This is a genomic window from Bacillus taeanensis, from assembly GCF_003318295.1.
Lineage (GTDB): Bacteria > Bacillota > Bacilli > Bacillales > UBA6769 > Maribacillus > Maribacillus taeanensis.
Window position 1 is genome coordinate 1 of the sequence record NZ_QOCW01000024.1, and the last position, 56110, is coordinate 56110.

The window sequence follows — 56110 nt, forward strand, 5'->3', positions numbered from 1 at the left end:
CGAAGGGATCAGTTAGTTTCACGCGCTCGACTTGCATGTATTAGGCACGCCGCCAGCGTTCGTCCTGAGCCAGGATCAAACTCTCAAATTAAGTTTGAATTGCTCAATAGTTGTTGTCGAAAGAATTGCTTCTTTCGGGATATTGCATAAATTCGCTTGGCGTTTTGTTCAGTTTTCAAAGAACAACTGCGCTGATTTGTTAACAGCGACTTTTATATCTTAACACGTTGTTTTTAACAAGTCAACATGTTTTTAAAAGTTTTTTTGAAGCAGTGCCGCTTGTCTTGCGGCGACATGCATAAATATAACACGGGGGATATTCCCCCGTCAACACTTTTTAAAAAGTTTTTTCTTTTATTCATTTTTTAAGGCATACATACGATGAAAGATTCCTTTGCCCTTTGTCTCTAATCGCTGGACAGTTACTAATTTCTTTTGAACAAGATGCTCTAAAAGCGCACCAAGATCAACGCCATATTCCATTAACTCTCCATGACTCATTAATTCTCCATAAGACCATTCTTCTTCTTTTGAGCGCATCACCTGAAGCAAATGCCGAGCACCAATTTCTGTTTTTGTAGACAGCGAAAACTCGTTTGCAAGCAGCAATAATTCAATACGCTTTTCTAAAGGCTCTGCCCCGGTTACGAGTTCATGATACAGCTTATAAATTTGCGGCTCAATTTGTTTTACTTGATTCCATACTGTTACTTCCGGATGAAAACCATGCTTAATTACGGATAAACGTGCTAAATGATGGAGGGCATGTAAAATGTAATTAAAGGCGTCAAGATAGTGACCTGATTGATACAAATCTCTTCCATCAGTTGATCTTCTAATTAATTTCGCAAATTCTAAACCGATTTTCTTTGTGCGATCTTCAATCGGAAATTCACGGAGCTTTTCTTTTAGTTTCTTCATATATTCATTGCGATCAAATAAAATCTTTCCATTAATCACCCACTCAACCGCTCTTCGGTGACTTCCTAAAAGAAGCCATTCGTTAAGCCGCTTTTCAGTGACAATATGAAGCGATGCTTTTTTTTCTTCATATTCATAATGTTTTACAAGCCACGGCTGTTCCGCTTCTTTCATAATAATTAGCAGAACAACATCAAAATTATCGGTAAGCGGACTAATCGGTTTATTTTTTTCAACCATTAATACTCCCAACGTATCACGGTGACTGGATCTTTCTTGATAAAGGGAGCGCCAACTATTTTCCATTTTTATTCCTCCACATTCAATCAAGCCTGGATTACGAGCAGTATTACACTTCCACAACTTTACCACAAATCCTGCTGAATCTGAAAAACAACTGCTGCGAATGTTAACTTTGAAAAATTATATAGAAGAAAAGAGAATAATAGTGATTAATTTTTTTAAAGTGGAAAAACAATTATGCTATAATTCCAAATAGGAGGGAATATCATGGCCTTAAAATACTCTAATAAGATTAATAAAATAAGAACATTTGCCTTAAGTTTAATTTTTATCGGTATTGCAATTATGTATGTCGGCATCTTTTTTAAGCAGTCCATGATCGTGATGTCGCTATTAATGATTATCGGATGTCTTGCAACCCTTTCAAGTGCGGCGGTTTATGCATGGATTGGTCTTTTATCAACAAAAGCTGTTCAGGTAACATGCCCAAACTGCAGTAAGGTTACAAAAATGCTTGGACGTGTTGATGCTTGTATGTACTGCCGCGAACCGCTCACACTTGATCCTAACTTAGAAGGAAAAGAGTTTAATGAAAATTATAATCGAAAAAAACAGCCTGTGAATAAAGAAAATTAAGTAAAGTACAAAGAAAGCTAAGCGCTTTAAAGCGCTTAGCTTTCTTTGTACTTGTATATTATTTATCTTTACTAAACATGCTTATTATATTAATGTTGTGTTTTCTTTATACAATTAGGACAGACCCCATAGATCTCCATGCGATGGCGTGATACTTTAAATCCTGTCACCTGTTCTGCTAATGTTTCAACTTCATCTAAACCAGGATAATGAAAATCAACAATTTTACCACAATCATCACAAATTATATGGTAATGATCGGTTGTGACACAATCAAAACGACTGGATGAATCGCCATATGTTAATTCTTTTACAAGTCCCACTTCTTTAAAGACGCGCAAGTTGTTATAAACAGTTGCAACGCTCATATTTGGAAACTTTCCTTCCAGCGCTTTATAAATGTCATCTGCGGTTGGATGTGACAAGGATTCAATGAGATGTTCTAATATCGCATGACGCTGCGGTGTAATGCGTACACCAGCCGTTTTTAACGTATGAACCGCTTCCTGCAGCTTGCTTTCTGACATCGTCATGCACCTCACTTTCCCGTTTTAAAAAACGTTCTTATTTTATAATGTTTATAAATAGTGTACATTGTAAAAATGCCATTTGTCAATAATCGGTTATAAGAATTTAAAATGTATTTTCTTCCTATTTATTATTTCTTGCTTCCTATGTTTTACCCGCGTTAATTGTTCAATTGAATGCATACCCTATTTCCGAAAAAGGAGACAATCCCCTTTTTTCACAGCCTAAATCCTCATAAAAAAAGCACGGGAGCAGCCCGCGCTAAAATCGTTGAGGTATGATCCTTATTAGTGTATGAGAGACTGTTAAGATGGTATAGACATCCGCCTTTATTATGTTCTTTTATTTTAAGTTCTCGGGATTTAATCCTTCAAGTTCAGGAAGGACGAATTTGCCGTCTTTTCGTATTAATACATCATCAAAGTAAAGCTCCCCGCCGCCGTATTCTTTTCGCTGAATTAATACCATATCCCAATGAATCGAAGAGCGGTTGCCGTTATCTGCTTCTTCATAGGCTTCCCCGGGTGTAAAATGAATACTTCCGGCAATTTTTTCATCAAATAAAATATCTCCCATCGGCTCTTGAATCAGTGGATTTAAACCAATCGCAAATTCGCCAACATAACGCGCGCCTTCATCTGTATCAAAAATTTCATTAATTTTCTCCGGCTGATCTGCTTTCGCTTCAATAAGTTTTCCATCTTTAAATGTGAGCGACACATCTCGAAACGTTACACCGCGATACGGACATGGTGTATTAAATGTAATTGTTCCGTTTACGCTGTCTTTGACAGGTGCCGTAAACACTTCACCATCAGGCACGTTTGCTTCACCTGCACAGGGAACCGCTGGAATGCATTTAATTGAAAACGATAAATCAGTATTTGGCGCGATAATCCGAACACGATCTGTTTGTTCCATTAATTTTTTTAACGGCGCTTGAGCTTCGGCCATTTTTTGATAATCAACATTACAAACTTGAAGTAAATAATCGGTAAAACGTTCCGTACTCATTCCCGCTTTTTGAGCAAGACCACGCGTCGGGTAATTAAGAAGAACCCAGCGCCGGTTATTAATGTAAAATTGCTGAACAGGCTTAAATACTTCGCCGCGGAGCTTAAATTTATCTGTCGGAACGTCTGCCATTTCCGCATCATTTTCTTCTCCGATAATTGCAATGACAGCATCGACATCTTTATATTTCTGCATATCCCAATCGGCTTGAATCTGCAGCTGCTCACGCTTATAGCCCATTGCTAAATACCTTGAAATATCATCATCTAAAAGTGTCACATAAGGATACGCGCCAAGCGCATATGTTTGTTCAATTAACTCTTTGATGAGCGGCTTTGCCACCGAATGCGCTTTTATGAGTACACGCTCACCTTTTTGTAATGTAATCGAATGAGACAGCAGCGTTCCGGCAAGCTTTGTAATTCGTTCGTCTTTCATCCTATTTTTCCCCTTTAAAATAAAATGAGGCTAACATACAAGGTATAGTCCTCCTCAATATGAGGGGACCAGACCTTCAATTAACCTCTTTTGTTACGATAAATTTTCTTTTATGTATTGAAGCGCTTCTTCTACGTGATCTTTCACACGTACTTTGCGCCATTCTTTTACAAGTGTTCCTTCTTTATCAATGACAAATGTCGAGCGTTCGATGCCCATATATTCTTTACCGAAGTTTTTCTTCAGCTTCCAGACATCATAGTCTTCTGCAGCTTTATGGTCTTCATCAGCAAGAAGTAAAAACGGAAGGCCATGCTTTTCAATAAATTTCTTATGGCGGTCAACAGGATCAGGACTTACACCAAGAATAACTGCATTCACTTCTTTGAAGCTTTCATGGCGGTCGCGAAAATCACATGCTTCTGTTGTACAGCCTGGGGTCATATCTTTTGGATAAAAATAAAGGATCACATTTTTTCCTTTATAATTAGACAGCGTCACTTCCTCTCCCGTATTTGCCATTAATGTAAATTCAGGTGCTTTCTTTCCAACTTCAATACTCATCAAAATCACTCCTCATCATTGATCTCCTACTAAGGGTAACCAATTTTTAATGATGATACAACATTTAAGAGTTAAAAGGTTGTCTAGAAAGAAGCACCTGAACTTTGCTATAAGATAGGTTAACCGCTCATTTTCAACTTCACAAAACGCCGCTCATAAACGTTTAACAACCCATCTAATTCTTGACTGCAGCGAACGGTTTCTGTACAAGCAAATCCTTTTCGCATCGCAATGTCAATCATTTCTTTTCGCTTGTCAGCAATTAACTGTAGCAATGCTTTCTTTTCTGCTTCAATTATCCAACGCACTCCATCCATCTCACTGCACCTCTATTTCTGTAAAATCATGGACTATAAAGCTTGTCTAACTAATTAATTAAAGTTATTATGCCCGTTTTTTAATCGATTGAAAACCACTTCGCCTAAAGAAGTGGTAATCCTACAAATTCATACAAAATTTGCGTTTTTACTATTTTCCAAGCGGACGCCTGTTCGATTTTTTCATCCCCATCTCGCGGTCATAATCGACAATCGTCGTCACAAAAAAAACAGCAGGAAGCAAATAGCCGAGAAGCGCTTCAATGACCGCAATCCAGCGTCCAATACCAATTGGTGTAATATCGCCGTAGCCAACGGAAAGAAGTGTCACCGCACTAAAATAAACGGAGGTTGCTAGACTACTTAAAAATTGCCCGTCTACAATCTTTGTTCCTTCTTTTAATACAACCAACCCATTCATCATAAAAATGGTATACAAACAAGCAAACGCTGTAATAATCGTTAAGTAAATCAAAAATAAAAGCGCCAATTTATAAAAGGAGAACACACCACGTCTCATATTTGTTTGTTTAAATAAGGAAAAAAAGCTGTCAGATACGGCAAGAATACATAAAAGCATCACTGTCCACGCTAATAGCACCATAAAAAACCACCTCATTCATAAATATGAGGCGGCTTTTTCGAATAGGACAAAACGCTGCTTTAATTTCCTGCTCCGCGGTATTTCGTGACGCCAATATTCCACATAAAAACGGCAAAGAGAAAAAAGCCGATGCCAACAAATGGCGTTAAAAAGGAATACATATACCATTCTTCGCGGTTTAAAAAATAAGCAGATGGATACACGCCAACGAAAGCGAACGGTAAAATCCATGTTAAAATATAGCGAATGACCTTATTATAAATATTAACAGGATAACGGCCATAGTTTCCGATATTGTACATCATCGGCATAATCGATGTTCTTGCATCCGACCAAAAGCCAATGCTTGCAAGTAAAATAAAGATCCCAGCATACACGAGTGATCCACCTAACACCATCACGATAAAGACAAAGGGATCATACCAAGCGAACGTTAAATCAAGATGAGAGCCTGCATAAATCATCACAGCAATTCCTGTTAACGCTCCGAACAATGATTCAAGCTCCATTCGCTCTAAAATCACTTGAAACAAGCTGTGAACAGGACGCGTTAAAATCCGGTCCATCTCTCCTTTAACAATATAGCGTTCATTAAAATCCCAAATGTTAAAAAATGATGTAAAAATCGCAAATGGGACGAGAAAAAAGCCGTAAATAAAAATAATTTCATCACGCGACCAGCCGCTTAAAAGCTGAGTATGACCAAACACGACTAAAATAAAAATAAGGTTTACAGCTTGAAACAATAAATCTGATAGTATTTCAATTAACAAATCCACACGGTACGTTAATCTTGTTTTCATATATTGTCCTACATATTGAAAAAACACTGAAAAATATGTCATCTGTTATCCCCCCTGTACAATCAGCTGTTTTTTAGCCAGCATCCACAGCAGTTGAATTGGAATAATGAGAACAAAGGCCCAAAACACTTGAAATAGAAGCGCGTTTGTAATCTCACTGCCGATAAAGCCTTCCGTAAAAATCATACTTGGAATATAGCTGATTGCTTGAAACGGAAAATAGCCCATTACAGTTTGCGCCCAGACAGGATAAAAACTGATTGGAAGTAACAGTCCTGAAAATAAATCAATCACAACGCGTTTAGCGCGAATTAAGCCATCATTATTGTAAAAGAAGAACGTTAAGATCCCGACAATTAAGTTAATTTGCGTATTAATAATAAAACTAAATAAGAGTGATAAAAAGAAAAAGACCCATACAGAAAGCTCTCCGGAAAAGTTAAACGGAAAAATAAATGAGACAATAATTAAGCCTGGTACCGAGAAAAAGGCAAACCGAAAAATCCCTTCCCCTAGTCCCTGCATCAATTTCATAAGTAAATAGTGGTAAGGCCGTATTAGTTCAACGGCTACTTTTCCTTCTTTAATTTCCTGTGCAATTTCACGGTCAATGTTATTAAAGTAAAACGCCCTTGCCATCCATGCAACAGCAATATAAGTTGTCATTTGAATAACAGATAAGCCTTCAAGTTCCCCTTTGCCGCTGTAAATCGCTGTCCATAGAAAATAATAGGCGCCAATATTAATGCTGTAAATTAAAATCCCGCTGTAATAATTCGTCCGGTAGGCAAGCATCATCAAAAAACGAATCCGAATCATTTCAATATATTTAGCCATGAATAACGCCCTCTTCGTAAATATTTCGAATAATTTCTTCGGTTGAAATTTCATGAAACTTCATATCGCTAATCCGGTGTGCAGCGACAACACGACCGATTAATTCGGAGATTACTTTTTCTTCATTTGTAACATTTGCGACCCAAACATTGTTTCGTTCACTTTTCGTCCAAACAACCTCAAGATCATTTGTAATGGAGTTAAGTGCGTCAAGCGTTGGGAAATCAATAAACTGAATTTCAACCTGTTTTCCTTCGCCCCAGCTTGAGCGCAGTTCATTAAGACGGCCGTCATAAATGATGTTTCCTTCATCAAGCATAATGACCCGCTCACAAAGTGCTTCAATATCGGATAAGTCATGGGTGGTAAGTAAGATTGTTGTTTTATATTTTTCATTAATTTCTTTTAAAAAGTTGCGGATTTTTAATTTTACAAGCACATCAAGTCCAATTGTCGGCTCATCTAAAAATAACAGCGGCGGATTGTGAATCAGTGCTGCCGCAAGTTCACAGCGCATTCTTTGTCCAAGCGAGAGCTTTCGAACCGGCTTGTCTAGCAGCGGACCAATATCGAGCGTTTCAATCACATGATTCATGTGCTCGTTATAATCAGCGTCTGACACTTTATACACTTTCTTTAAAAGGCGAAACGATTCTTGCACAGCAATATCCCACCAAAGCTGGGAACGCTGACCGAACACAACCCCAATTGTTTGCACAAATTTTTCCCGCTCTTTATGCGGATTCATGCCGTTTACAACAACAGTTCCTGATGTCGGCGTTAAAATCCCTGTCAGCATTTTAATGGTTGTTGATTTGCCGGCGCCATTTTCACCAATATAACCAACCATCTCTCCTTGTTTCACATTAAACGAAATATCTTCAACAGCTGGAATGATTTTATAATTTCTTGTAAATAAATCGCGAAACGCCCCTTTTAAACCTGAGCGGCTTGAATGGGACTTAAATTCTTTTCGTAAATCCTGAACTTCAATAACAGATTTCATGGCGATACTCCTCTCCTTCAATACCACTACATAGTTTACTCAAGTCACGAAAGAAAAACAATTTGTATGCTTTGCTCATTTCTCTATTCCTTTTGACTGCGAACAACAGACAAGACTGTTTTGCACGATGAAATGAAAATTACCATCATTGTTTTACAGCATCACTAGTAAAAATGCTACAATAGCGATGGACTTAATTTCACTTTTCGAGGAGGTTGGTTATGAACTTTACGAATTCAGAACAATTACATAAAGAAGCAGTACAGCATATTGTTGGCGGTGTAAACAGTCCATCGCGTTCGTTTAAAGCGGTTGGCGGAGGGGCTCCTGTTTACATGGAGCTTGGTAAAGGCGCCTATTTTTGGGATGTCGACGGCAACAAGTATATCGATTATTTAGGTGCATATGGTCCAATTATTACCGGACATGCGCATCCCCACATTACAAAAGCGATCACAAAAGCAGCTGAAAACGGAACATTATACGGGACACCGACAAAGCTTGAAAATCAGTTTGCGAAAATGTTAAAAGAAGCGATTCCGTCGATGGATAAAGTGCGCTTTGTAAATTCCGGTACAGAAGCGGTCATGACAACGATTCGTGTCGCGCGCGCCTATACAGGACGCACAAAAATAATTAAGTTTGCCGGCTGCTATCACGGTCATTCCGATCTTGTGCTTGTTGCGGCAGGTTCTGGTCCATCAACACTTGGAACTCCAGATTCAGCTGGCGTTCCAAAGTCAATCGCCCAAGACGTGATTACAGTACCGTTTAATAATATCGATGCGTTTAAAGAGGCACTCGAAAAATGGGGAGATCAAGTTGCCGGCGTATTGGTGGAGCCGATCGTTGGAAACTTTGGAATTGTTGAGCCGAAAGAAGGCTTTTTACAAGCGGTTAACGATTTAACCCACGAATATGGTGCGCTTGTTATTTATGATGAAGTAATTACCGCGTTTCGCTTTACATACGGCAGTGCACAAAAATTAGTCGGTGTTGAGCCTGATATGACTGCGCTTGGAAAAATTATCGGCGGCGGCCTTCCGATCGGCGCATACGGCGGCAAAAAAGAAATTATGGAACAAGTTGCACCGCTTGGTCCTGCTTATCAAGCCGGTACGATGGCAGGAAACCCCGCATCCATGTCTGCCGGCATCGCCTGCCTTGAAGTGTTAAAAGAAGAAGGCGTTTATGAAAAATTAGACGAGCTTGGCACCCGTCTAGAAGAAGGCATTTTAGCGCACGCAAGAACGTACAACATGCCGATTACGATTAACCGCCTTAAAGGTGCGCTTACCGTTTACTTCACAACAGAAACGATTACAAATTACGAACAGGCTGAAAACACAAACGGCGAACTGTTCGGCAAGTTTTTTAAATTAATGCTTCATCAAGGCATTAACCTTGCGCCCTCGAAATATGAAGCATGGTTTTTAACGATCGCGCATACGATGGATGATATTGAAACAACACTAAAAGCAGTCGAAAACGCGTTTAAACAACTTAAAAAAGAGTTATAAGGATAAGAAAAAGGTTACTTCATTAAGGTTTGATCCTTTGATTTTGAGGTAACCTTTTTTTATATGATTTTTCGTGCTAATTTTCTCTTGATTATTCCAATTAAACGCTGTATAGTACTTTCGTTCAGCATTATTTTTAAAACAGATAATACAATGTATAGTTCATCTACTATTAGAAATGCGGAAGGCGCTCGTTTATCGACGACAAGCACAAGGCAAGACAGCTGGAAGATTGCTTTTTATCTTCTGGACGGATTGACTTGTGACCTCGAGCCGATAGCGCCTGCAGCTGGACAGATAGAAATGCGGAAGCGCCCGTTTAGCCTCGACAAGCAAATGTTCTTTCGACGAAAAGATGCTTTTTACCTTTACGTCGGAAGGTTATTTGACTCGAGAGGCTGGGTGCTGCAGCTGGACAATTAGAAATGCGGAAGCGTCTTGCTCACCCCCGACTAGCAAATGTTCTTACGATGAAAAGGCACTTTTTGCCTTTACGGCGGAAGGTTATTTGACTCCAGGGAGTAGGCGCTGCAGCTGGACTATACGAAAAAGAAAGGAAAAAAGAATTATATGAAACTTGGTGCCCGAACGATTAAAACGGGAATTGCCATTACCTTATCAATTTACTTAGCCGCACTGTTTAATTTAGGATCTGTGACGATTGCGGCAATCGCGGCAACATTTGCGATTCAGCCGTCGATTTACCGCTCTTATCAAACGATTCTTGAACAAGTTCAGTCAAATGTAATCGGCGCGTTTTTTGCAATCCTCTTTTTTATCAGCGTCGGAAATGACCCATTTATTATTGGACTTGTTGTGGTCATTGTTATTGCGATTAATTTAAAGCTAAAAATTGAAAGCACGATTCCGCTCGCGATTGTAACAGTCATTGTGTTAATGGAAAGCCCTGGCGGCGATTTTATTACCTTTGCCGTTGACCGTTTTCTATTAATTTTACTCGGTGTGCTTTCATCGTTTTTAGTTAATTTATTTTTTGTACCGCCCCGTTATGAAACAAAGCTTTATTATAAAGTGCTCAGCACAACCGAAGAAATTTTAAAATGGATGCGGCTCATTACAAGACACGCCTCAGAATATACAGTGTTAAAAGAAGATTTAATGACACTGCGCGAACATATTATTAAAACAAATCAATATTATTTGTTTTATAAAGAAGAACGAAATTATATTCGGCAAAAGCAGTTTCCAAAAGGCAGAAAGCTTGTGCTGTACCGCCAAATGATCGCGACAACAACGAAAGCTCTTGAAACTTTAAAAAGCTTACACCGCCATGAAAATGAACTATCGCAAGCACCCGATAAGCTTCAGAAATTAGTACGCGATCAAATTGACTGCTTAACAAATTATCATGAACGTATTTTATTAAAATATAACGGCAAACTTCGCTCCCAACCGATTCAATCAACGGTAGATGAATTGTGCTACGGCAAGCAATTTTTAACAGACGAATTTCTCGCTTATTATAAAGACGATGAAGTAAATGTTCGCCTTTTTCCGGTTATTGCTCTTATTATTGATTACAGTGAACAGCTTGAGCATTTAAACAAATTAATTGAAAGCTTTCAAACGTATCATAAAGAGCAAAATGAAGTACGAATTTCAGAGAAAGAAATAATCGACTAGAAAAGCGAAAATAAAAAGAGTAAGACGAACTCAATGAGTTCGTCTTACTCTCTTTTACTTATTAATATTTTTAAACTAAATCAAGCTGCTGTACTTGGAAAAGGTTATAATAGCTTCCCTGCTTCTCCATTAGTTCACGGTGGCTGCCGATTTCAACGATTTCACCGTTTTCCATGACGACAATTCGATCCGCATGGGTAATCGTTGATAAGCGGTGGGCAACAATAAAGGTTGTCCGCTCTTTTGCAAGCTTTTCAAGCGACTCTTGAATTAAATGTTCACTTTCTAAATCAAGTGCTGATGTTGCTTCATCTAGTATTAACAGCGGTGGATTTTTTAAAAATACCCTTGCAATCGCAACACGCTGCTTTTGTCCTCCAGACAGCTTCACGCCGCGCTCGCCGACTTTTGTATCATAGCCTTGAGGCAAGTTTAAAATAAACTCATGGGCATTGGCTGCTTTTGCAGCAGCAATCACTTCTTCATCCGATGCTTCCGGGCGCCCCATTAAAATATTTTCTTTGACAGAATCACTAAATAAAATGTTATCCTGCAGCACCATGCCGATTTTATCTCGTAAGGAGCGCGCTTCAAACGAACGAATATCTTCTCCATCAATTAAAATACTGCCGCTTGTTACATCGTAAAAACGTGGAATTAAGCTGATTAAGGATGATTTTCCGCCGCCGCTCATCCCAACAAGTGCAATTGTCTCACCCGCTCTGACGTTTAAGTTAATATTTTTTAATACCGGCATCTCGTCCTCATTATATTGAAACGACACATCGTCAAACGTTACATCGCCTTTTACAGCTTTTAATTCTTTTGCTTCTGGGCTGTCTTCAATATCATATTTTTCATCAATAAACTCAAACACGCGGTCCATTGAGGCAAGCGACTGGGTCAATGTTGTCGAAGAGTTTACAAGACGGCGCAGTGGGTTGTACAACCGGTCGATATATGCGACAAAGGCTACCATTTCCCCAACTGTTAATCCGCCTGTAATGACGAAATAACCAGCAAAGCTGATGACAAGAAGCGGTGCCACATCTGTAATCGTATTAACGATCGCAAATGTTTTCGCATTCCAGCTCGTATGGTCTAGAGCTTTATCTAAAAAGTTTTGATTGCGAACCGCAAACTGTTTTTGTTCATAGTCTTCTAAGGCAAAACTTCGAATAACAGGCATTCCCTGCACGCGTTCATGTAAATGCCCCTGCACTTCTGCTAATGCTTGCGAGCGATTTTTCGTTAAACTTCTTAGTCGTTTATAAAAATATTTAACCGCAAATGCATAAAGCGGCAGCAGCGAAATCGCAACAATTGTTAGCCAAAAGTCCATTGTCATCATAATACCGATCGCGATGAAAATGGTAATTAAATCAAGCCATAAATTCATTAAACCGGTAATAACAAAGGACTTCGTCTGCTCAACATCGTGAATGACACGGGAAATCACTTCACCAGCTTTATTGTTTGAATAAAATTTTAAACTAAGCTTTTGAATGTGGGCAAAAAGCTGGTCGCGAATATCATATAAAATTTTACTTCCTGTCCACTGCGCAAAATACTGGCGATAATATTCAATTGGTGGTCGAAGTACAATGAACACAAATAACGAAATCCCAATTACCCATGTTAAACGCGACATTTTTTCTTCATAAGGAATGGACGCTCCGATTACATCATCCACAACATACTTTAAAATAAGGGGAATAAACAGCGGAATTCCAAATTTTAAAATCCCAATAAAAATTGTGAAAAGTATTTCTTTTTTATACGGTTTTACAAATTGTAAATAACGGCGAATCGTGTTCAGTTTTCATCACCTCAATGTTTTCAAAGGCACTTTTTAAATTTGAATAGATAAAAACCTGCTGAACAAATTTCAACAGGTTTTCACATTAGCGGTATAACAAATATTGATCATACCACTCATCAATAAATGTTGGTGCAAAAGGTCCTTTTCGTTGATTAATCCAATTGATTAACTCTTGTAAATTTCGCTTTAAAATGCGGTCCACTGCTTTTGGATAATTCATTTGTCTGCGGTGTTCCTCATACTCATCTTCATCAAGTAAACGATAAGACATATCAGGATAAACTTTTACATCTAAATCATAATCAATGTACTTTAATGCTTCTTCATCCCATGTAAACGGACTTCCTAAATTGCAGTAATAATAAATGCCATCATTTCGAATCATACCGATCACATTAAACCAATGATCTGCGCTGAAATAACAGATTGCCGGCTCACGCGTGCGCCACTGCCTTCCGTCCGCTTCCGTTACATAGATACGATCATTGCCGCCAATCACTTCTTTAGAAGTTGCTGATAGCACAACCGTCTCTTCCCAAATGCGATGAAGTGTACCGTTATGTTTATAGCTTTGAATTTCTATCGCGGTGCCGCTTCTGGGAAACTCCATGCTGTTCCTCCTTCCTAGTTTATTTTTTCATTAAGCGAGCGAGCTGTTTCTTTTTAATTAACTTGCATGAAAACGTACCTATTTATGCCTCTCTCACCATTCTTTGTTTTATTCCTCTTTTATTATACCGTTAATAGTATAATTTTTAAATGAATGTGCTGTGTTGTATGTAGAAAAGCGGAAAACGCCTGCTTATCGGCGGCAAGCATAAAGAAAACCCCCTCTATCAATTTTTGATAGAGGGGGTTTTTCATTACTGCTGAGGTTTTTGACCTTGTGTTGAAGCTTGAGCTTTACGAGCTTGAGATTGCGCGTTTTGCTTTCTTACTTCTTGCGCATAAGATTCGCTCGCAAATTCAGTACCGAATTGACCAGCTGCACCACCAGCTTGTGCAGATTGTGCGTTTTGCTGTTTTACGTGTTGAATGTTTGTACCAGCTTGTGTTTTATTTTGGTTTTGATTTGCCATGTGTCTCACCTCCACAAACATTAATGTAACCAGGTGGTGAGAGAATATCCCCTTAAAAAAATCTTTTTTAGGGGATATTTTTCAGACTACGTCAGCAGGGTGATTCCGCCGTCGACAATAATTGTTTGACCGCGAATCATGCTTGCTTTGTCCGATAGTAAAAACATTACCGCGTTTGCTAAATCATCTTTTTCAACAATTCTTCCTGCAGGCGTTTTTTCTTTTGCTACCGCTAACAGCTCTTCACGATTTGGAAAATGTGTTAAGGCGTCTGTATCAACCGCACCACCGGAAACGGCATTAACGACAATATTTTTTGATGCTAATTCAACGGCTAAATAACGTGTTAATGCTTCAACAGCGGCTTTTGAAACACCTACTGTTGTGTAATTGTCAAGATAACGAATCGAGCCAATTGAGCTTAAACTGACAATTTTCCCGCCGTTATTTTTTTCCATTAACTTCGCCGCTTCCTGGGCGCAAAATAATAATGCCTTACTGTTAATATCCATCGTCCAATCCCAATGGCTTTCCTCAAGCTCCATAAGTGGTCTTAGAACCCCTGATGCCGCATTGTTCACAAAGATATCGAGTCGGCCAAAATGCGCGTCCACTTCTTGAAACATTTCTTTAATTTTATCGACTTTACCTACATTACATTTTATAACGAGTACCTCACTGCCGAGCTTTTTTAATTCTTCTGCTGTTTCAAGCGCTGCTGTTTTACTTCGCGCATAATTTAAGACAATATTATAGCCTTGTTCTGCTAGGCGCGCTGCAATCACTTTCCCAATGCCGCGGCTGCTTCCGGTTACGAGCGCTACTTTTTTTTCCATATTTCTTTCCCCTTTCAGTGAAACGACTGATTTTATTTTGGGTTGCATACTTCTAAAATCGGGTAGGAAACCTATATACGATTAATCTTTAAGAATGGAGGGATTTCCTTATGTATGTTGGACGAGATATGACCGAGCTTTCAATGATTCCAAAAACAGAATGGCAGGACAGTGAGCTTGCCTTTTTTCATCACGGCCTGCAGCAAATGACACCATACTTAAACAGTGAAGGGGTCACAATTCACCACGAAATCATTGAAGAAATCGAAGACCGCGGCTTATTTAAAAAACATGAAGCAACCTGGACAAACGGCACAAAACTTAACTATGACTAGAAAAGCGAAAGCACCCGTTTAGCCTTGACAAGCAAATGTTCTTTCGACGAAAAGGCGCTTTTTGCCTTTACGGCGGAAGGTTATTTGACTCGAGAGGCTGGGTGCTGCAGCTGGACATCTAGAAAAGCGGAAAACGCCCGTTTATCAGCGACAAGCATAAGGGAAGCTGGCTGGAAGGCTGCATTTTGCCTTCTGGACAGATTCACTTATGACCTCGAGCCGATGGCGTTTGCAGCTGGACATCTAAAAAAGCGAAAAATAGGACTTGACAAAAACCGGGGTCAGACCCCGGTTTTTGTCAACTAAAAATTGCTTTTTGATTGTCCGCCGTCAACGTTTAATGTGGCACCAACAATCCATGAAGCTTTTTCAGAAGCAAGAAATACTACTGCGTTTGCCACTTCTTCTGTTGTACCAAATCTGCCGGCTGGAATTTGTTCTTCCACAAAGCGGTTAATTTTTTCTGGGTTTTCTTCGATTCGTTTTTGCCAGTTTCCTGTTGGGTGAAGAATCGAGCCTGGCGCAATGCCATTTACACGAATGCCGTCTTTAATTACTTCATCGGCAAATGATTTTGTAAAACTAATCATTGCTGCTTTTGCGTTGTTATACGTTACTTTTCCACCGCTTTCACGACCAAAAATTGATGAAATATTTACAATGCTTCCAGAAGACTGATTCTTTTTCATTTCTTCTGCTGCAAGTTTACTCAATTGAACAGCTGAAAAATAATTTAGCTCCATTGCCTCATGAAAAAGTTCAAGATCGGTTTCCATCGTTCCCGCTCCATTGCTTCCACCGGCATTGTTAACAAGAATATCAATTTTTCCGAAATCATTTAAGAAAGTGGAAAACATCTCAGCGCGCTCTTTTTCGTTTGTAAGATCTGCACTGTACACAGCATCAAGTTCTAACTGCTGTTTTGTATGTTCTAACGCCTCAATTCCTCTTGCCGCAATCGCAACGCGGGCGCCTTCTTCTTTAAAAACTTTAGCGATTGCTCGTCCAATTCCTTTAGAACCGCCTGTTATTAAGATTACTTTATCTTTTAATCCAAGCTCCATAGGTCATTCTCCTTTCCAAAACAAACTTTTGATAATTTTTTGGTGTGATACAGGAAATGGATAGTTTTGAAGTTCGCTCGGATTAACAAGCTTTAAATCATCGGCTTCTTTTACTTCTCCCATTAGCTTTCCTGTATAAACCGCTATATTCCACTTAATATGTGAAAAAACGTGGCTGAAGTTAGCGATATGGTCGTCAATGCATGATTCTACTTCATATTCTTCAGAAAGAAAATTCACAAGCTGTGCGTCCTGCTCACCTTTTTGTGAGAGGGTTTCATGGTTTGGAAATTCCCACAAATTTGCAAGCAATCCTTCACTTGGTCTTCTGTGAATAAGCACTTTTCCTTCTTCATTCATCAGTACAGCCGCAGCCATTGGCAGCGGTTTTGGCGGTTTTTTCTTTGATTTTACCGGCAGTTCTTTTTCAACTCCTTCAGAAAATGCGCGGCAGTGTTCCTGAACCGGGCAGAGCAGACAGGCAGGAGATTGCGGTGTACAAATTGTCGCGCCAAGCTCCATTAATGCTTGGTTAAAATCTGATGCCGCATCTTCTGCAATAAGGGCACGCACTGCTTCTTCAAAGATTTTTCTTGTTTTCGGTTTCCCGATATCATCCCAGATGTATAAAATTCTTGAAAGCACGCGCATCACATTCCCATCAACCGCAGGCTCAGGAATTCCGTAAGCAATGCTTAAAATCGCCCCTGACGTATAAGGACCGACCCCTTTTAGGGAGGAGATTTCCTTTGGCGAGTCTGGAACTTTTCCACCGTAGTTTTCAGCAACTTCTCTTACAGCGGCCTGCAAATTACGTGCGCGCGAATAATAGCCTAATCCTTCCCACGCTTTTAAGACAGATTCTTCTTCGGCATATGCTAATGTTTCAATCGTTGGAAATTTGTCTATAAAATGATTAAAGTAAGGAATTACGGTATCTACACGCGTTTGCTGAAGCATAATTTCGGATACCCATACTTTATAAGGGTCTTGGTCTTTTCGCCATGGTAAATCGCGTTTATTTTCCCGATACCATGTTAATAAGTTCTCTTGAAATGTTTTAATTTGAAAATCTTCAAGAGCTTGTACAACGTTATTGCTCACATTTAGTGCCTCCATCATGATAAAATAATTAAGTATAAAAATTTACGTAACCTTTAATTTTCGTTAATAATTCCAAGTTAAACTTTAGATTGTGACAGCACTAAAAGGGAACTCATTGTTTTCGTTCCTTTTTGAACGGTCATACCTCTCTTATCATAATATGACTTAGAGCACACATCAAATTTTTCTACCTTATAATACATTTTCTACTTTTTAGCTGCCGTTCAAAAACCTCGACCTGTTTTTAATTTAAATTCCCTTTTGAGGTTTTCATGATTTTTAGGACAGAATAAAAAATAGTATAAAACAAAGGGGAGATTTTTTTAATGGATACTGGCACACATATTGTGATGGGGTTAGGCATCGGTGGTCTTGCAACGTTAGATCCTGCGGTTGCACAAGATCCATTAACAGCTCAGGCTGTGCTCGCCGGTACGCTTATCGGCTCAAATGCTCCTGATTTTGATACAGTGTTAAAGCTTCGCAACAATGCGGTTTATATTCGGAATCATCGCGGAATTACCCATTCGATTCCAGCTGTAATTTTATGGCCGCTTCTTATTGCTGGCGGAATTTCATTTTTCCTTCCTGAAGCAAACCTTCTTCACGTTTGGCTCTGGACATTTTTAGCTGTCTTTTTACATGTGTTTGTTGATATTTTTAATGCGTACGGTACGCAGGCAGTTCGTCCAATCAGCCAAAGGTGGGTGGCACTCGGGATTATTAACATTTTTGATCCATTTATTTTTGCCGCACATATTATCGGACTTGTCTTATGGCATTTCGGCACACATCCTGGCTATACGTTTCTAGGCATTTACGGGATTTTAATTTTTTATTATTTATGGCGTGCTTATACCCACCACCTCGTTGTAAAAGGAGTGCGAAGAAAAGTACCAGAAGCTGTCGAGATTATTGTGTCGCCAACGATTCGCTGGCACAGATGGCATATTGCTATTAAAACACCAACAAAATTTTTCGTTGCCCATGCGAGACATTTTGATATTCATATTTTAGACGAATATGATTTTGTTCCGGTCCCGAACACACCAGTTATTGAAGCAGCAAAAGAAGATGTAAACTTAGCTGCGTTTTTATCTTTTTCGCCTGTTTACCGCTGGGAGGTTGAAAAACAAGAAGACGGCTATGAAGTACGCTTTATTGATTTACGCTATCGAAGCAAAGGACATTATCCATTCATTGCCGTCGTGAAGCTTGAAAAGCAGCTCGAAATTACAAGCTCTTATACAGGCTGGGTCTACAGTGAGGAAACACTACAAAAAAAGTTAACCCCCATAAATGATTTGACTTAGAAAAGCGGTAGCGCCTTGTTCACCTCCGACAAGCAAATGTTCTTTCGACGAAAAGGTGCTTTTTACCTTTACGACGGAAGGTTATTTGACTCGAGGAGGTAGGCGCTGCAGCTGGACACTAGAAAAGCGGTAGACGCCTGCTTACCCCCGACAAGCACAAACACCCTATTCACTAAAAAAGATTGACTCGGTCGAGTCAATCTTTTTTAGTGAATCGTATCGTTATGAATTAGGTGAGCGTATTTTGGGTTATTCGTTACAAATTCATGAAGACGCGGACCATAATTATCAATCCACTGTTTCACAATGCGCTCGGTCATTTTTTGTCCTTTATAATCATGACCTGCTTTTGCGCGTGTTGTTTCAAAATCTTCCCACAGCACTTCAATCCATGTTCTCGCTTTATCATATGTCAATTGGTCATTTTTCTTCATAAGACGTTTTGCCAGTTCATCAAACAGCTCCATTTGATTCACGATAACCTCTCCTTTTAAAATTTAAAATACAATTCAAGAAATATTTACATCTTATAATTCATTATGTGTGTTTCATACTAAAAAGGCACCGGTTAAAAAGAAGGGGGAAAAAGAAATGAGAAACAAAGCAAAAGGATTTCCTGAACACTTCTCATTTTCTGGAGAGCCAAGAGCAAAAGAAGAATTTGCTTCAAAGCGTGCGAATGGTACAATTCAAGATCATCCACAAGAACGAATGAACCGCTCAAATAAAAATCGTCAGCATTAACAAATTATTGTTTACTGAGGGGGAAAAATTTTGAGCAGAAATAACGCTGGAAGTCTTAACCATTATCGTGACCCTTTCCAATCACCGCGTGCAAACTCGAAGCATGCTCATAAACAAGTAAACGGTGAAACACAACGCGCCCTAAACACACAGATTCTTGAAGTTCAAACGCGAAAACGCTCCTAACTACAACCTACTATCCCAGCACAATAAGGAGAAGCTCGACGCTTCTCCTTATTTTTATTTTTTGTTAATAAGCATCGAAATTGGAAATGCTTCTAGTTTTTCATTTTGATTACGGTATCCCCACGCAAAGCGGCCGTTCAAGTAAGAAATTGTAAAAAATGATCCCGGATCTCCTTCAAGCTCATATGTTTCCTCAGACTTAAAATCATCAGGATTTAATAAATAAGCTTTCGCAAGCGTAATTTTCCGCTCTAACACAGCGGCTTCATTTACAATGCCCATTTGTTCTGCTTTTCTTGCTTTTTCTGTTAATGAAGCAATTTCTGCTCGCAATTCTTCAGGCGTATGCTCACTATATCGTCGTTCCACTCTTCTCTCCCCCATTTTTTCTTATCTTTCTTCCAGTATAGGGGATATTGATTTTATTTGCCAATAACTCACTGAAAGCGTTACACTAGATTGTGCAAAAAGAGATAAAGGTGATGATTAGAATGGAAACGATTTTAATTACAGGTGCAGGTACAGGCTTAGGAAAAGCACTGGCCCTTACTTATAGTAAAAAAGGATTTTCAATACTGTTAAGCGGACGAAATGAACACCCATTAAAGACTGTGGAGCAGGAAATCGAACAGCTTGGCGGTCATGCCGCTGCTGTAGTTTGCGATATTACAAACTCCCATTCGATTGCGGCAATGTTAAATGCACTACAAGAAAAAAACATTACTATTGATCGCCTCATTAACAATGCGGGCGTTGGTTATTTCGGTGAGCTTGAAAGCCTCTCTGAAGCTGACATTAACACGATACTTGATACAAACGTCAAAGGAACAATCCTTTTAACGCGCGCCCTTCTTCCTTTATTTAAAAAACAGCAAAGCGGACGCATTTTAAATATTATTTCAACCGCAGGACTGCGCGGAAAAGTAAATGAATCTGTCTATGTCGCGAGTAAATTTGCGGTAAGAGGATTCAGCGAAAGCTTACAAAAAGAATTAGAGCATACACCAATTGATGTAACAGCTGTTTATATGGGTGGCATGGATACACCGTTTTGGGAAAACAGTGATCATGTAAAAGACAAAAGCCGCTTTAAAACCCCAGAAACAGTCGCTGAAAAAATTCTATCCGAAGACGACGGCCGCCCTGAAATCTTTGTGGATAAATGAAATGCGAAAACGCCTGATTATCGGCGACAAGCATAAGTATTTATTCCTCCTCTTCGTTTAAAAACCGTTCAATAAGTGGAAATGGAAAGCCCTTTCCGTATAAATACTGCTTCATTCTTCGTTCATATTCAAAGCCGGTATATTTTTTATAGCGGTTATGGGCTTTTATTCCCTGCTTTTTTAGAGCTTCCCATTCTTCATTTTCATCCTGCTCGGGAAGCTCATTTAAAACAATCTCAATAACCTCTCCTGAAAAGCCTTTTCCTCTTAGTGTACCGTTCATTTTTTGTTTAAAGGCTGAAGCTGACGTTTTCGAAGCTTGCTTTTGTTTTTTCTCAGCAAACTGAAATGCATTATCAACTTGTTCTTCAAAGGAATATTCCTTTAGCGCTTTTACAAGATTGTCTTCGCTAATTCCCTTTTCAATCAGCTCCTGCCGGATGAGATAGGGTCCTTTTACTGTTGTTCGTTTTCGCGTTCTTACAAATGCTTTTGCAAATTCTAGATCATCAAGATAGTTGTAATAAAGCAGCTTTTCGATAACTTGAGGCACAGCTTCTTCTGAAATTTCTTTTTTCTGTAAATAATCCCGCACTTCTTTTTCCGAACGCATCCGGTACGATAAAAACTGGACCGCTAAATTAACAGCCTTTTTTATCTCATCTTCGAATAACACTTCATGAATTTCTTGTTCGTCTATTTCAAGCCCTTTTCGAAGCCCAAATTTAATTAAAACATCTTGATCGACGCCAAATGCGAATTCTTCTTTCCCTCCGCGGGTAATAAAGATATTAAAGCGTTCTTCATTATTTTTTTGTGTAGTAATTTTTGAAATCACGACCATATTGTTCACCTCTTCTTTCATTTTAGCATGAGAAAGGAAACACATTCACTTTAAGAGATTGGATTTATAATCAGTTATACTCATAACTAGAAAGTACGTAAAAAGGAGATGGATAGGATGAAAATTGCGATTACGGGCGGAACAGGATTTGTCGGCAGGAAATTAACAAACTTTTTCCAACAAAAAGGAGATGAAATTTTTATTTTAACGAGAAATCCATCAACTAAGCCAAACGAGGAACACGTCACTTATGTAGAATGGTTAACTGAAAACAGCACCCCTGAAAAAGCGCTTGAAGGCATTGATGTCATCATTAATTTAGCTGGTGAATCAATTAATAACCGCTGGACAAATCAAACAAAAAAGAAAATTTTAGAAAGCCGCATAACCGCTACAAGAGAGGTACTTCGAATCATCGCAGCACTTAAAAAGAAGCCAAGCACACTTATTAACGCCTCTGCTGTTGGCTATTACGGCATTTCTGAAACAAAAACATTTACAGAAAAAACGAAGCAGCATGGACACGATTTTTTAGCACAAGTTGTAAAGAATTGGGAAGAAGAAGCATGGAAAGCAGAAAACTTCGGTGTTCGCACCGTGCTGACCCGGTTTGGGATTATTCTTGATGACGAGGAAGGAGCGCTGCCGAATATGATGCTTCCTTACAAACTATTTATCGGCGGAAAATTAGGCTCAGGACAGCAGTGGTTTTCATGGGTTCATATTGATGATGTTGTTCGTATGATTTCTTTTGCGATTGAGAACCCTGATATAGAGGGACCGCTTAATGTAACAGCACCACATCCGAAAAAAATGAATGAGTTTGGCAAAGATTTAGCCTCTGCTCTTCACCGCCCGCACTGGCTCCGGGCACCAGAACTTGCCTTAAAAATTGCGCTTGGCGAGATGAGCACCCTTATTTTAGATGGACAATGCGTTCTTCCTGAAAAAGCGCTTCAACATCACTATACATTTAAATTTAACAAGCTCCAACCAGCACTAGAAAGTTTATTATCCTAAATAGGAGTCAAAATTCATATGTTGTCCACAAAAAAATTAGAGTGATATAAATAGGAAATAAGAACTGTTTTTCTCTGTATCCATTTCGAAAAAAATTTAATATAATAAAAATAACAGCATGAATAAATAAGAAAAAAAGTTGAGGAAAAAATGAACATATTAATTAAAAACACAAGGCTTTATCCTATTACATCACCTGTTATGGATAAAGCTGATTTATTGATTAAAGATGGAAAAATAAAGAATATTAAAGAAAATATTCCCGTAAAATCTAATATGACAGTTATTGATGGAGAAGGTGCTTATTTGCTTCCTGGGTTCATTGATGCCCATACTCATTTAGGGCTTTATGATGAAGGAACAGGTTGGGCAGGAAATGATGCAAATGAAACAATTGAATCATTAACTCCTCATGTTCGCGCTCTCGATGGTGTTTATCCGCTTGATACAGCCTTTAAAGATGCCGTTCGTCACGGCGTAACCGCTGTGCAGGTTATGCCGGGAAGTGCGAATATTATCGGTGGAACAACAAGCGTAATTAAAACAACTGGGAAAAATGTGAACAACATGCTGATCCGAGAAATGGCTGGTTTAAAATGTGCGCTTGGTGAAAATCCAAAACGTGTGCACAGCCATTCAAACAATGATTCCATTACTCGCATGGGGATTATGGGATTACTTCGCGAAGCATTTTATAAAGCACAAGAATGCGAAGCAGAACATGATATCCGGGTGCTGCCAATCCAAAGAGCACTAAATCGTGAAATTCCGGTCCGCATTCATGCCCATCGTGCTGATGATATTTTAACAGGGATTCGCTTTGCAGATGAATTCAATTTAGATTTAAGAATTGAACATTGTACAGAAGGTCACCTAATTGCTGATGAATTAAGCAAAAAGAAAAATTTAAAAGTGACGATTGGGCCAACGTTTACCCGTAAATCTAAAGTTGAGTTAAAAAATAAATCATGGGATACGTATCACCTTCTAGCAAACCATGGTGTCGAGATTTCGATTACAACCGATCACCCGTATACACCGATTCAATATTTAAATTTATGTGCCGCTCTCGCTGTACGCGAAGGATTGGATGAAGATACAGCACTTGCTGCGATTACGATTAACCCAGCCCGCAGTTTAGGTGTTGATGATCGCGTTGGCAGTCTAGAAGTAGGAAAAGATGCCGACCTTGTATTATGGTCCCATCATCCATTTCACTTTTTAGCAAAACCGATTATGACAATTATTAATGGAGAAATTATATACAAAAAATAAAAACGGAAGGCGTATCGTTAGCACCATAAATTTTCCGATACTGTCTTTCTTAATTAAATAGCAACCCGTTACCCTTTCCGATTGCTTATGAAAAAATATTACTTTTCAGATAATGCGAAATCTGTCTAAAATTTACTTTTCTGAAAATAATAAAACTAGTTCCCTTTTTAAATGTTTCATAGTAAGATATCAATGGTCAGAAAAGCGGAAGGCACCTGATTATCGGCGACAAGCATAAGACAAAACGGCTAGAAGGACAGATCTTTGCCTTCTGGACGGATTGGCTTATGACCTCGAGCCGATGGTGCCTTCAACTGGACAATGAAAAGCGGAAGGCGATTGAAGCTCAAGCTTAACACTAAAAAACTTAATCAGTTCTAGGGAAGGCAATTGGTGCGCCACCAGTAAGTACACTGGTTCTAGTGGGTTCGATTCCCACCCCGAATAATAAATCAACATACTATTATTCGAGGGTGGGATTTTCATGCTTTTCTACCCTCGGCGAGGAGGGGAAAGCATGATTAAACAGCGCGAACTGTCGGAATGTCATGTACTTTACGATTTGATGGTGGATCCAGCTGTCTTCCCTTTTGTTCGTCACAAAGCACATTCCTATGATGAGTTTCTTTTTGTTACAAAACAAACGATTGAAGCAGAAGAACGTGGAGAGCTTATTTCACGAACAATTGTGGACGAATGGGGCAGCCCAATTGGTACAATTAATTTATTTGATGTTGAAAACGGCTATGGTTTTCTTGGAACATGGCTTGGTAAACCTTACTTTGGGAAGGGCTACAATCAACTAGCAAAGGATGCTTTTTTTGCTGAGCTTTTTTATGAGAAAAACATTGAAACGATTTTCATGAAAATTCGCAGAGAAAATGTTCGCTCCAAAAAAGCCGCAGAAAAGCTCCCATACGTCACACTTGCGAATGAACTGCGCCCTGAAATTTTCAACGCAATTAACGCAAACAATCCTGTTTATGATTTATATCAAATTGAAAAAGACCATTATACACTTCATATGCTTCGTCAAAACAACATCGAACAAGTCGGCGAAGAGCATTTGAAAGAAGCGTAATAAGAAAAGCGGAAGCGCCTTGCTCACCCTCGAAAAGCAAATGTTCTTTCGACGAAAAGGTGTTTTTTACCTTTACGGCGGAAGGTTATTTGACTCGAGAGGGTAGGCGCTGCAGCTGAACAATAATAAACGCAAACCGAGCTGAATTTTCTGGCTCGGTTTTTTTGTATTTATTGATACCTTTTAATGGTAGATATAATTGCTTCATCCAATGCTTCCTCTTTACCGTGCAGTTCTCCAAAAATGATTTCTCCATTTTCCTTTACAATATATTGCGCCGTTAAATTATTATTTTCCGGATATTCCTCTTTCACATTTCCCTCATGCGGAATAAATACATGTAGTGGTTTTTGCAGCCCGATAAAAAACACAGGAAAACTTAACTCCTTATACAATGGTGCATTTTCTCCTGATAACGAATCAGCAAATGTCTCTTTCATGATAACTAATGCGTCAAAATTGTATGCTTCACTTTTTAGCTTTTCAAGAGATACTTCTGTTATTTCTACGGGAGATTTTTTAAAGAGCATTTTCGAATCGCCTAATACACCAACTTGATAAGTTTTATTTGTTGACTCTTTTTCATCTACGGAACAACCGATTAAACTGCTGATTATTAAAATAATGAATAGTCCCTTCTTCATGATGATCTCCTTCCTACTTAGCTTTCCCCTTCTCAATCGTTTATCCTGCTCTTCTTCTTTTGTATGTTTATTTTCTCGATTGGGAAAGATGTTACCAACGCCAACAGAAAGTGAGGATGGAAAAATGGATAACAAGAAAAAACGTGCAACAGACAGCCGCAAAACCTTAACAAAAACACAAGAAGTAATGTATGGACATGAATTTAAGGTAGCCGATCGCATGTTCAATCAAAAAAGAAGTTAAATTTGGACGTATGTTTTTCCTCATTTCATCACACAATACTCCATGAGAGCAAGTCACCTCTCATATTTCCTAACATCCAAGGAGGAGAACAACCAATGGCAAAACGTAACCGTAACCAAGAAGCAAACCAAGCAAACAACCAACAAAATCAGGCAAACAATGCTTTTGAAGCAGAATTTGCAAGCGAGTTTGAGCCAAACGAGCGTGCGGCTAAGAACAATGGTGCACAACAGCGTCGTCAAAAAAATCAGCAATAATACTTAAAAAAGTAAAGAGGTTGACTCATGACAGTCAACCTCTTTACTTTTTTTCAAACGGTTATTGTGGATAATTCACCTTAACAAAATATTAACATTTTTAATAAATCGTTTACATTGGCTTAATACTGGGAATAATCATAAATCCTTCTTTTTTGTGGATAACTAATATAAAACCTGTGGATAATGTGCATAAGTCTGTTAATAACTCCATTTTTCTATGTTTGTTATGTGGATAAGGATGTTTATGAACAAATGTAAAAGCGTGCGTAAAAAACATGCCGCACGCCAAAACAGCTATGAACATTCATTCTGCTAATTTAAAAAAATTATGAAAGCCCTGCTTTGTAATCACAATAATTTCACCTTTAAACTTCATTTCAATTGGCCCAGTTTCCGGTTTACTGCCAATTTTCACAATCGTTCCAACATCATCTTTTTCAATGATGCAAAGATCTCCTTTGTCTAAAGGGTGAAACGTAATTGGTCTAAGTGATGTTACTTTTTGTCCAACTTCCATTTAACATATCTCCTTTTACTTCAAGGATAATGACGCAACCACTTCAACATGCGCCGTATGTGGAAACATATCAACAGGCTGCAGTGATTCAAGTTTATAGCCTGCTTTTAATAACTGCTGTACATCTTTAGCAAGTGTAGACGGATTACAGGAAACATAAACAAAGCGCTTTGACTTTACTTTTTTTACTGTTTTTAAAAACATGTCATCACAGCCTGTTCGCGGTGGATCAACGACAATCACATCTGGTTTCCAGCCTTCTTTTACCCACTTTGGCAGCCATTCTTCTGCTTTACCAACAACATATTTATAATTTTTTACATTATGACTTTCGGCATTGCGATTGGCATCTTCAATCGCTGCTGGAATCACATCCATGCCGCGAATTTCCTTAGCGTTTTCAGCTAACCATAGTCCAATGGTTCCTACACCACAATAAGCGTCAACAATTTTTTCTTCACCTGTAAGCTTTGCTGCTCTTTTCGCGGCATTGTATAATTTAACGGTTTGGGCAGGGTTAAGCTGAAAAAATGCCCGGTCTGACAGCTCAAAGGAAATTGGACCAAGCTTCTCGCTAATTTTTTCTTTTCCATGTAAGTGAACCGATTCATCTCCAAAAATAAGCGACGTTTTTTTATCATTAATATTTTGAATCACAGACGTTACTTCAGGAAGACGGTTTTTAATTTCTTCTAAAAGCAGTTCCTTTTTTGGTATTTCCTTTTGAGCCGTTACTAAAACAAGCTGAATTTCTCCTGTTTTAAAACCAACTCTCGTCACGACCGTTCGAATGACGCCCGTTCGTTTTCGTTCATTATAAATCGGGATGTTTAAATCCTCTAAAATTCCTTTCACAACGTCTGTTACGTTATTTGTTGCAGGATGCTGGACCATGCAGTCAGATAAATCAATCAGTTTATGAGAGCCTTCTCCGTATAAGCCGACAATCACTTTATCGTCTTGCTTTCCTGCTTGAAGCTGACTTTTATTGCGATAGTTCCACGGCTCGTTCATGCCAATCGTATTTTTGAGCGGTAATTGGTTTGGATTTAAATTCGTATGACGTTCAAATGCTTGACGAACAATATCTTTCTTTTCTTCTAACTGTTTTTCATAGCTTAAATGCTGAAGCTGGCAGCCGCCGCACTGCTCATAAATCGAGCAAGGCGGGTTGACGCGGTCTTGTGATTTTTTTTGGATCTTCTTTAAATTTGCTTCGGCATGATTTGCAGATGGTTTTGTAATTTCAGCAATCACTTCTTCGCCTGGAAGCGCACCTTTTACAAAAATAACTTTTCGCTTATAATAGCCGACCCCTTCCCCGTTAATTCCTAGACGTTTAATTGTAACTGGGATCGTTTGCCCTTGTTTTAGCTGTATATCATGATCTTGTTTCTTTTGTCTTGCTTTCATTCTTTCATCTCCGTACTGTTTTATTTTCCTGATGACGTGACGTACATGTATCTGTATCAACATTTTTTGAATGCTGTATTTTCAAGCAGTCTTCATTATATCATTTCTTTCCCTTTTCCATACAAAGTTAGGACTTTTTAATCGTTTTAACAGCAGAAAATACGGGAACATGTTTAACAAACCGTTTTAAGGAGAGGTTATCATGTCTATTAAGACAATTTATGTATTGTACGAAGATGATAGCGCTTATACGAAAGCAATATCTGAATACATTGCTGAAGGAGCAAATTCTGTTGACGATGTAACTGTTGTTTATAAACCTGTTGATGAAGTAACAATTGAGGAACTAAAGGAAGCGGATGGTGTTCTTCTCGGTACCTGTTGTGATGGCAGTCGTCCAAGTGGAAAAATGGCAGATTTTCTTTCCGAATTTCAAGATGGTTCCTATCCTTTACGAGGAAAAGTAGGCGGTGTTTTTGCTGTTTCAACGTCAAATTTAAATGATTTAAAGCATTTATTTCAATCGCTGCAAAATTTTATGATTCACCAAGGCATGACCATTGTTCCAAATGCCGCACCAATGGATGAAAAGTGGGAAGAAGCCGGCTTTTCGTATGGAGCTGCTGTAGTGGTCAATGAAGAAAGTACGCGGAACTTATCAAACGCGGAATGTGATTTAGCCTATTTACACGGAAGACGAGTCGCTGAAACCGCCAAAACCGTATAGGGGTCTGACCCCGCAAAAAGACATTTACTCGCATTTGTCCATGCGGGGCGGACACCATATTAATATAAATCCGGCATATTGTTTTCCAACATTAAATCATTAAGGCTTTTGAATGTATAGCCCTGCTTTCTTAGTTCATCAATAACTTTTTCGAGTGCTTCCGCATTATCTTTTGATACCGTATGAAGAAGCAAAATTGAGCCTGGATGAACTTGCTTTAAAATGTTATCATACGCGTACTTCCAGCCTTTTTGTTTATTTGTTTCCCAGTCTTTATAAGCAAGCGACCAAAAAACGTTTGTATAGCCCAATTGATTCGACAGCGCTAGCGTACGCTCACTGAATACCCCTCTTGGCGGACGCAAATAATTCATTTCTTTCACACCGGTCATTTCCGTGAATTTCTGCTTCACTTTATCAAGCTCTGCTTTTAACTTTTCATCCCCCACATTCGTAAGATCAGGGTGACTCCAGGAATGATTGCCAACAATATGACCTTCTTCAACCATTCGTTTAATTAGTTTTGGCTGATCATCTAAATAATGACCTGTTACAAAAAAAGCAGCCGGGACTTTTTTTTCTTTCAATATGTCTAAAATCGGTTCTGTATAGCCATTCTCATAGCCATTATCAAATGTTAAATAGAGTACTTTTTCATTTGTGTTTCCGATAAAAATCCCACCGTTTTCATCAAGAAGCTTTTGATACTCCGGCTCTGTTGTCGCAGGCTCATTGCCTTTACTGCGCTTAAAATACCAGTCATATTTTTCATTGCTGTAGTTTGTCGCCAAACAAGCATTAGTAACCATTAATTGCCCGATTAACATAAGAACAATTGCTTTTATCACTGTTTTCATTTTCAACTTCCTTTCTCTCCACTCTTATATCTTTAGTTTTAAATGTAAAAGCTAAAGATATAAGAGGAATCGTTTTCCAAAAAAGAAATCGACAAAATTTTTAAATTTTAAACAGGAATTTCGCAATCAATAGCGAAGTTTGTAACTGAAAATTGATTACATATTGATTAGGAGGCTTTACGATGGAATATAGAATTGAAAAAGATACGCTTGGTGAAATGAAAGTACCTGCAGATAAACTGTGGGCAGCACAAACACAGCGCAGCAGCGAGAACTTTAAAATCGGTACAGAGAAAATGCCGCTCGAAGTAATTAAAGCGTTTTCAATTTTAAAGAAAAGCGCGGCAATCAGCAACAAAAAGCTTGGCAAACTTTCTGAAGCAAAAGCGGACGCAATCGTTCGAGCGGCTGATGAAGTGATTGAAGGGAAATTAACCGATCACTTCCCTCTGGTTGTATGGCAAACAGGAAGCGGCACACAATCAAACATGAACACAAATGAAGTTATTGCAAACCGCGGCAATCAGTTTCTTGAAGAAGCGGGCAGTGAAGAGCGCATTCACCCTAATGATGATGTAAACATGTCACAAAGCTCAAACGACACCTTCCCAACAGCTCTTCACGTTGCCGGTGTTGTTGCGGTAGAAGATCAAGTATTACCGGCACTTGAGAAACTTAAAGCAACACTCGCTGAAAAATCAGAAGCATTTCAAGATATTATTAAAATCGGCCGTACCCACCTGCAGGATGCAACTCCGCTCACATTAGGCCAAGAAATTAGCGGCTGGCACCGCATGCTTGAAAAAAGTGAAAAGATGATTAAAGAAAGTGTTGAATATATGAAAGAACTGGCGATCGGCGGAACTGCAGTTGGTACGGGGATTAACGCCCATCCAAAGTTTGGCGATATGGTTGCAGAAGAAATTAGCTCTTTTACAGGTAAAAACTTTGTATCAGCGCCAAATAAATTCCATGCCTTAACAAGTCACGATGAAGTTGTATACGCACACGGCGCGTTAAAAGCACTTGCAGCAGATTTAATGAAAATTGCCAATGATGTGCGCTGGCTTGCAAGCGGTCCTCGCTGCGGCATTGGTGAAATTTCGATTCCTGCAAACGAGCCGGGAAGCTCAATTATGCCTGGTAAAGTCAACCCAACGCAAAGTGAAGCAATTACAATGGTTGCCGCACAAGTAATGGGCAATGACGCAACAATCGGCTTTGCGGCAAGTCAAGGAAATTTTGAGCTTAACGTGTTTAAGCCTGTTATTATTTATAACTTCCTGCAGTCTGCTGTACTGCTTGCCGATTCAATGGTTTCCTTTAACGATAAATGTGCGGTTGGTATTGAGCCTGAGCATGAAAAAGTTGAGCATTATTTAAACAACTCACTCATGCTTGTTACAGCACTTAACCCGCATATCGGCTATGAAAATGCGGCAAGCATTGCGAAAACCGCTCATAAAGAAGGGCTTACATTAAAAGAAGCGGCTCTAAATTCTGGACTTCTAACAGAAGAGCAGTTTGATGATATTGTTCGTCCTGAAAACATGATTGCACCGAAAGAGTAAGGGAGAAAAGCGGAAGCGCCTTGCTCACCCCCGACAAGCAAATGTTCTTACGACAAAAGGGCGCTGTTTGCCTTTATGGCGTAAGGGTATTTGACTCGAGGGGGTAGGTGCTGCAGCTGGACACAAACACTGCTGTTTTTTAAATTTAAAAAACATCACCTTTCAAACGAGAGGTGATGTTTTTTCTTCTATTCCCAATCCTTACGAAACTGCTGGCATTTTAATTCAATATCATCAAGCATTTCAATGATACGATCAATTTCAGATACACCGGCACTTTCAGCATCAATTGTATCCAACACTTTTACAAGCATGTCCATACGGTTATGAATATAATTTAATTGCGATTCTTTATCATGAACTGAATTTCCCACCTTGCACTCGCCCCTTTCGTCTTCAAAGCCACTTTATCAAACAATTATTTAAAATGCAATTCCTTCATAAACCGCATAAACTCGACCATTTTTTAATATTAAATGTGATATGATGTGGATAGCTTATTTTAAAGGAGCGGGATCTTATGAATCACCAGATAACAATGAACCCTACCAACGACCCGTGGGAAGCTTACTTAGATGTAGAAAAGCACGGCAAAATGACATTATCAAATATTGAATTTACAACAACAACATTATGCAACATGCGCTGCGATCACTGCGCTGTTGGCTATACACTGCAAACAAAAGACCCGGAAGCACTGCCGATTTCCTTAATTTTATCGCGCCTTGATGAAATTCCTCATCTGCGAACATTAAGCATTACAGGCGGTGAGCCGATGCTTTCGTTAAAATCTGTCGAAAACTATGTAGTGCCAATTTTAAAATATGCCCATGAACGCGGCGTGAAAACACAAATTAACTCAAATTTAACACTACCGATAAAGCGTTATGAAAAAATTATTCCTTATCTTGATGTGCTTCATATTTCCCATAACTGGACGAGTATTGAAGACTTTGCAGAAACCGGTTTTGCGCGGATGAAAGTAAAACCAAATTACTCACAGCGGGCGAAATATTTTGAGCGGATGTTTGACAACGCAAAAGCCTTAACGAGTGAAGGTGTGCTTGTTTCAGCAGAGACAATGATTAATAAGCGGACAATTCCTTATTTAGAACATATTCATCATGAAGTGATCGAGATGGGCTGTCAGCGGCATGAAATTCACCCGATGTATTCTAGTGATTTTGCAAGCACACTTGAAGTTGCTTCACTCGCGGAAATTCGTGCGGCGATTCATCAGTTACTCGATATTCGCAATGAGGAGATTTGGATGCTTTTTGGTACGCTTCCTTTTTACGGATGCAGCAGCAGTGAAGAAGATTTAGCGCTTTTACAGCGGCTTTCTAACGAAAAAAATGCAACGGTACGAAATGACCCGGACGGCCGTTCGCGCTTAAATGTTAATATTTTTGACGGCAGTATTATTGTGACAGACTTCGGGGACGCACCGCCGCTTGGCAATATTAAAGATACAAAATTGACGGATGCGTATCACACATGGAGCCGTTCCTCGCTTGCTAAGTCACTAAGCTGTCACTGTCCAAGCATTCAGTGCCTTGGTCCTAATATTTTAGTGAAAAACGCCTATTATCCTGACGTTGATTTTACAAAAAGAAAGGCAGGGGTCTGACCCCGCAAAAAGACATTCGACCCCTTTTGTCCATTTGAAGCGGACATTTCTTTAAGGTTTTTGATAGGTAACATACGTCCCTGCGATTAAATCATGAAGGGAACGCTTGTCTTTACGAGCACCAACCATAATCGCGCTTACGATGACGGCGATCCCAAATGTGAACGCATAAAGAAGACCTGTAACAACTGTTCGAATCAGCATGTTTGTAATACGAACATTTTCACCGTCGATTCTTAAAATACGAATGCCGACAATACGCTTTCCAACTGTATAACCTGACCAATACAGTGGGACTAATAATCCATATAAAAAGATTATTAAATTTACAAATAGTTGTGATGATGATGTTGGATCTTGTCCTCCATCCCCAATAAATGAAGCAATAATTCCTAAAGGCAGACTAACGATTAATCCGTCAAGTAAAGCGGCGCCAACACGAATCCAAAAACCAGCTGGATGCTTGACCATCTTATCATCCTTTCATTTTCAGGCGTTCATTTAGTAAAAAAATAGTACTTATTCTAATCCTTATGATAAAAATAGTTGTAATATATTGAAAATATGTTAGTTTCCAGTTTATCATTATTATGATATACTTTACAATAGTAAGTGTTTTTATAATTGTAAGTTATAATTAGGAATTATTAATTTATATGAATTAAATAATAATGAACGCTACCTTGCAAATAGTGGGCAAAACGATAAAAAGAGGTGACAAGTTATGAACTATAATTCAATGTGTCCTCGATATGAAGCAGCGATTAATATTATCGGTAAAAAATGGACAGGGTTAATTATTCGTGTCTTAATGGGCGGACCGAAACGGTTTAAAGATATTAAACAGCAAATTCCGGATATGAGTGACCGCATGCTGACAGAACGAATGAAAGAGCTCGAAAGCATCGGCATTATTGAGCGTAAAGTTTACCCAGAAACACCCGTCCGCATTGAATATCATCTAACTGAAAAAGGGGCTTCATTAGAAGAAGTCATTAAAGCCATCCAAATCTGGAGCGAGGATTGGGTTGATGATTCAAAAGAGGAATAGCAGATGCTATTCCTCTTTTTTTCTTATGCATTAAGAATACATAACTTGACAGCACTGAAGCAATTCGACTTAGAGGTCAAGTTAAAGACTTGGCAATCACCGAGTTTTCTTTATTGTGCATGGAATTTAAATGCTAAATGATCCTGCACTGGAATCCATGCCCCAATGCCGTGTTGTGTAATGTTTTTTACTTTTAAATGGCTTTCAGTTCCTTTTAGCACTAAATAAACTTCTCCATATGTGACTTTCCCCTTTTCATTCACTGCCGGTACATATCCGTACAATTGGCCGATTTTTTTAGGGGCCACATTGTATTTTTGATCTTTTTTCGTTCCTTTGCCAACAATTGTTTCAAAGGAAAGCGGCAGCTTTGATTTTTGAGCTGCTTTAATGATCATCATTTTTTTTACATCTTCACTGCTTGAAACTCTTACGGTTAAATCACCTGTTACTTTACTTTCTTCTTCCTGTACATAGCGAATTACTGCCGGTTTATTACCGCCGCGGTTATCAAGTTGATTGACACTTGCCTGCCTATACTCCCAGTTAATCGATGTTTCTTGGGATTCATAATTAAGCGGCCATTTCCCAAGATAAACTTCCGCCCCGTAGCCAAGTGACAATTTTGTATGGCGAATAGAAGATTCATTTAATAGTCGAACGAGTTCTGGGTTGGCAATTTCAACATCAGTCGATTTTAACAGCTGTTTCGTTAATTCGCTCGGCTGTAATGTTGGCATATCTTGTGATGGATTTGGATACGTATTTTCCTGTGAAATGTTTAGAACAAAATCAGGTACTTTAATCTGTTTTGTTGGTTTTTCCGCTGCTGTTCCTGTTAAAGAAAAATTCAATGATAACAGAATTGCAAGCACAGGGATCAATAGTTTTTTCATTGCAATGCCTCCTAATCAACTTTCATACTGTTTATTCGTTGATACCTTTATTGTTTTCATTGCAAAAATAATTTATCCACATAATCTAACTTCAACTTAACTTGTGGATAGCGCGTTGATTTGGAATCCGACGCGCGAAATCATCTTTTCGCACCCTTTCAGCCATGGACTGAAAGACAAGTAAGCGGAAGCAGGGAAACGAGAAAATGCCTTTTCTCTAAATCGCTGCTTCCGCTTACCTGTTCGGAGTCCAAATCAATATTTCTATATTTTAGGACTAAATCCTTATAAAACTTTACTATATAACATTCGTAGTTGAACGTTCTTTTTAGATTGTATTTAATTTCACCATTTTTGAAATTTTAGGGTAAAACAGCTCAACAAGTGGGCCAATGGCGGCTGTAATAATAATCGTGCCGATGCCAACAGGTCCTGAAAAAAGAAGTGCTAATAAAAGGGCGGCAACTTCACCTACTGTTTTTGCGGTCATCAAGCTCCAGCCAAACCGTTTATGTAAGGCAAACATTAAACCGTCTACTGGAATGGCCGCAAATTTTGCCTGCAGGTAAAGCGAAACTCCCATCGCAAGAACAAAAATGCCGATAAACAGAGCAGCTAATCGTTCTCCTTTTGAACCGAGCGCTAAGCTTTCAAATACTTGAAGAAGCCAAAAGTCAATACAAGCGCCGGCAATAATAATCGTAATTAGTGCAAAGATATCCGGCTTTTCTTTCGTTAAAAAAGCATTTAAAAGGATAAGAACAATTCCAACAAGGACAACCCAGCTTCCAACCGTTAAACCAACTTTTTCAGCTAATCCAACATTTAGCGCATCCCAAGCACCTGCTCCAAGATCCGCTTTAATCGTTAAACTAATTCCAAACGTTAAAATAATAAGGCCAATCACATAGCATGCTATTCTTCTTGATGTTGTTCCCAATTTTCATTCTCCTATCCTTATCAAAATTTGCTGCACCTGAACAGTTTATCTTAGTTTATTTTATGAAGCCAATCCTTAAATAGGACAGCACTTTCTTTTCTCGCCTCATTCATACATAAAAAGCGCCTTACGATCCATGCTAATACTTGTACAAGGAGGAATTTTTCATGGAATTTCAATGGATATGGAAAGCTATATTAATTGTCTTCATCGGCACGATGCTTTTAAGATTAGGCGGACGCAAATCAATTTCGCAAATGACAGTAGCGCAAACAGTTATTATGATTTCAATCGGTACCCTTTTAATTCAACCTGTCAGCGAAAAAAATGTCTGGGTCACTTTTTTAATTGCAGGACTGTTAATTGCAACATTGATTACAATGGAATATTTGCAGTTAAAATTTGATAAATTTGAAAATCTTATTACCGGAAAAGCGGTTATGGTTATTGAAAACGGCATATTAAACGAAAAGCAGCTAAAAAAAGTCCGCTTAACAGTTGACCAGCTTGAAATGCGGTTAAGACAGCATAACATTTCCAAAATAAGTGATGTCAAATGGGCGACCATTGAAACGAGCGGACAGCTTGGCTTTGAACTAAAAGATGCATTTAAACCCGCTACAAAAGGGGATCTTGATAAAATTCTGCAGCTGTTAAATAGTACTTATCCCATGCAGGCACAACCACTCTCCTCCCAGCAGCCGCCGCAAATGCAGGCAGATCTTTTTACAGAAGTTAACCAGCAGGGAAATCACCAAGAACCAAAGCACCTTCAATAAAGAAAAATAGCTAACCTAAAAAAATAGAGGTTGTCTCAATAGGGTCTGACCCCCCACAACCTCGCACAAGATATAGATGTGTTTTATAAATCACATCCTATATATGAGGCGGGGAGGGTCTGACTCTATGCTTTTGAGACAACCCCTATTTTGCATTTTGTCTTGTTTCCTCTGTTTCTTTTTTCTCAAACAGCTTAATCTCACGCCATTTTCCATAGCGATAATAAAATAAGGCGATGATACTGCTAATAATAAAACTCGTCCCAATTCCATAAGCAATGCCGTCTTCATCGAAAAAACGTGTAAAAAGATACGTCAGCGGCACCCGCAATGCCCAAAAGGAAATTAAATTTAACACAAGCACCTGTACCATCGCCCCTGCCGCTCTTACAATCCCGTTTAACACGAAATTAATACCTAAAAACGGATAGAAAAAGGCAACAGCTTTTAAATAAGCGGCCCCAAATGCAATTGTCTCCTGATCAGAAACGAACAAACGAATAAGCAAATCCGCACTTAGAAAGACAAGCAAACTGATTAAAAAAGAAACCGATAAAATAAGCAAAATTCCCTTTTTGGCAATCTCTGCAACGCGTTCCCATTTTAAGGCGCCAATATTCTGGCCAGCAATACTATTTACCGCAGAGCCTAACGTAAAAGCAGGCAGCATAATGATGCTGTCAATCCGCTGTGAGGCTCCAAATCCAGCAACAACATCTTCCCCAAATCCCGCGACAATGCCCATAATCGCTGTGACTCCGCCGGAAATCGCCACCATCTGCAAACCGCCCGGCAGTCCCAGCTTGATGATTGTTTTTAAATAATTGGCTTCTGGAAAATGCGGCATCGTAAACGGTACTTTTGATTTTTTTAACGAGTAAATAATTCCGTATAAAAACGCCGATCCTTGGGCGACAATCGTAGCAAGCGCTGCGCCTTCAATGCCAAGATCAAAGGTTACAATAAAAAGCGGATCTAAAACAGTGTTTAAAACAACCGCCCACAACACAAAGCGTACCGGTGTTTTACTATCCCCTAACGCTCTTAATACCGTCCCGATAAAATTGTACCCAAATAAAAATAAAATTCCTAAAAAGTTCACCTGTAAATACGATTTTGCTAACGGAAAAATCGCTTCAGGCGTTCCTAATAACGTTAAAATGCTTCCTGAAAAAAGATAGCCGACAACACCAAGAGCAACCGCTAAAACGCCGAGAACGACAACAAAGGCATTTAATGATTCTTTTAAACCCCGCTCATCATTTGCACCTTTTTGCTGACTTAACACCGTTAAGGTTGCCCCGTTAATTCCAATAATAAAAGACAGTACCGTAAAAATAACGGTTGCTGAAATCGAAATCGCACCAAGTGATGAAGCACCAAGCAAATTTCCGATCCACAAGCTGTCAATAAATTGATACGAAGTTTGCAGTAAATTTGTTAAAAAAATCGGTCCAGAATAAAAAAGCATTTTTCGTAAAATACTTCCCTCTGTAAAATCATATCCTTGATTCATGATTATCCCTTCTCCAGCTGATTTTCATATCGTTTATTCTACACATAATGATGTTTAAAAAAAGATTGAAACGGAAACAGTAACAACAAATCATTGAAAGGAGCTCGACTCTCATGGATGAACAAAAGTTGAAAGAAGAAATACTGCACGTTATGGATCAAAACCATACCGGCACGCTCGCAACTGTAAAAAAACAAAAACCGCACTCTCGTTATATGACATTTAGTCATGAGGATTTAACGCTATACACACCAACAAGTAAAGAAACATACAAAGTCGATGAAATTAAAGAAAATCCAAATGCACATATTTTGCTCGGTTATAACGGAAACGGCTGGGGCGACCAGTATATTGAGTTCCAAGGGAAAGTATCCCTTAACGATTCAAAAAACTTAAAAGAAAAGCTTTGGAGCGATGAATTAAAAAACTATTTTTCAAGTCCTGACGACCCCAATTATGTGGTTCTTCAGTGCCAGCCTGAAACAATTCGCCTTATGAACAATAACTCAGAATCATCCCAAACACTTGAACTTTCTTAATAAAGAAAAGCGGAAGCACCCGTTCAGCCTCGACAAGCAAATGTTCTTTCGACGAAAAGGCGCTTTTTGCCTTTACGCCGGAAGGTTATTTGACTCGAGAGACTGGGGGCTGCAGCTGGACAATTAGAAAAGCGGAAGCGCCTTGCTCACCCCCGACAAGCAAATGTTCTTTCGACGAAAAGGCGCTTTTTGCCTTTACGCCGGAAGGTTATTTGACTCGAGAGGGTAGGCGCCTGAAGCTAGCCAATAAAAAAGCATAGGGTCTGACCTTCCTCCAGTTGAGGGGCAGACCCTACTTTAGTTAACATGCTTTATGCTTGTACTAACTCGAATGATTCAGTTATTTCAATGCTGTCTTTGACCGACTGCACCATTGAACAATTTTTTCGCGTTACTTCTAATGCTTTTTCAATTTTTGTTTCTGATAACTCTTCACCTGCAATAATAAAATGAAGATGAATTTTTTCAAGGCGATTCGCTTCTGCTTCATTTCGAACAACTTCCGCCTGAACAGTGACATCACTATAAGAAATTCGTTTTTTCGTAAGCACTTTGCGAAGTATCCCGCCGCTGCATACGGCTATAGATGATACAAGCAGCTGAAATGGACGAAATCCATAATCAGAATCTCCTGAAATATGTAGTTCTCCATATTCAACATTTGTCGTAAATCCATTTTCTTTCATTTTAAATTCCATAGCCCTTACTTCCCCTTTCTCTTACCGTTTCCTATCTGTACATTTTAATGCACAACCCTTAAAAAAGCGAATCATTCATACTGCCATTCAATGTTTAAACATAGACGTTAAAGGCAAACTAAGGAAGGTATATGGAAGCGATTTCATTGACAGGATTATAAATTCCTTTTTATACTAAATAATAGTAATCATGTAATAATTATTTTAATTATTTTCGTGACAAAGGAGACGATTTATTTTGAAATTACGTACTGAGATGCCGGAACTCGCTGGCGCAACGACTTGGTTAAATGGTGAAGTTTCAAAAAGCGATCTTATCGGAGACAAGCCCACACTTATCCACTTTTGGAGTGTAAGCTGTGGCTTATGCAAAGAAGCAATGCCAAACATTAATGAATTTCGCGATGAATACAAAGATAAATTAAACGTTATTGCCGTTCATATGCCTCGTTCTGAAAAAGATCTTGATCTTGAGCAAGTTAAAGAAGTAGCAAGAACACACGAAATTACGCAGCCAATTTTCGTTGATAATGAACATAAGCTAACCGATGCATTTGAAAATCAATATGTCCCGGCATACTATGTGTTTGATAATGAAGGGAAATTGCGTCACTTCCAAGCGGGCGGCGGCGGCATGAAAATGCTGACAAAGCGTGTAAACCGCGTCCTTCCAAGTGAAGAAGAGTAAGGTAGAAATGCGGAAGCACCCGTTTAGACTCGACAAGCTGGACAATAAACGGTATTTACTAAAAGGATCACCGATGACGGTGATCCTTTTTTTGTTTCTTTATACAACTTTTCTCCCTTCTCCCCCTGTTATTGCCATAAATATTTTTAGAAAAAAATTAAACACTAAGAAGGAAATTAGTTCATATAAAAAGGAGAATTTACAGATGAACGATTTAAAAATAAAACTGCTTATCCCTTCTGTTCTTTTATTGTTTGCTGCCGCCTGCGGGATAAATGACGAACAGGCGCAAAATAATCATGACGATAACATCTCAAGTTCTCAAACAGAAATGTCGAGCGAACAATTTCCACATACAAAGCCGATTAAAGTACAGGAAGCTCGCTATGAATACCGCGTTGATTTTGGACAAGGTGCAGGTCAGGGCGGCGTAGTGAAAGACCCGAATATCGTGACACGTCAATATGAAATTAGACCAAATCAACCACAAGCCCAGCAGCCAACGCAGCCGCAGGAAACACCGCAGCAAGCAGCACCCAAACAGGAACAGGCAGCACCACAGCAAAAACAGCCAACAAAAGCGGCTGGTAATATTAGTGAAATTGAACAACGAGTTATTGAATTAACAAATGAACAAAGAAGAAAAAATGGGCTCCCTGATTTAAAAGCAGACACATCATTAAGCAATGTCGCTCGCGAGAAATCCAATGATATGCAAAAAAACAATTACTTTTCCCATACAAGCCCAACGTACGGCTCGCCGTTTGATATGATGCGCGACTTTGGAATTACGTACAACGCAGCAGGTGAAAATATTGCTAAAGGGCAGTCAACAGCTGAACAAGTTGTCAACTCTTGGATGAACAGCGCCGGTCACCGTAAAAATATTTTAAGCGGCAATTTTACGCATATTGGCGTAGGATATAACGGCACTGGGCATCATTGGACACAGATGTTTATTAGTAAATAAAATGTAAAAAACCGAGCTGATTTAGCACGTAGATCAGCTCGGCTTTTTGTAAAATTTTAATTCATATTTAAATACTAAACGAAGTTACCTTTAGAGGATATACACTGTAACTTTAGTTTGCTTTATGACTGAAACACTTCACTTACAATTTCATGATCAGACCTGCCGCCAAGGTTTTTACCGATTAATTCGTCAATATTTTTATTCATTTGTTCTTTCAGCTGTAAGGCTTCCTCTTTTTCACCAATCATAATAATTTGTTCCCAATTATGATCTTTTGCTTTTTTATCAATTTTTGGTGCTAAGTTTTTGTACCAGCGCTGTTTGTTTGCTTCAAAACGATCTTTAAACTGTTCCTGCTGATAGCTTTTTCCACCTTTTCCGAGCGTAACATCAGCATGGTGCGGGCCTTCGTGCTGACGCCAATCTTCTGTTTCAAGATCAAGCATATAATGGATCGATTCCCTTACCTGCCCAAGTTCTGCTTCAACGATTCGAACGTCCTCTTGATTGACAACCACGATTCCCGAGGCTGGATATTTCTCTTTGAGCTCCTGCAGTTGATCAACAACAGGATATTCTTCCCAATAAAAATTTGTTTCAACAGGCATCTGTAAGAAGTTAACAGACCATACTTGCTGATCGGCAGACGCAAACAAAACAACCCCTCGCTGGAGATCGCGTTCATGATCCAAAATTTCTTTATTTACCATGTCTTTAATTTTTTTGAAGTTTTTGAGCGCTTCTTTCGTGCCGCCTGCTTCAATATATTCCTCAAGTTTTTTTAATCCATTTTTCAGTTTAATTTTCCATTCACCGTTTTGCTGATCCATGCTGCTTCGATCCGTATTTAAGTACATCGATAGGATTTTATTTGGTTCTTCTAATTGAATGCTTTTTAGTTCTTCTATTTTTTTAGTGATAATCATTTTTTGTCAACTCCTTTGAAGTATAGTTGAAAGCTTTTTCCTCTACTATTCTATTTCCGCTCCCATACGCATCTAAACTAATCGTTTTGAACTAGGTTATTGAGTTCCTAAGCTTTTGACTCCGAACAGGTGATAGAACCATTCGCACGTCGGAGTCAAAATTAAAATTGCTTAGCCCAATTTTCTAAAAAGTAGTTTCATTGTTTGGAAATTGTGGTAAAATAGAATTAATAAAAACTAATAACTAAAATAATTCTAATTTGTGGTATTGCTGTCACCTGCCCCGCGCAGATGGCAGCTTTCGTCGTTTTAAGGGTAATGAAGTTGACTCTCGTTATCAATTAGAAAGGTGGAATTTTCATTGGAAAACATTCAAACTAAAACAGCTTACATGGATCAAGTCGAAAAACAGGAGCGTCCTGTCAGCGAATTTTTACAAAAACACGGAGAGTTACTCGCAGCAGTTATAAGCGGTATTCTCATCGCCTTTGCCTTTGTATTAAAGGAGGCCGCTCCCTATTTATTTGGTGCCGCGTTTTTAATCGGCGGGTTTGCTAAAGCGAAAGAGGGCATTGAAGACTTAGTCTTTGAAAAATCGTTAAATGTTGAGATCCTGATGATTTTAGCGGCGATTGGTTCCGCGATTATCGGCTACTGGGCAGAAGGTGCGATTTTAATTTTTATTTTCTCATTAAGCGGTGCGCTTGAAACATATACACTCAATAAAAGTGAACGCGACTTATCTGCTCTTATGGCTCTTCAGCCGGAAGAAGCTCTTGTCATCCGCGATCATAAAGAAATCATTATTCCAGCTTCACAGTTAGTACTTGGTGATCATGTATTAATTAAACCAGGTGAGCGCATTCCAACAGATGGGCGTATTATTAAAGGCCGCTCATCGATTAATGAAGCAGCGATTACTGGTGAATCGATTCCTGTTGAAAAAGCACTGCAGGATGATGTATTCGCAGGAACAGTAAACGTAAACGGTGCATTAACGGTTGAGGTAACAAAACAAAGTGAAGAAACATTATTTCATAAAATTATTGAGCTTGTGCAATCTGCAAAAAGTGAAAAATCACCGTCACAGCTTTTTATTGAACGTTTCGAAGGTCTTTACGTAAAAAGCGTCCTTGCAGTTGTTGGATTAATGCTGTTTTTACCGCACTTTATTTTAGGATGGAGCTGGCAGGAAACGTTTTATAGAGCAATGGTGCTTTTAGTTGTCGCTTCCCCGTGTGCGCTTGTAGCCGCGATTATGCCGGCAACACTTTCTGCGATTTCAAATGGCGCGCGAAATGGAATTTTGTTCAAAGGTGGTCTTCATATTGAAAAGCTTGGCGCGATTAAAGCTGTGGCATTTGATAAAACAGGTACATTAACAACAGGAAAACCAGAAGTAACTGACATGTTGGTTCGAAACGATCTTGAAGAAGACACATTATTAACGATTGCCGCTTCCATTGAACGTCATTCTACACACCCACTTGGTCAAGCAATTGTCCGCTGTGCCGAGAAACAAGAACTTTCTTTCCTACCTGTTGAAGAGATGGAGGACGTATCAGGCTGGGGCGTAAAAGCAGAGGTTAACGGGCAAAGCTATAAAATTGGAAAACTTTCATTTGTAAACGAAGCAAGTGCAAAAGCGTTTCACAGCGGTGCAGCTGAAACACTTCAAGCAGAAGGTAAAACCGTTGTATTTATTGAAGATGAAAAAGGCATTGCCGGGATGATTGCCTTAAAAGATATTGTTCGAAAGGAAACAGTTACAGCGATTAAAGCATTAAAGAAAGTCGGCATTCATACGATCATGATTACAGGTGATAACGAACATACCGCAAAAGCGATTGCAAAAGAAGCGGGCATTGATGAATATTTATCAGAGCGCCTTCCTGAAGAAAAGTTAAATACGATTTCTGAGTTAAAAGAAAAGTACGGCATGGTTGCGATGGTTGGTGACGGCATTAATGATGCACCCGCTCTCGCAAGCGCCAATATCGGAATTGCAATGGGCGCCGGAACAGACGCGGCATTAGAAGCATCTGATGTTGTGTTAATGAAAAATGACTTAATTCGTATTTCAGAAGCCATCGCCATTTCACAAAAAATGAAGAAAATCGTCAAGCAAAACATTGTATTTGCACTTAGTGTGATTTTACTGTTAATCGCTTCAAACTTCCTGCAGTTTCTATCCCTTCCGCTTGGCGTGATCGGTCATGAAGGCAGTACAATTCTCGTTATTTTAAACGGTCTTCGCATGTTGAAAGAATAAGAGATAAACGAAAAAAGCGAGGTTGACTTCAATCGTCAGCCTCGCTTTTCATTATTTTAAAAACCTGAGCAAATCACCATGAACAATTTGGTCTGACAGCTGCAGTTCTTTTTGCGCTATTTCAACCGTTTCTTTACAGTTTCCATATGGAAGCTTTGTTTGTGAGGATTTGTCATAGCACACGCCCTCTGTATAGACAAGCTCCTCTGTTACAAACTCCCCATCGCGAAAAATAACAAGCTGCTCGCGATTTTTTGAAAAAAGATCCTGACCAAACTGCACAGTTCCTTTTGTATCAATTCCTAAAAGGTGGAGGATTGTTGGTTTTAAATCAATTTGCCCAGCTGTTGTGTGAAACACTTTCCCTTGTTCACCAGGAATATGAATAAATAGCGGCACACGCTGCAGTTCGATTTGATCGACTGCTGTAAACGACTCTCCAAGCGCTTCTTCTAACGCTTCTGTATAACTATTTGAAATGCCATAATGATCACCATACATAATGATGATTGAATTTTCATATAATCCTTTTTTCTTTAAGCCCTCAATGAACCGGCGCACTGCTTCATCTTCATATCTTACCGTTGTAAAATAGCGATTTACAACCCCTTCTTCTGTTTCAAGCTCTGTAATCATTTCATCTTTTTGATCAAGAAGAAATGGAAAATGATTAGTAAGCGTTAGAAACTTTGCGTAAAAGGGCTGTGGAATCTCATCAAGATGCTGCAAGGACTGCTCAAAAAACGGAATATCTTTTAAACCGTAATTTACTGAATTTTCTTCTGTAACCTGATAATCTTCTTTTGAAAAATAGCGATCATAGCCGAGTGTTTCATACATCACATCGCGATTCCAAAACGTTTTGTCATTGCCGTGAAAAGCGGCTGAATAATAGCCCGATCCTTTTAAAATCGCCGGGAGGGCGTTGTATTCATTTTCGGTTTTTCTTACAAACGCTGAGCCGCTTGATAACGGATAAAGCGAATTATCAATTAAAAATTCAGAATCAGACGTTTTCCCCTGTGCAGTTTGATGATAAAAATTGTTAAAATAATAGCTTTCGTTCATTAACTCATTTAAAAACGGGGTAACTTCTTCCCCATTTACCTTCTTATTAATCACAAAGCTCTGCGTCGATTCTAGCGAAATTAAAATTACATTTTTTCCTTTTGCAGCGCCAAAATAAGTAGGATGAGGAGAAACATATTTTTGTGCGGTATAATCCGATGCTTCCTTCACATCCTTGTCAGTTGCAAACACATGGTCTGTTGAAAGAAGTGATTGACGGTATAAATCATACATGTGGTAATGAAAAATCCCGAAGTTTGCCACAATGGTTTTGCGGTCATAATTAACTTTAAAAACTTCTGGATTGTTTAGTTTCACAAGGCCGAGATGAGCCGCAAATAAAAGCAAAGCCACTAACGCAATAAGGTGTTTTTTTCGCTCGGTTATCCTTTCCGCTTGTGGCCTTTCTTTTCGAATTAACCACCATATCACCGCAATATCAATAAACAACAAAGTATCTGCCGAGTAAATCAGTTCAAGTGTGCTTGGTCCTAAACCGCCGACATTTTTAAATTGAAAAAGAATTGGCAGTGTTACAAAATCAATATAAAAACGATAATATAAAACATTTATATATAAAATCGCCGTACCGATTATATTCATCACGAGGATCCATTTAGCGTGAATTTTTTTTGAAAAGAAAAAGCTGAACCCAATTAATAACAAAACAGAACTAATCGGGCTTATAAATAAGATGAGTTCTCCTAACAGTGTATCTCTTGAAAAACCAATAAAAAGTTTATAAACAAGATACGTTTTAAGCCATAACAAAATGACTGTCCATCCGTATAATCGAAAGCTTGTCTGCTTCCTCTTTACTTTCATCTATCATTTCCTCACTTTCACTGCTTTCATCTATACTATGACTTTTATTTCGTTTTAATCGTATTATTTTCCTATTCCCTAGTGAGATTTCTATGAAACAATTAGGTATACTATTCTTTACGATTGAACTACCCCTACTTAACAACCTTACGGTTTGTTTGAAGAAGGGGATTCCTAAGAACACCAACCTATCGGTCAGTTATTGATTAGGCTATCCCTGTTGTTCCAACAGTTAGAAGTCTTATTGCTTCATTCTTGATATTGATACTTGCGTTAATATCTCTATCGTGATGTTTATTGCATGATGGACATTTCCATTCTCTAAGGTTGAAATTCTTAACGTCTTTGTTTTTATAGCCACAACAAGAACATAGTTGAGAACTTGCAAATGTTTTTCCAACAACAACTAATTGTTTTCCATACCACTTACATTTGTACTCTAACATAGTTCTGAATTGTGACCATGACACTTCACTAATTGCCTTTGCAAGATTACCATTTTTAAGCATATTACTTACAGACAAATCTTCAATCCCGATGGTGTCGTGGTTCTTGACAATCTCGGTTGAGATTTTATCCAAGTAATCTTTACGAGCATTGGTGATCTTTTCGTGGATGCGAGCAACCTTTATTTTTTGTTTCTGATAGTTTTTTGCTTCATACAAAGGCTTTTTCTTTTTGATCGCTAACTCTTTTTGTCTTGAAAGAATACGTTGTTCTTTTGCTAATTGCTTTTCTAATGTACGGAAGAATTTAGGATTAGCATACGTTTTACCATTAGAAAGAATAGCGAAGTCTTTTAATCCAACGTCAATACCAACAGATGAGTTTACTTTAGGAAGTTCCTTTGCTTCTGTTTCAACAAGAATAGAAACGAAGTATTTTCCACTTGGGTTACGTCTAACAGTTGCGCTTAAAATTCTTCCTTCAACTTCACGACTTTTGGCGAACTTAACAAGTCCAAGTTTAGGGAGTTTGATTTTATTTTCTACAATCGCAATATTTCCATTTGTACGTTTCGTTATATAGGATTGTACGTTATTCTTTTTAGATTTAAAACGTGGTGCTTTATTTTGTTTCTTAAAAAAACGGTCATAAGCATCTGCAAGATTTTTTACAGAAGATTGAATAGCAATACTGTCTACCTCTTTTAACCATTCGTATTCTTTCTTTAAAGAAGGAAGTTTAGAAGAACAAGAACTATACGTTAATCCTTTTCCTGTTGTTTTGTAAGTATCATTCTATTTAGCAAGGAAATGATTAAATACAAAACGACTGCAACCAATTGTTTTATTGATTAAGGTTGCTTGTTCTTTGTTTGGATAGATTCTAAATTTATAAGCTTTATTCACTAACATTGTTTTCACCTCCTTTTATGTATATACTAATCATACACTAGATATAATTATATATATTAAGTATATACATTTTTTCGGAAAAGGAAAAGGAAGGTGATAATAATGGAACGTATTTCAAAGTTGATTAAATTTCCTGCTGATTTAGTAGCAGAAGTTGAAAAGTACCAAAAGGAAAATTACATTTCAAGTTTTGCAGGTGCCGTATATGAATTAATAAGAAAAGGATTAAACAAGTCGGATAGTTAACATGTCATACGACATGCCCTATCCTAAGGCGATTCATCCCCTCCCTACTCATTGGGCTATCGCCCTTCACATTCCTTGAGGAAGGGATATTCTCGCCTATATCATGATAAATGGTTGATTTAGTTTCAAAATAGTTAACACTGAATGTATCTATTTTAATCGGTAAAACGAATTGTAACAATCATAATGATAGGAGGAGAAGCTTTTGCCAAAAAAGAATGTTGACGATTATGTACAAAAAGGCTTGTATGGTGTGCAGGATACAAAACCAGAGGAAAGAAAGCAGTTTTTAGGCACATTACGAGAGCGTGTTGTTGTTGCGCTTACTCAGTCTCAGGTGCGAAAAACTGGAACCGTGAAAGAAGTAGAAGAATTAATGAAAGAAAATCCTAAAGCACGGCTTTATTTAAACGGAAACATGAATTACACGTATTTATGTGATTATATGAAACTTGCCGATACGCATCATATTTCCTACCGTATGGTTACAGATAAAGAAAATGAAACAGACTTAGGCCTTGTTTTAGCATATGATACGGCCATTGATAAAGAACATATTTATATTGAGGATAAAGAAGAGAAACGTGATTCTAAAGGGGAAGAACAGAAAGAATCCTTTTTTTCAGCAATTTGGAATGCTTTGAATAAAAAATAAGAAAAGGCTGACTCGTGAAAGTCAGCCTCTTGTTTATCCCTATTACCATGTTCGAAACGGCTGTGATCCAGGCGGGGCCATTTGAATGATCTCCCATAATGGAATCGTATAAGCAATTGCAATTAATACAAACGCTGTTCCAATCCATATCCACCAGTTTTCAAAGATTTTCGGTGTTTGAAGCGCATCTTCTGCCGTTTCCGCAATTGGAAATTCTTCTTCATCTGACTGCGGGGCTCCGGCCCATAAATAAATAACCGCCCCAATCATCATCATTGCTGAAATAAACAGAAGTACGCCGCCAACAGCCATTGTAACTTGATTAACAAGTAATCCTTCAAACCATCTTAACGCATCGGGATGATCACCATATGTTGTAAAAGCTGTTCGTCTTGGTGCCCCAAACAGACCTAAAATATGCTGTGACGTAGACATAAAGAACATTCCGACTGCCCAAACAATAATTTGGATTTTTCCAAACTTATTCATGCCTGCCGTTAATTTTCTGTTTGTTAAATACGGAATGAGCCAATACGTAATTCCAAAGAACGTCATCACAACCGGTGTACCGACTGTAATATGAAAGTGTCCAACAATCCAAAGCGTATTATGAACAACTTCGTCCATTTGAAAGCTGGCGTTCACTAAACCGCCTGCTCCGCCTGGAATAAAGAATAACATTGCAAGAAATAGAGCAAGAAATCTTACGTCATGAAACGGCAGCTTCTTAAACCAGCCGAATAATCCTGTTGCTCCTTTTGCGCGGCCCGCTAATTCGAAGGTCGCAAACATCGAGAAAGCTGTCATTAATGATGGAAAGACAACCATAAATGTTAAACATGTTTGCAGGAACTTCCAAAACGTTGAAATGCCTGGTTCCACTAATTGATGGTGAAAGCCTACAGGAATCGAAAACAGTAAAAATAAAATAAACGATAAACGCGCTAAGGAATCACTAAACACTTTTCCGCCAATAATTTTTGGTACAATCACATACCATGCCATATAAGCAGGCAGAAGCCAAAAATAAACAAGCGGGTGACCGAAATACCAAAAGAGGGAACGGCTTAATTCAACGTTAATCGTATCGACCCAGCCAAGTGACCACGGAATAATTTGAAACAAAACAGTTGAAACAACACCAAGACAGGCAATGATCCACATTATAATCGTAATTGTTGTCATAAAGCCAAACAGCGGTGTAATTTCTCCCTTATGTTTTTTCTTCCAGCCAAAATAATGAGCAAGCAGTGCAAAGCCACTAATCCATGTACCAACTATAAAGAGTGCTAAACCAATATAGAACAGCGGGTGTGCTTTTAATGGCACATAAAACGTATACATCACCGACGCTTCATTCATAACAATCATAATAGTGGCTAAAATGGTTCCGAGCGTCATCACGGAAAAGCCAAGCCAGCTGAATCGCCTTACAGCATTGCTGAGCGTTCCCATTGTCCGGCTCATCCCGGAAAAGAAAAAGCCGTAAATAAAATAAGTTGTAAAGACAAGTGCGAGTAATACACCGTGTGCCGTTAAAATTTGATAATAATTTAACCATGGCGGAAGCTCGAAGCCGCCGCTTCGCACTAATCCCTGCAGCACACCGCACAGCGTTCCTAAAAAGACGGCAAAATAACCAATCCCTATATGGACAAGACTTAAACGGGCATCTTTTCGATCAATCTTCCCAGGAGCTGTCATTGGACCACCTCAATTTCTGTTTTCATGTAATGATGGCCTGCACCACAATATTCATTACAAATAATTAAATAATTTCCTGGTTCTTTAAATGTATATTCTTTTTCACTTATATTCCCTGGAACAACCATCATGTTGACGTTCGTATCAACGATCGTAAAACTGTGGACAACATCTTGACTTGTTACACGGAAAATCACTTTCTTTCCAACGGGTACTTGAATTTCATTCGGTGTATAGGCAAATGCTTTTGCGATCATCGTCACTTCATACGTATCTTCATCAACTTTTTTTACGCCAGGTTCATTAAAAGGTGCGGTTTCCGCTACTTTTTTAGGATCGATTGTTTCCATACTGCTTGCCGGGTGCATGCCCATATGAAAAGCACTAATACCAAGTGTAAGTAAAAAAACGAATAGAGCTGCACCGCCAAATGTAAGCCAAACTTTTTCATACTTATGAATATGCATAATACTTCACCTCTTTTTTACATTCTCGATAAATACAGCTGAAAAATACTCACCCAAAAAAAGACGATAATGGCTCCAACCGCAAATACTGCAATGAGTGTTCCCTTTAAACTCGTTTCTTCTTTGCTTTTGTTTACTTTTTTATTTACTTTTTGGGATTGTGAAACATTTGGATTAATTTTTGGCATCACGCATTCCCCTTTCTTTACAACAAATGGTTAAACAGTTGATTTAATTTTTTGAGAAGCGTCTTGTTTTAAAGCGCTCTTTTGCTGTTTTTGCTTTTTGTGCGCTGATAAAGAATATTGCTTTTTTGACCAAAAGAATACAACATAAATTGGAATGATTAATAGAAGAGACAGCACCATTAAGATACCTTTCATATGCATTTTTGTCTGAAGTTCATCTTCATAACGATTCTTAAACTGGGCGGCACCTTCTACCTCTTGAATTTCTGTGTGAGACAAAAACGTTTCATTTTCTTTGTCATAAAACACAACATCTTTTGCTGTAAAATAGAAAATGCCATCGCGAACGCGGTGATAGCGATAAAAAGCACCGATAATTTGCTTGTTTTCACCGAAATACATCGTATTTAAAAGCTTTACAGATTTGTCTTTTAGATCATAATGTTCTTCTTTTAATTTCGCTTCCAATGTTTTGGCAAACTGAATTTCTTCACCTGTTACTTTCGCCTGAGCCGGTACAATGGCTAACAGTGAAAGCATCACGAGTGAACTAAACAAAAGAACTCCTTTACGAGCCATCTCGTTCTCTCCCTTGTCGTGTGATTTTCAAGCTGGTATTATCTATCATTTTTAGAAAGATTACCCCTTCCTCAAGGAATGTGAAGGGCGATAGCCCAATCAGTAGGGAGGGGGTGAATTTCCATCATTTATTACGAACACAAGTACGTAATAAATGATATAATAATCGTTGTACATCCTTGTACATGCTCATTGAAAACTGAACATATAAGGTTGTAGCAGGAAAAGACGCTCTGCTGCGTAAAATGTTCAAGCCTAGAGAAGCCGAAGATGCGTGATACATGACTAGCACAACGTGTGAAAATGGTGCAGTAGGCTTATTAAAAGAAGTCCCAAAGGCAAGAACGATGGGATAGAGGAGTTGGGCGTATTTAGACCGCCAATGTGTCAACTCCACTAACGTTAAGCGTTCAGAAATGTTCGATACGTTAGAAACCCCCACTTCAAATTTTCGCTAGAAAATTAAGTGGCGGGAGTATTCATCTGCTTGTTTAATTTCAATATCATAGATTGCAACGTTAGTTTATAAAAATAATCACTGTAAAGCTGTGACAAATCTCACAGTACAACCTTTAAATTAGGAAATAATGGCTACTTTTCGAACAAAAAATAAGGTTCACTCAAATGTTTGAGTGAACCTTATTGTATCTATCTATAAATCAACTATTTCGTTATGTAGTAGAACACTATTTATTTTCAAATAACATTTAATAATAGCCAACGAACGTTAAAAAAGGGACAAACACAACTGTTACACAGCCGCCTACTAAAAAAGCAAACAGTGAACGTTTCCAGCTTTTATCGACGATTTTAACTGTAGCTGCTGCAATAATTGAAAACAATATTCCAAATAAAAACGCTGCCGTTGGGTTTGTTGGCGTAATCCAGTCATACCAATGCAGAAAGTCCATTTTCTCTTCACTCCTTTTTTCTTGATTCTACCATGAAAGGATTTAGGTACAGGGACTTATTTTTGAAACCAATTGTTGGATAAACTCGTATATAATAAACAAAGAACAACGAGTGAGGTGAATATGATGGATTTTTTTGAACTGCTTCTTTCTGCCTTCGATCTTGGTACAGCTGTTGGCGGCGGAAGTACATCACCGCACAAAGTCCATATAAAGGAGTTAAAAAAACAGGAGAAATGGTTTTACGAGCTTTATCATGAAAACGAGAAAAAATTTCGCAAAATGATCAATACACATCCACGCATTGTTAGCTATCTTGAAGACGAGAAAAATATAAAACTATTAAAAAATGATGAAAACGAGCGGGAGCGGTTTATTGATTGGCTTCAAAGCGAATATGAGAAATGGGGACAATATTACTAGATAAAAAGGAGAAAAACAAATGGGGGAGGTGACTACTTTGTTACTAAGCATCTTACTGCCGATTTGGCTTTTGTACACCCTCATCATGATTCCTCTTCAGTATTCTTATATTAGCGGCATGAAAGAAAAGGAAAAGAAGTCAGGACTTACGCAAAGTCAGCTGTATGAGAACATGCCAGCGGCCGAAGAACAGCTTCACTCTCATATGCAGGGAAATTTTTTTAACTGGCCGGCAGCTTTGATCTCAAGTTTTATTTATAAACATCATCAGAAAAAGCACAGTCGTTCATAAAGATGATTTTGATCAAGAAAAACAATGTTAGCTCATAAAGTATACAAAGAGATTGGTTGTTAATTCGATATCGTCCGTCTGAGGTGTACATTTAGAGGTTTTTGTCCATTTGCGGGGTCAGACCCCTCCAAGAAAAGGATGTGAACAAAGTGAGTAATCATATTGTAGAAATTGATCAGCTTAGTCAGCAAATTCAGAAGCGGAACATCCTTGATAATATTTCATTAACGATTGAACAGGGAGAAATTTTTGGTCTTCTCGGTCCGTCTGGATCTGGAAAAACGACGCTTGTGAAGACAATCGCTGGAATTAGCCGCTGTACGTCCGGCAGTGTATCTGTTTTTAATCAACAGATGCCTTCAAAAAGGGTAATTAGTCAAATTGGTTATATGGCCCAGGCAGACGCTCTTTATGAAGATATGACAGCACTTGATAACGTAAACTTTTTCTCAGAGCTTTACGGTGTTCATAAAAAACGGAAAAAAGAACGAATTGAAGAAGTGTTCACACTCGTCGAATTAACAGAGCATAGAAAGCGGTTTGTTCATACGTTTTCTGGTGGAATGAAGCGAAGATTATCGCTTGCGATCGCGCTTTTACATGAACCGGCACTGCTTATTTTAGACGAGCCGACTGTTGGCATTGATCCACTGCTGCGCCGCAGTTTTTGGAAAGAATTTCAGCGTTTAAAGGAAAGTGGTGTGTCGATCTTAATTACAACACATGTCATGGATGAAGCAGAGCACTGCGACCGCCTCGGTTTTATTCGCGACGGCAAATGTACAGCTTCAGGTTCTCCTCATGAATTAAAAGAAGCCGCAAATGCACAAACAATTGAAGATGCTTTCCTATATTTTGGAGGTGCGCCATGCGAATCCTCACCCTCATAAAACGTCTTGTTAAACAGCTTTTTTATGATAAGCGAACTCTTGCATTATTATTTGCGGCACCACTGCTTATTTTCTCATTATTAAACTTTGTATTTTCCTCTCCTTCTGCGGCGGCTGTTATTGATCTAACATTTGATCAGGAAATGCTTTCCGAAAAACTTTCAAATACAGATGCTGTTGTAAATGTTGTTTCACTTGAAGAAGCAAAAAATAGATTGTTAGACGGGGAAACGGATGCTTATCTTGAAGGAAACGCCCGTGTTTTCACTGTGACACTTGAAGGCTCAGATCCAACGGCAAATCAAGCGGTGATGAATGTGCTGAAAAGTTTAGCACCGCAGCAAATCGAAGTAAACTACTTACACGGCAGCGATAGGCTTGAAACGATTGATTATTTTGCACCTGCTTTAATTGGCTTTTTTGTCTTCTTTTTCGTTTTCTTAATTTCAGGTGTTGCTTTTTTACGAGAGCGTACAAGCGGCACATTAGAGCGGATGCTTGCCTCTCCTCTTAAACGCTATGAAATTGTGCTCGGTTACTTTTTTGGCTTTGGGATTTTCGCAATTTTACAGACAATTCTTGTGCAGTGGTTTGCGATTTCGATTTTAGACATTTACTCAGAGGCGAATTTCTTTTCTGTTCTGCTCGTCAACAGCTTACTTGCGGCTGTTGCCCTGTCACTCGGAAGCTTTTTATCCACATTTGCAAAAAACGAGTTTCAAATGGTACAGTTTATTCCGATTGTAATTCTTCCGCAAATTTTACTGTGCGGCTTGTTTGATTTACGAAATATGCCGGGGTGGATTCTCCGTCTCGCTGACGTGCTGCCGCTTACTTATGCGGCCGATGCATTAAGAGGATTAATGATTCGCGGTGAATCACTTACTGATGTTTCCCTCTCACTGCTTGTCCTTGTTGGCTTTGCAAGCTTGTTTTTAATCGGTAATGTGCTGCTTTTAAGGAAATAGAAAAACAGGGGTCTGACCCCGCAAATGGACAAATACCATAAAATGTCCATGTGGAGCGTACAGACCCCTGTTTTTATTTTAATTCTCTTTTTAAAATTTTACCGATCATTGTTTTTGGCATTTCATCGCGGTATTCATAGAGCTTTGGTACTTTGTAGGCGGCAAGTTTTGTTCGGCAAAAGGCATCAAGCTCTTCATCTGTTACCTCTTTTCCTTCTTTTTTTACGATGAAGGCTTTTACTGTTTCGCCGCGGTATTCGTCACTGACGCCAATAACGGCCGCTTCTTTAACAGAAGGATGCTCATACAATACTTCTTCTACTTCACGCGGGAAAATATTAAAGCCGCCCGCAATAATCATGTCTTTCATCCGATCAACAATATAAAAATAGCCGTTTTCATCCATGTACCCCATATCGCCGGTAAAGAGCCAGCCATCTTTTAAAACTTGTTCTGTTTCTTCAGGCTTTCGCCAATAGCCCTGCATCACCTGCGGCCCAGAAATCAAAAGCTCCCCTACTTCTCCAACGCCTACTTCTTCCCCGGTTTCTGGATTGACAATTTTACTGATCGTATCAGGAAAAGGAATACCAATACTGCCATGCACACGCTGTCCCCAAATTGGATTTGCGTGACTGACAGATGAAACTTCCGTTAATCCGTAGCCTTCTACAAGCCTTCCCCCTGTGATCGATTCAAACTGCTGCTGCACTTCTAACGGAAGCGGTGCTGAGCCGCTTACACATGCTTCAACAGAACGAATATCATAGTTTTTAAGTTTCGGATCGCTTAAAAGGCCAATATACATCGTCGGTGCCCCAGGAAAAATCGTCGGCTTTTCTTTATCAATTACTTTTAACAGCTGCTCCACATCAAATTTAGGGACTAGAAGAATCGTGCCAATCAAAGAGACGGTTAAGTTTAAACAGACGGTCATTCCATAGACATGAAAAAGCGGCACAGCGGCAAGTGTTTTTTCTTTTCCTTCCTCGCCTTTATAGAACCAAGACTTACATTGAAGCGCATTTGCAATCAAATTTGCGTGAGTGAGCATCGAGCCTTTTGGTGTGCCGGTTGTGCCTCCTGTATATTGAATAACCGCTAAATCTGTTTTTGGATCAATCTCAGGGGTAACGGGTGTGCTTGAGGAAGCTTTCAGCCATTTAGGAAAGGAGAGAACATTTTCTTTGTAATAATCAATTTTCACATAGGGACCTTTTCGTTTTTGAACGATTGGATAAAGGAGATTTTTCGGAAACGGCAGGTAATCTTTAATACTTGTCGCAATAATATTTTCAAGCTGGGTTGTTTCAATCACTTTTTTTACTTTCGGATAAACAAGATCAAGACAAACAATTGTTTTCACTTCTGCATCGTTTAATTGATGCTCAAGCTCTCGTTCCACATACAGCGGATTTGTCATAACAGCGATGCCGCCAGCTAAAAGTACA

Annotated in this window: 64 protein-coding genes, 1 rRNA gene and 1 pseudogene (1 of these 66 cut by a window edge); 28 read left to right on the top strand and 38 right to left on the bottom strand. The window is 38.7% G+C overall.

Going from position 1 to position 56110, the window contains the following annotated elements; genetic code table 11:
- A 16S ribosomal RNA gene (locus DS031_RS17990) occupies window positions 1-91 on the bottom strand; the annotation flags it as partial.
- A 263-nt stretch (window positions 92-354) separates the two neighbouring features.
- On the bottom strand, window positions 355-1227 hold the full coding sequence (locus DS031_RS17995; protein WP_113807448.1) for a nucleotidyltransferase-like protein: 873 nt from the start codon (window positions 1225-1227) through the stop codon (window positions 355-357).
- 204 nt (window positions 1228-1431) lie between these two features.
- On the opposite strand from DS031_RS17995, the gene DS031_RS18000 reads away from it, so the two are divergent.
- Window positions 1432-1800 (top strand): YgzB family protein, encoded by a 369-nt coding sequence (locus DS031_RS18000; protein WP_113807449.1) that lies wholly within the window; start codon window positions 1432-1434, stop codon window positions 1798-1800.
- 89 nt (window positions 1801-1889) lie between these two features.
- Here DS031_RS18000 and perR read toward each other — a convergent pair whose 3' ends face one another.
- The 8 genes from perR to DS031_RS18040 form a co-directional block, all read right to left on the bottom strand.
- Window positions 1890-2327, bottom strand: coding sequence for a peroxide-responsive transcriptional repressor PerR (gene perR / locus DS031_RS18005; protein ID WP_113807450.1), 438 nt, complete (start codon window positions 2325-2327; stop codon window positions 1890-1892).
- 343 nt (window positions 2328-2670) lie between these two features.
- Window positions 2671-3780, bottom strand: a complete 1110-nt coding sequence (locus DS031_RS18010; protein WP_113807451.1) for an aminopeptidase — start codon at window positions 3778-3780, stop codon at window positions 2671-2673.
- 93 nt (window positions 3781-3873) lie between these two features.
- Window positions 3874-4344 (bottom strand): thioredoxin-dependent thiol peroxidase, encoded by a 471-nt coding sequence (bcp, locus tag DS031_RS18015; protein ID WP_113807452.1) that lies wholly within the window; start codon window positions 4342-4344, stop codon window positions 3874-3876.
- Between the two features lie 119 nt (window positions 4345-4463).
- Window positions 4464-4661, bottom strand: coding sequence for an aspartyl-phosphate phosphatase Spo0E family protein (locus DS031_RS18020; RefSeq protein WP_113807453.1), 198 nt, complete (start codon window positions 4659-4661; stop codon window positions 4464-4466).
- A 151-nt stretch (window positions 4662-4812) separates the two neighbouring features.
- Window positions 4813-5265 carry a potassium channel family protein gene (locus tag DS031_RS18025; protein WP_245947530.1) on the bottom strand — a complete coding sequence of 151 codons (453 nt, stop codon included), beginning with the start codon at window positions 5263-5265 and terminating at the stop codon, window positions 4813-4815.
- Window positions 5266-5324: 59 nt separating this feature from the next.
- Complete coding sequence (locus DS031_RS18030) at window positions 5325-6110, bottom strand: ABC transporter permease (protein WP_113807455.1); 786 nt, start codon at window positions 6108-6110, stop codon at window positions 5325-5327.
- Between the two features lie 3 nt (window positions 6111-6113).
- Window positions 6114-6905 carry an ABC transporter permease gene (locus DS031_RS18035; protein WP_113807456.1) on the bottom strand — a complete coding sequence of 264 codons (792 nt, stop codon included), beginning with the start codon at window positions 6903-6905 and terminating at the stop codon, window positions 6114-6116.
- Entirely contained in the window at window positions 6898-7911 is a 1014-nt protein-coding gene (locus DS031_RS18040) for an ABC transporter ATP-binding protein (RefSeq protein ID WP_113807457.1), read from the bottom strand. Before DS031_RS18040 ends, DS031_RS18035 begins: the two co-directional genes overlap by 8 nt.
- 221 nt (window positions 7912-8132) lie before the next feature.
- Between DS031_RS18040 and DS031_RS18045 the strand changes: the two genes are divergently transcribed.
- Together DS031_RS18045 and DS031_RS18055 are read left to right on the top strand one after the other, a co-directional pair.
- Window positions 8133-9431 carry a glutamate-1-semialdehyde 2,1-aminomutase gene (locus DS031_RS18045; protein WP_113807458.1) on the top strand — a complete coding sequence of 433 codons (1299 nt, stop codon included), beginning with the start codon at window positions 8133-8135 and terminating at the stop codon, window positions 9429-9431.
- 570 nt (window positions 9432-10001) lie between these two features.
- On the top strand, window positions 10002-11075 hold the full coding sequence (locus DS031_RS18055) for an aromatic acid exporter family protein (protein WP_113807460.1): 1074 nt from the start codon (window positions 10002-10004) through the stop codon (window positions 11073-11075).
- 70 nt (window positions 11076-11145) lie between these two features.
- Here the strand turns inward: DS031_RS18055 and DS031_RS18060 are convergent, their stop codons facing one another.
- From DS031_RS18060 to fabL, 4 genes are all read right to left on the bottom strand, one after another.
- Window positions 11146-12894 carry an ABC transporter ATP-binding protein gene (locus DS031_RS18060; RefSeq protein WP_113807461.1) on the bottom strand — a complete coding sequence of 583 codons (1749 nt, stop codon included), beginning with the start codon at window positions 12892-12894 and terminating at the stop codon, window positions 11146-11148.
- Between the two features lie 85 nt (window positions 12895-12979).
- A complete protein-coding gene (gene ntdP, locus DS031_RS18065; protein ID WP_113807462.1) occupies window positions 12980-13507 on the bottom strand; it encodes a nucleoside tri-diphosphate phosphatase in 528 nt (175 codons plus the stop codon).
- A gap of 253 nt (window positions 13508-13760) precedes the next feature.
- Entirely contained in the window at window positions 13761-13976 is a 216-nt protein-coding gene (locus DS031_RS18070) for a gamma-type small acid-soluble spore protein (RefSeq protein ID WP_113807463.1), read from the bottom strand.
- 86 nt (window positions 13977-14062) lie between these two features.
- A complete protein-coding gene (gene fabL, locus DS031_RS18075; protein WP_113807464.1) occupies window positions 14063-14812 on the bottom strand; it encodes an enoyl-[acyl-carrier-protein] reductase FabL in 750 nt (249 codons plus the stop codon).
- A 110-nt stretch (window positions 14813-14922) separates the two neighbouring features.
- Here fabL and DS031_RS18080 point away from each other — a divergent pair, with 110 nt between their 5' ends.
- A complete protein-coding gene (locus DS031_RS18080) occupies window positions 14923-15147 on the top strand; it encodes a cytosolic protein (protein WP_113807465.1) in 225 nt (74 codons plus the stop codon).
- A 302-nt stretch (window positions 15148-15449) separates the two neighbouring features.
- Here DS031_RS18080 and DS031_RS18090 read toward each other — a convergent pair whose 3' ends face one another.
- Window positions 15450-16211 carry an SDR family NAD(P)-dependent oxidoreductase gene (locus DS031_RS18090; RefSeq protein ID WP_113807467.1) on the bottom strand — a complete coding sequence of 254 codons (762 nt, stop codon included), beginning with the start codon at window positions 16209-16211 and terminating at the stop codon, window positions 15450-15452.
- Between the two features lie 3 nt (window positions 16212-16214).
- Entirely contained in the window at window positions 16215-17315 is a 1101-nt protein-coding gene (mutY, locus tag DS031_RS18095) for an A/G-specific adenine glycosylase (RefSeq protein ID WP_425451991.1), read from the bottom strand.
- Between the two features lie 326 nt (window positions 17316-17641).
- Here mutY and DS031_RS18100 point away from each other — a divergent pair, with 326 nt between their 5' ends.
- A complete protein-coding gene (locus tag DS031_RS18100; protein WP_113807469.1) occupies window positions 17642-18628 on the top strand; it encodes a metal-dependent hydrolase in 987 nt (328 codons plus the stop codon).
- A 206-nt stretch (window positions 18629-18834) separates the two neighbouring features.
- Here DS031_RS18100 and DS031_RS18105 read toward each other — a convergent pair whose 3' ends face one another.
- Window positions 18835-19095, bottom strand: a complete 261-nt coding sequence (locus tag DS031_RS18105) for a YfhJ family protein (protein ID WP_113807526.1) — start codon at window positions 19093-19095, stop codon at window positions 18835-18837.
- 124 nt (window positions 19096-19219) lie between these two features.
- Here DS031_RS18105 and sspK point away from each other — a divergent pair, with 124 nt between their 5' ends.
- Both sspK and DS031_RS18115 read left to right on the top strand, forming a co-directional pair.
- Window positions 19220-19372, top strand: coding sequence for a small, acid-soluble spore protein K (sspK, locus tag DS031_RS18110; RefSeq protein ID WP_113807470.1), 153 nt, complete (start codon window positions 19220-19222; stop codon window positions 19370-19372).
- Window positions 19373-19402: 30 nt separating this feature from the next.
- Window positions 19403-19558, top strand: a complete 156-nt coding sequence (locus DS031_RS18115; RefSeq protein WP_425451992.1) for a YpzG family protein — start codon at window positions 19403-19405, stop codon at window positions 19556-19558.
- Window positions 19559-19612: 54 nt separating this feature from the next.
- Here the strand turns inward: DS031_RS18115 and DS031_RS18120 are convergent, their stop codons facing one another.
- Window positions 19613-19927, bottom strand: coding sequence for a YfhH family protein (locus tag DS031_RS18120; protein WP_245947532.1), 315 nt, complete (start codon window positions 19925-19927; stop codon window positions 19613-19615).
- A gap of 122 nt (window positions 19928-20049) precedes the next feature.
- Here DS031_RS18120 and DS031_RS18125 point away from each other — a divergent pair, with 122 nt between their 5' ends.
- Window positions 20050-20724 (top strand): SDR family NAD(P)-dependent oxidoreductase, encoded by a 675-nt coding sequence (locus tag DS031_RS18125; protein ID WP_181833225.1) that lies wholly within the window; start codon window positions 20050-20052, stop codon window positions 20722-20724.
- Window positions 20725-20764: 40 nt separating this feature from the next.
- Here the strand turns inward: DS031_RS18125 and recX are convergent, their stop codons facing one another.
- Entirely contained in the window at window positions 20765-21568 is an 804-nt protein-coding gene (gene recX / locus DS031_RS18130; RefSeq protein ID WP_113807474.1) for a recombination regulator RecX, read from the bottom strand.
- A gap of 117 nt (window positions 21569-21685) precedes the next feature.
- Between recX and DS031_RS18135 the strand changes: the two genes are divergently transcribed.
- The 3 genes from DS031_RS18135 to DS031_RS18145 all read left to right on the top strand — a co-directional run bounded on the left by DS031_RS18135 (window position 21686) and on the right by DS031_RS18145 (window position 24944).
- Entirely contained in the window at window positions 21686-22588 is a 903-nt protein-coding gene (locus DS031_RS18135) for a TIGR01777 family oxidoreductase (protein ID WP_113807475.1), read from the top strand.
- 150 nt (window positions 22589-22738) lie between these two features.
- Window positions 22739-23863: an amidohydrolase gene (locus DS031_RS18140; RefSeq protein ID WP_113807476.1), complete on the top strand. Its 1125-nt coding sequence runs from the start codon at window positions 22739-22741 to the stop codon at window positions 23861-23863.
- 517 nt (window positions 23864-24380) lie between these two features.
- Window positions 24381-24944 (top strand): GNAT family N-acetyltransferase, encoded by a 564-nt coding sequence (locus DS031_RS18145; RefSeq protein WP_113807477.1) that lies wholly within the window; start codon window positions 24381-24383, stop codon window positions 24942-24944.
- 170 nt (window positions 24945-25114) lie between these two features.
- Here DS031_RS18145 and DS031_RS18150 read toward each other — a convergent pair whose 3' ends face one another.
- On the bottom strand, window positions 25115-25588 hold the full coding sequence (locus DS031_RS18150; RefSeq protein WP_113807478.1) for a hypothetical protein: 474 nt from the start codon (window positions 25586-25588) through the stop codon (window positions 25115-25117).
- A gap of 124 nt (window positions 25589-25712) precedes the next feature.
- On the opposite strand from DS031_RS18150, the gene DS031_RS18155 reads away from it, so the two are divergent.
- The gene (locus DS031_RS18155) at window positions 25713-25832 is read left to right on the top strand and encodes a YfhE family protein (RefSeq protein ID WP_113807527.1); all 120 of its coding nucleotides are present in this window, start codon (window positions 25713-25715) and stop codon (window positions 25830-25832) included.
- A gap of 95 nt (window positions 25833-25927) precedes the next feature.
- On the top strand, window positions 25928-26089 hold the full coding sequence (locus DS031_RS23825; RefSeq protein WP_181833226.1) for a hypothetical protein: 162 nt from the start codon (window positions 25928-25930) through the stop codon (window positions 26087-26089).
- A 307-nt stretch (window positions 26090-26396) separates the two neighbouring features.
- Here the strand turns inward: DS031_RS23825 and DS031_RS18160 are convergent, their stop codons facing one another.
- A complete protein-coding gene (locus DS031_RS18160) occupies window positions 26397-26609 on the bottom strand; it encodes a hypothetical protein (RefSeq protein WP_113807479.1) in 213 nt (70 codons plus the stop codon).
- Between the two features lie 15 nt (window positions 26610-26624).
- Window positions 26625-28022, bottom strand: a complete 1398-nt coding sequence (rlmD, locus tag DS031_RS18165; protein WP_113807480.1) for a 23S rRNA (uracil(1939)-C(5))-methyltransferase RlmD — start codon at window positions 28020-28022, stop codon at window positions 26625-26627.
- Between the two features lie 202 nt (window positions 28023-28224).
- On the opposite strand from rlmD, the gene DS031_RS18170 reads away from it, so the two are divergent.
- Complete coding sequence (locus DS031_RS18170; RefSeq protein WP_113807481.1) at window positions 28225-28749, top strand: NAD(P)H-dependent oxidoreductase; 525 nt, start codon at window positions 28225-28227, stop codon at window positions 28747-28749.
- Window positions 28750-28808: 59 nt separating this feature from the next.
- Here DS031_RS18170 and pdaA read toward each other — a convergent pair whose 3' ends face one another.
- Entirely contained in the window at window positions 28809-29576 is a 768-nt protein-coding gene (gene pdaA / locus DS031_RS18175) for a delta-lactam-biosynthetic de-N-acetylase (protein ID WP_425451995.1), read from the bottom strand.
- Window positions 29577-29788: 212 nt separating this feature from the next.
- Between pdaA and fumC the strand changes: the two genes are divergently transcribed.
- On the top strand, window positions 29789-31177 hold the full coding sequence (gene fumC / locus DS031_RS18180; protein WP_113807483.1) for a class II fumarate hydratase: 1389 nt from the start codon (window positions 29789-29791) through the stop codon (window positions 31175-31177).
- A gap of 188 nt (window positions 31178-31365) precedes the next feature.
- Here the strand turns inward: fumC and DS031_RS18185 are convergent, their stop codons facing one another.
- Window positions 31366-31551, bottom strand: coding sequence for an SE1561 family protein (locus DS031_RS18185; RefSeq protein WP_113807484.1), 186 nt, complete (start codon window positions 31549-31551; stop codon window positions 31366-31368).
- Window positions 31552-31697: 146 nt separating this feature from the next.
- Between DS031_RS18185 and yfkAB the strand changes: the two genes are divergently transcribed.
- Complete coding sequence (gene yfkAB / locus DS031_RS18190; RefSeq protein ID WP_113807485.1) at window positions 31698-32807, top strand: radical SAM/CxCxxxxC motif protein YfkAB; 1110 nt, start codon at window positions 31698-31700, stop codon at window positions 32805-32807.
- Between the two features lie 51 nt (window positions 32808-32858).
- On the opposite strand, the gene DS031_RS18195 is transcribed toward yfkAB, so the two are convergent.
- Window positions 32859-33278: an RDD family protein gene (locus tag DS031_RS18195; RefSeq protein WP_113807486.1), complete on the bottom strand. Its 420-nt coding sequence runs from the start codon at window positions 33276-33278 to the stop codon at window positions 32859-32861.
- 253 nt (window positions 33279-33531) lie between these two features.
- Here DS031_RS18195 and DS031_RS18200 point away from each other — a divergent pair, with 253 nt between their 5' ends.
- A complete protein-coding gene (locus DS031_RS18200) occupies window positions 33532-33858 on the top strand; it encodes a winged helix-turn-helix transcriptional regulator (protein ID WP_113807487.1) in 327 nt (108 codons plus the stop codon).
- A 110-nt stretch (window positions 33859-33968) separates the two neighbouring features.
- On the opposite strand, the gene DS031_RS18205 is transcribed toward DS031_RS18200, so the two are convergent.
- Complete coding sequence (locus tag DS031_RS18205) at window positions 33969-34754, bottom strand: YfkD famly protein (protein ID WP_113807488.1); 786 nt, start codon at window positions 34752-34754, stop codon at window positions 33969-33971.
- A 328-nt stretch (window positions 34755-35082) separates the two neighbouring features.
- Window positions 35083-35694 (bottom strand): YczE/YyaS/YitT family protein, encoded by a 612-nt coding sequence (locus DS031_RS18210; protein WP_113807489.1) that lies wholly within the window; start codon window positions 35692-35694, stop codon window positions 35083-35085.
- Window positions 35695-35861: 167 nt separating this feature from the next.
- Here DS031_RS18210 and DS031_RS18215 point away from each other — a divergent pair, with 167 nt between their 5' ends.
- Window positions 35862-36473 carry a DUF421 domain-containing protein gene (locus DS031_RS18215; protein WP_113807490.1) on the top strand — a complete coding sequence of 204 codons (612 nt, stop codon included), beginning with the start codon at window positions 35862-35864 and terminating at the stop codon, window positions 36471-36473.
- A gap of 145 nt (window positions 36474-36618) precedes the next feature.
- Here DS031_RS18215 and DS031_RS18220 read toward each other — a convergent pair whose 3' ends face one another.
- Window positions 36619-37989, bottom strand: coding sequence for an MATE family efflux transporter (locus DS031_RS18220; protein WP_113807491.1), 1371 nt, complete (start codon window positions 37987-37989; stop codon window positions 36619-36621).
- Between the two features lie 113 nt (window positions 37990-38102).
- Here DS031_RS18220 and DS031_RS18225 point away from each other — a divergent pair, with 113 nt between their 5' ends.
- Complete coding sequence (locus DS031_RS18225; RefSeq protein ID WP_113807492.1) at window positions 38103-38528, top strand: pyridoxamine 5'-phosphate oxidase family protein; 426 nt, start codon at window positions 38103-38105, stop codon at window positions 38526-38528.
- A gap of 311 nt (window positions 38529-38839) precedes the next feature.
- Here DS031_RS18225 and DS031_RS18230 read toward each other — a convergent pair whose 3' ends face one another.
- Complete coding sequence (locus tag DS031_RS18230) at window positions 38840-39226, bottom strand: OsmC family protein (protein ID WP_113807493.1); 387 nt, start codon at window positions 39224-39226, stop codon at window positions 38840-38842.
- 238 nt (window positions 39227-39464) lie between these two features.
- On the opposite strand from DS031_RS18230, the gene DS031_RS18235 reads away from it, so the two are divergent.
- Together DS031_RS18235 and DS031_RS18240 are read left to right on the top strand one after the other, a co-directional pair.
- A complete protein-coding gene (locus DS031_RS18235; protein WP_181833227.1) occupies window positions 39465-39914 on the top strand; it encodes a TlpA disulfide reductase family protein in 450 nt (149 codons plus the stop codon).
- A gap of 205 nt (window positions 39915-40119) precedes the next feature.
- Window positions 40120-40884: a CAP domain-containing protein gene (locus DS031_RS18240; RefSeq protein WP_113807494.1), complete on the top strand. Its 765-nt coding sequence runs from the start codon at window positions 40120-40122 to the stop codon at window positions 40882-40884.
- Between the two features lie 122 nt (window positions 40885-41006).
- Here the strand turns inward: DS031_RS18240 and DS031_RS18245 are convergent, their stop codons facing one another.
- Complete coding sequence (locus tag DS031_RS18245) at window positions 41007-41813, bottom strand: VLRF1 family aeRF1-type release factor (protein ID WP_113807495.1); 807 nt, start codon at window positions 41811-41813, stop codon at window positions 41007-41009.
- Between the two features lie 391 nt (window positions 41814-42204).
- Here DS031_RS18245 and DS031_RS18250 point away from each other — a divergent pair, with 391 nt between their 5' ends.
- Window positions 42205-44085, top strand: a complete 1881-nt coding sequence (locus tag DS031_RS18250; RefSeq protein ID WP_113807529.1) for a heavy metal translocating P-type ATPase — start codon at window positions 42205-42207, stop codon at window positions 44083-44085.
- Between the two features lie 51 nt (window positions 44086-44136).
- Here the strand turns inward: DS031_RS18250 and DS031_RS18255 are convergent, their stop codons facing one another.
- Both DS031_RS18255 and tnpB read right to left on the bottom strand, forming a co-directional pair.
- Complete coding sequence (locus DS031_RS18255) at window positions 44137-45978, bottom strand: LTA synthase family protein (RefSeq protein WP_113807496.1); 1842 nt, start codon at window positions 45976-45978, stop codon at window positions 44137-44139.
- A 206-nt stretch (window positions 45979-46184) separates the two neighbouring features.
- A pseudogene (gene tnpB, locus DS031_RS18260) lies at window positions 46185-47336 on the bottom strand (IS200/IS605 family element RNA-guided endonuclease TnpB).
- A gap of 102 nt (window positions 47337-47438) precedes the next feature.
- On the opposite strand from tnpB, the gene DS031_RS23830 reads away from it, so the two are divergent.
- Together DS031_RS23830 and DS031_RS18265 are read left to right on the top strand one after the other, a co-directional pair.
- A complete protein-coding gene (locus DS031_RS23830) occupies window positions 47439-47582 on the top strand; it encodes a hypothetical protein (protein ID WP_181833228.1) in 144 nt (47 codons plus the stop codon).
- A gap of 205 nt (window positions 47583-47787) precedes the next feature.
- On the top strand, window positions 47788-48237 hold the full coding sequence (locus DS031_RS18265) for a YueI family protein (protein WP_113807497.1): 450 nt from the start codon (window positions 47788-47790) through the stop codon (window positions 48235-48237).
- Between the two features lie 42 nt (window positions 48238-48279).
- On the opposite strand, the gene DS031_RS18270 is transcribed toward DS031_RS18265, so the two are convergent.
- The 5 genes from DS031_RS18270 to DS031_RS18290 all read right to left on the bottom strand — a co-directional run bounded on the left by DS031_RS18270 (window position 48280) and on the right by DS031_RS18290 (window position 52086).
- The gene (locus tag DS031_RS18270) at window positions 48280-49941 is read right to left on the bottom strand and encodes a b(o/a)3-type cytochrome-c oxidase subunit 1 (RefSeq protein WP_113807498.1); all 1662 of its coding nucleotides are present in this window, start codon (window positions 49939-49941) and stop codon (window positions 48280-48282) included.
- Window positions 49938-50408, bottom strand: a complete 471-nt coding sequence (locus DS031_RS18275; RefSeq protein WP_113807499.1) for a cytochrome c oxidase subunit II — start codon at window positions 50406-50408, stop codon at window positions 49938-49940. The genes DS031_RS18270 and DS031_RS18275 overlap by 4 nt, the downstream gene beginning before the upstream one ends.
- 17 nt (window positions 50409-50425) lie before the next feature.
- A complete protein-coding gene (locus tag DS031_RS18280) occupies window positions 50426-50596 on the bottom strand; it encodes a cytochrome c oxidase subunit 2A (protein ID WP_113807500.1) in 171 nt (56 codons plus the stop codon).
- 30 nt (window positions 50597-50626) lie between these two features.
- Window positions 50627-51175, bottom strand: a complete 549-nt coding sequence (locus tag DS031_RS18285) for a hypothetical protein (RefSeq protein ID WP_113807501.1) — start codon at window positions 51173-51175, stop codon at window positions 50627-50629.
- 707 nt (window positions 51176-51882) lie between these two features.
- On the bottom strand, window positions 51883-52086 hold the full coding sequence (locus tag DS031_RS18290) for a hypothetical protein (RefSeq protein ID WP_113807502.1): 204 nt from the start codon (window positions 52084-52086) through the stop codon (window positions 51883-51885).
- Window positions 52087-52212: 126 nt separating this feature from the next.
- Here DS031_RS18290 and DS031_RS18295 point away from each other — a divergent pair, with 126 nt between their 5' ends.
- The 4 genes from DS031_RS18295 to DS031_RS18310 all read left to right on the top strand — a co-directional run bounded on the left by DS031_RS18295 (window position 52213) and on the right by DS031_RS18310 (window position 54659).
- Entirely contained in the window at window positions 52213-52509 is a 297-nt protein-coding gene (locus DS031_RS18295) for a hypothetical protein (RefSeq protein ID WP_113807503.1), read from the top strand.
- Between the two features lie 37 nt (window positions 52510-52546).
- Window positions 52547-52801, top strand: a complete 255-nt coding sequence (locus DS031_RS18300; protein WP_425451993.1) for a DUF3949 domain-containing protein — start codon at window positions 52547-52549, stop codon at window positions 52799-52801.
- Window positions 52802-52950: 149 nt separating this feature from the next.
- Window positions 52951-53691 carry an ABC transporter ATP-binding protein gene (locus DS031_RS18305; protein WP_113807505.1) on the top strand — a complete coding sequence of 247 codons (741 nt, stop codon included), beginning with the start codon at window positions 52951-52953 and terminating at the stop codon, window positions 53689-53691.
- Window positions 53670-54659 carry an ABC transporter permease gene (locus DS031_RS18310; protein ID WP_113807506.1) on the top strand — a complete coding sequence of 330 codons (990 nt, stop codon included), beginning with the start codon at window positions 53670-53672 and terminating at the stop codon, window positions 54657-54659. Before DS031_RS18305 ends, DS031_RS18310 begins: the two co-directional genes overlap by 22 nt.
- Window positions 54660-54732: 73 nt before the next feature.
- On the opposite strand, the gene DS031_RS18315 is transcribed toward DS031_RS18310, so the two are convergent.
- A protein-coding gene (locus tag DS031_RS18315; RefSeq protein WP_113807507.1) for an AMP-binding protein crosses the window boundary here: on the bottom strand, window positions 54733-56110 show its 3' portion. It continues 275 nt past the right edge of the window; the window shows 1378 of its 1653 coding nt (coding positions 276-1653); its start codon lies off the right edge, out of view; its stop codon occupies window positions 54733-54735.

Coding starts and splice junctions, on each gene's coding strand:
- DS031_RS17995 (WP_113807448.1), bottom strand. CDS start 1,227: ATGGAAAATAGTTGGCGCTCCCTTTATCAAGAAAGATCCAGTCACCGT.
- DS031_RS18000 (WP_113807449.1), top strand. CDS start 1,432: ATGGCCTTAAAATACTCTAATAAGATTAATAAAATAAGAACATTTGCC.
- perR (WP_113807450.1), bottom strand. CDS start 2,327: ATGTCAGAAAGCAAGCTGCAGGAAGCGGTTCATACGTTAAAAACGGCT.
- DS031_RS18010 (WP_113807451.1), bottom strand. CDS start 3,780: ATGAAAGACGAACGAATTACAAAGCTTGCCGGAACGCTGCTGTCTCAT.
- bcp (WP_113807452.1), bottom strand. CDS start 4,344: ATGAGTATTGAAGTTGGAAAGAAAGCACCTGAATTTACATTAATGGCA.
- DS031_RS18020 (WP_113807453.1), bottom strand. CDS start 4,661: ATGGATGGAGTGCGTTGGATAATTGAAGCAGAAAAGAAAGCATTGCTA.
- DS031_RS18025 (WP_245947530.1), bottom strand. CDS start 5,265: ATGGTGCTATTAGCGTGGACAGTGATGCTTTTATGTATTCTTGCCGTA.
- DS031_RS18030 (WP_113807455.1), bottom strand. CDS start 6,110: ATGACATATTTTTCAGTGTTTTTTCAATATGTAGGACAATATATGAAA.
- DS031_RS18035 (WP_113807456.1), bottom strand. CDS start 6,905: ATGGCTAAATATATTGAAATGATTCGGATTCGTTTTTTGATGATGCTT.
- DS031_RS18040 (WP_113807457.1), bottom strand. CDS start 7,911: ATGAAATCTGTTATTGAAGTTCAGGATTTACGAAAAGAATTTAAGTCC.
- DS031_RS18045 (WP_113807458.1), top strand. CDS start 8,133: ATGAACTTTACGAATTCAGAACAATTACATAAAGAAGCAGTACAGCAT.
- DS031_RS18055 (WP_113807460.1), top strand. CDS start 10,002: ATGAAACTTGGTGCCCGAACGATTAAAACGGGAATTGCCATTACCTTA.
- ntdP (WP_113807462.1), bottom strand. CDS start 13,507: ATGGAGTTTCCCAGAAGCGGCACCGCGATAGAAATTCAAAGCTATAAA.
- DS031_RS18070 (WP_113807463.1), bottom strand. CDS start 13,976: ATGGCAAATCAAAACCAAAATAAAACACAAGCTGGTACAAACATTCAA.
- fabL (WP_113807464.1), bottom strand. CDS start 14,812: ATGGAAAAAAAAGTAGCGCTCGTAACCGGAAGCAGCCGCGGCATTGGG.
- DS031_RS18080 (WP_113807465.1), top strand. CDS start 14,923: ATGTATGTTGGACGAGATATGACCGAGCTTTCAATGATTCCAAAAACA.
- DS031_RS18090 (WP_113807467.1), bottom strand. CDS start 16,211: ATGGAGCTTGGATTAAAAGATAAAGTAATCTTAATAACAGGCGGTTCT.
- DS031_RS18100 (WP_113807469.1), top strand. CDS start 17,642: ATGGATACTGGCACACATATTGTGATGGGGTTAGGCATCGGTGGTCTT.
- DS031_RS18105 (WP_113807526.1), bottom strand. CDS start 19,095: ATGGAGCTGTTTGATGAACTGGCAAAACGTCTTATGAAGAAAAATGAC.
- sspK (WP_113807470.1), top strand. CDS start 19,220: ATGAGAAACAAAGCAAAAGGATTTCCTGAACACTTCTCATTTTCTGGA.
- DS031_RS18125 (WP_181833225.1), top strand. CDS start 20,050: ATGGAAACGATTTTAATTACAGGTGCAGGTACAGGCTTAGGAAAAGCA.
- recX (WP_113807474.1), bottom strand. CDS start 21,568: ATGGTCGTGATTTCAAAAATTACTACACAAAAAAATAATGAAGAACGC.
- DS031_RS18135 (WP_113807475.1), top strand. CDS start 21,686: ATGAAAATTGCGATTACGGGCGGAACAGGATTTGTCGGCAGGAAATTA.
- DS031_RS18140 (WP_113807476.1), top strand. CDS start 22,739: ATGAACATATTAATTAAAAACACAAGGCTTTATCCTATTACATCACCT.
- DS031_RS18145 (WP_113807477.1), top strand. CDS start 24,381: ATGATTAAACAGCGCGAACTGTCGGAATGTCATGTACTTTACGATTTG.
- DS031_RS18150 (WP_113807478.1), bottom strand. CDS start 25,588: ATGAAGAAGGGACTATTCATTATTTTAATAATCAGCAGTTTAATCGGT.
- DS031_RS18155 (WP_113807527.1), top strand. CDS start 25,713: ATGGATAACAAGAAAAAACGTGCAACAGACAGCCGCAAAACCTTAACA.
- DS031_RS23825 (WP_181833226.1), top strand. CDS start 25,928: ATGGCAAAACGTAACCGTAACCAAGAAGCAAACCAAGCAAACAACCAA.
- DS031_RS18160 (WP_113807479.1), bottom strand. CDS start 26,609: ATGGAAGTTGGACAAAAAGTAACATCACTTAGACCAATTACGTTTCAC.
- rlmD (WP_113807480.1), bottom strand. CDS start 28,022: ATGAAAGCAAGACAAAAGAAACAAGATCATGATATACAGCTAAAACAA.
- DS031_RS18170 (WP_113807481.1), top strand. CDS start 28,225: ATGTCTATTAAGACAATTTATGTATTGTACGAAGATGATAGCGCTTAT.
- pdaA (WP_425451995.1), bottom strand. CDS start 29,576: ATGTTAATCGGGCAATTAATGGTTACTAATGCTTGTTTGGCGACAAAC.
- fumC (WP_113807483.1), top strand. CDS start 29,789: ATGGAATATAGAATTGAAAAAGATACGCTTGGTGAAATGAAAGTACCT.
- yfkAB (WP_113807485.1), top strand. CDS start 31,698: ATGAATCACCAGATAACAATGAACCCTACCAACGACCCGTGGGAAGCT.
- DS031_RS18195 (WP_113807486.1), bottom strand. CDS start 33,278: ATGGTCAAGCATCCAGCTGGTTTTTGGATTCGTGTTGGCGCCGCTTTA.
- DS031_RS18200 (WP_113807487.1), top strand. CDS start 33,532: ATGAACTATAATTCAATGTGTCCTCGATATGAAGCAGCGATTAATATT.
- DS031_RS18205 (WP_113807488.1), bottom strand. CDS start 34,754: ATGAAAAAACTATTGATCCCTGTGCTTGCAATTCTGTTATCATTGAAT.
- DS031_RS18215 (WP_113807490.1), top strand. CDS start 35,862: ATGGAATTTCAATGGATATGGAAAGCTATATTAATTGTCTTCATCGGC.
- DS031_RS18220 (WP_113807491.1), bottom strand. CDS start 37,989: ATGAATCAAGGATATGATTTTACAGAGGGAAGTATTTTACGAAAAATG.
- DS031_RS18225 (WP_113807492.1), top strand. CDS start 38,103: ATGGATGAACAAAAGTTGAAAGAAGAAATACTGCACGTTATGGATCAA.
- DS031_RS18230 (WP_113807493.1), bottom strand. CDS start 39,226: ATGGAATTTAAAATGAAAGAAAATGGATTTACGACAAATGTTGAATAT.
- DS031_RS18240 (WP_113807494.1), top strand. CDS start 40,120: ATGAACGATTTAAAAATAAAACTGCTTATCCCTTCTGTTCTTTTATTG.
- DS031_RS18245 (WP_113807495.1), bottom strand. CDS start 41,813: ATGATTATCACTAAAAAAATAGAAGAACTAAAAAGCATTCAATTAGAA.
- DS031_RS18250 (WP_113807529.1), top strand. CDS start 42,205: ATGGATCAAGTCGAAAAACAGGAGCGTCCTGTCAGCGAATTTTTACAA.
- DS031_RS18255 (WP_113807496.1), bottom strand. CDS start 45,978: ATGAAAGTAAAGAGGAAGCAGACAAGCTTTCGATTATACGGATGGACA.
- DS031_RS23830 (WP_181833228.1), top strand. CDS start 47,439: ATGGAACGTATTTCAAAGTTGATTAAATTTCCTGCTGATTTAGTAGCA.
- DS031_RS18270 (WP_113807498.1), bottom strand. CDS start 49,941: ATGACAGCTCCTGGGAAGATTGATCGAAAAGATGCCCGTTTAAGTCTT.
- DS031_RS18275 (WP_113807499.1), bottom strand. CDS start 50,408: ATGCATATTCATAAGTATGAAAAAGTTTGGCTTACATTTGGCGGTGCA.
- DS031_RS18280 (WP_113807500.1), bottom strand. CDS start 50,596: ATGCCAAAAATTAATCCAAATGTTTCACAATCCCAAAAAGTAAATAAA.
- DS031_RS18285 (WP_113807501.1), bottom strand. CDS start 51,175: ATGGCTCGTAAAGGAGTTCTTTTGTTTAGTTCACTCGTGATGCTTTCA.
- DS031_RS18290 (WP_113807502.1), bottom strand. CDS start 52,086: ATGGACTTTCTGCATTGGTATGACTGGATTACGCCAACAAACCCAACG.
- DS031_RS18295 (WP_113807503.1), top strand. CDS start 52,213: ATGGATTTTTTTGAACTGCTTCTTTCTGCCTTCGATCTTGGTACAGCT.
- DS031_RS18310 (WP_113807506.1), top strand. CDS start 53,670: ATGCGAATCCTCACCCTCATAAAACGTCTTGTTAAACAGCTTTTTTAT.